Annotated in this window: 57 protein-coding genes (2 of these 57 cut by a window edge); 20 read left to right on the forward strand and 37 right to left on the reverse strand. The window is 68.1% G+C overall.

The window, feature by feature from the left end:
- Positions 1–490: the 5' portion of a patatin-like phospholipase family protein gene (locus ACFFJK_RS11305; RefSeq protein WP_379679231.1), read on the reverse strand. Its footprint begins 428 nt before the window's first position; 490 of the gene's 918 nt are visible here — the first part of the coding sequence; the start codon lies at positions 488–490; its stop codon lies off the left edge, out of view.
- 261 nt (positions 491–751) lie between these two features.
- On the opposite strand from ACFFJK_RS11305, the gene ACFFJK_RS11310 reads away from it, so the two are divergent.
- On the forward strand, positions 752–1156 hold the full coding sequence (locus ACFFJK_RS11310; protein ID WP_379679232.1) for a hypothetical protein: 405 nt from the start codon (positions 752–754) through the stop codon (positions 1154–1156).
- Here ACFFJK_RS11310 and phoR read toward each other — a convergent pair.
- The 10 genes from phoR to alr all read right to left on the reverse strand — a co-directional run bounded on the left by phoR (position 1153) and on the right by alr (position 11166).
- The gene (gene phoR / locus ACFFJK_RS11315) at positions 1153–2445 is read right to left on the reverse strand and encodes a phosphate regulon sensor histidine kinase PhoR (protein WP_379679233.1); all 1293 of its coding nucleotides are present in this window, start codon (positions 2443–2445) and stop codon (positions 1153–1155) included. The two genes, ACFFJK_RS11310 and phoR, sit on opposite strands and share 4 nt — an antisense overlap.
- 10 nt (positions 2446–2455) lie before the next feature.
- Positions 2456–3142: a response regulator gene (locus tag ACFFJK_RS11320; protein WP_379679234.1), complete on the reverse strand. Its 687-nt coding sequence runs from the start codon at positions 3140–3142 to the stop codon at positions 2456–2458.
- A 2-nt stretch (positions 3143–3144) separates the two neighbouring features.
- Positions 3145–3846, reverse strand: coding sequence for a phosphate signaling complex protein PhoU (gene phoU / locus ACFFJK_RS11325; RefSeq protein WP_379679235.1), 702 nt, complete (start codon positions 3844–3846; stop codon positions 3145–3147).
- Positions 3847–3910: 64 nt separating this feature from the next.
- Entirely contained in the window at positions 3911–4693 is a 783-nt protein-coding gene (pstB, locus tag ACFFJK_RS11330; RefSeq protein ID WP_379679236.1) for a phosphate ABC transporter ATP-binding protein PstB, read from the reverse strand.
- A 30-nt stretch (positions 4694–4723) separates the two neighbouring features.
- Positions 4724–5584 carry a phosphate ABC transporter permease PstA gene (gene pstA, locus ACFFJK_RS11335; protein WP_379679237.1) on the reverse strand — a complete coding sequence of 287 codons (861 nt, stop codon included), beginning with the start codon at positions 5582–5584 and terminating at the stop codon, positions 4724–4726.
- Positions 5584–6516, reverse strand: a complete 933-nt coding sequence (gene pstC / locus ACFFJK_RS11340; RefSeq protein WP_379679659.1) for a phosphate ABC transporter permease subunit PstC — start codon at positions 6514–6516, stop codon at positions 5584–5586. Before pstC ends, pstA begins: the two co-directional genes overlap by 1 nt.
- 162 nt (positions 6517–6678) lie before the next feature.
- A complete protein-coding gene (gene pstS, locus ACFFJK_RS11345) occupies positions 6679–7716 on the reverse strand; it encodes a phosphate ABC transporter substrate-binding protein PstS (RefSeq protein ID WP_379679238.1) in 1038 nt (345 codons plus the stop codon).
- A 592-nt stretch (positions 7717–8308) separates the two neighbouring features.
- On the reverse strand, positions 8309–8629 hold the full coding sequence (locus tag ACFFJK_RS11350; protein WP_379679239.1) for a PilZ domain-containing protein: 321 nt from the start codon (positions 8627–8629) through the stop codon (positions 8309–8311).
- Between the two features lie 61 nt (positions 8630–8690).
- Positions 8691–10067 carry a DNA repair protein RadA gene (gene radA / locus ACFFJK_RS11355; protein WP_379679240.1) on the reverse strand — a complete coding sequence of 459 codons (1377 nt, stop codon included), beginning with the start codon at positions 10065–10067 and terminating at the stop codon, positions 8691–8693.
- Positions 10060–11166, reverse strand: coding sequence for an alanine racemase (alr, locus tag ACFFJK_RS11360; RefSeq protein ID WP_379679241.1), 1107 nt, complete (start codon positions 11164–11166; stop codon positions 10060–10062). The genes radA and alr overlap by 8 nt, the downstream gene beginning before the upstream one ends.
- Positions 11167–11315: 149 nt before the next feature.
- Between alr and lplT the strand changes: the two genes are divergently transcribed.
- On the forward strand, positions 11316–12566 hold the full coding sequence (lplT, locus tag ACFFJK_RS11365; RefSeq protein WP_379679242.1) for a lysophospholipid transporter LplT: 1251 nt from the start codon (positions 11316–11318) through the stop codon (positions 12564–12566).
- A gap of 122 nt (positions 12567–12688) precedes the next feature.
- Here the strand turns inward: lplT and ACFFJK_RS11370 are convergent, their stop codons facing one another.
- Genes ACFFJK_RS11370 through tsaB form a run of 4 tightly spaced genes read right to left on the reverse strand, consistent with a single transcriptional unit; the run spans position 12689 to position 15777 of the window.
- Positions 12689–13657, reverse strand: a complete 969-nt coding sequence (locus tag ACFFJK_RS11370) for a DUF1853 family protein (protein ID WP_379679243.1) — start codon at positions 13655–13657, stop codon at positions 12689–12691.
- Positions 13641–14570: a uracil-DNA glycosylase gene (locus tag ACFFJK_RS11375; protein ID WP_379679244.1), complete on the reverse strand. Its 930-nt coding sequence runs from the start codon at positions 14568–14570 to the stop codon at positions 13641–13643. Before ACFFJK_RS11375 ends, ACFFJK_RS11370 begins: the two co-directional genes overlap by 17 nt.
- Positions 14567–15049: a ribosomal protein S18-alanine N-acetyltransferase gene (gene rimI / locus ACFFJK_RS11380; protein ID WP_379679245.1), complete on the reverse strand. Its 483-nt coding sequence runs from the start codon at positions 15047–15049 to the stop codon at positions 14567–14569. The genes ACFFJK_RS11375 and rimI overlap by 4 nt, the downstream gene beginning before the upstream one ends.
- A gap of 2 nt (positions 15050–15051) precedes the next feature.
- A complete protein-coding gene (gene tsaB / locus ACFFJK_RS11385; protein ID WP_379679246.1) occupies positions 15052–15777 on the reverse strand; it encodes a tRNA (adenosine(37)-N6)-threonylcarbamoyltransferase complex dimerization subunit type 1 TsaB in 726 nt (241 codons plus the stop codon).
- 126 nt (positions 15778–15903) lie between these two features.
- Here tsaB and ACFFJK_RS11390 point away from each other — a divergent pair, with 126 nt between their 5' ends.
- Complete coding sequence (locus ACFFJK_RS11390) at positions 15904–16323, forward strand: thioredoxin family protein (RefSeq protein ID WP_379679247.1); 420 nt, start codon at positions 15904–15906, stop codon at positions 16321–16323.
- A 27-nt stretch (positions 16324–16350) separates the two neighbouring features.
- Here ACFFJK_RS11390 and ACFFJK_RS11395 read toward each other — a convergent pair whose 3' ends face one another.
- Together ACFFJK_RS11395 and ACFFJK_RS11400 are read right to left on the reverse strand one after the other, a co-directional pair.
- Entirely contained in the window at positions 16351–18702 is a 2352-nt protein-coding gene (locus tag ACFFJK_RS11395; RefSeq protein WP_379679248.1) for a xanthine dehydrogenase family protein molybdopterin-binding subunit, read from the reverse strand.
- On the reverse strand, positions 18671–21850 hold the full coding sequence (locus ACFFJK_RS11400; protein ID WP_379679249.1) for an EAL domain-containing protein: 3180 nt from the start codon (positions 21848–21850) through the stop codon (positions 18671–18673). The genes ACFFJK_RS11395 and ACFFJK_RS11400 overlap by 32 nt, the downstream gene beginning before the upstream one ends.
- Positions 21851–22042: 192 nt before the next feature.
- On the opposite strand from ACFFJK_RS11400, the gene ACFFJK_RS11405 reads away from it, so the two are divergent.
- Complete coding sequence (locus ACFFJK_RS11405) at positions 22043–22549, forward strand: DUF1993 domain-containing protein (RefSeq protein ID WP_379679250.1); 507 nt, start codon at positions 22043–22045, stop codon at positions 22547–22549.
- Positions 22550–22576: 27 nt separating this feature from the next.
- On the opposite strand, the gene ACFFJK_RS11410 is transcribed toward ACFFJK_RS11405, so the two are convergent.
- Positions 22577–22789: a DUF1289 domain-containing protein gene (locus ACFFJK_RS11410; RefSeq protein ID WP_379679251.1), complete on the reverse strand. Its 213-nt coding sequence runs from the start codon at positions 22787–22789 to the stop codon at positions 22577–22579.
- Positions 22770–23339, reverse strand: a complete 570-nt coding sequence (locus ACFFJK_RS11415; protein ID WP_379679252.1) for a DUF1415 domain-containing protein — start codon at positions 23337–23339, stop codon at positions 22770–22772. Before ACFFJK_RS11415 ends, ACFFJK_RS11410 begins: the two co-directional genes overlap by 20 nt.
- A 333-nt stretch (positions 23340–23672) precedes the next feature.
- On the opposite strand from ACFFJK_RS11415, the gene ACFFJK_RS11420 reads away from it, so the two are divergent.
- The 4 genes from ACFFJK_RS11420 (at position 23673) to selD (ending at position 29242) form a co-directional block, all read left to right on the forward strand.
- Entirely contained in the window at positions 23673–25019 is a 1347-nt protein-coding gene (locus tag ACFFJK_RS11420) for a transglycosylase SLT domain-containing protein (protein WP_379679253.1), read from the forward strand.
- A gap of 367 nt (positions 25020–25386) precedes the next feature.
- Positions 25387–27054: a DEAD/DEAH box helicase gene (locus tag ACFFJK_RS11425; protein ID WP_379679254.1), complete on the forward strand. Its 1668-nt coding sequence runs from the start codon at positions 25387–25389 to the stop codon at positions 27052–27054.
- A 111-nt stretch (positions 27055–27165) separates the two neighbouring features.
- The gene (senB, locus tag ACFFJK_RS11430) at positions 27166–28203 is read left to right on the forward strand and encodes a selenoneine biosynthesis selenosugar synthase SenB (RefSeq protein WP_379679255.1); all 1038 of its coding nucleotides are present in this window, start codon (positions 27166–27168) and stop codon (positions 28201–28203) included.
- Positions 28187–29242 (forward strand): selenide, water dikinase SelD, encoded by a 1056-nt coding sequence (gene selD / locus ACFFJK_RS11435; protein ID WP_379679256.1) that lies wholly within the window; start codon positions 28187–28189, stop codon positions 29240–29242. The genes senB and selD overlap by 17 nt, the downstream gene beginning before the upstream one ends.
- A 50-nt stretch (positions 29243–29292) precedes the next feature.
- On the opposite strand, the gene ACFFJK_RS11440 is transcribed toward selD, so the two are convergent.
- The 7 genes from ACFFJK_RS11440 to egtD all read right to left on the reverse strand — a co-directional run bounded on the left by ACFFJK_RS11440 (position 29293) and on the right by egtD (position 34832).
- Entirely contained in the window at positions 29293–29931 is a 639-nt protein-coding gene (locus tag ACFFJK_RS11440) for a DUF1906 domain-containing protein (RefSeq protein WP_379679257.1), read from the reverse strand.
- Between the two features lie 62 nt (positions 29932–29993).
- Positions 29994–30686 carry a DUF2589 domain-containing protein gene (locus tag ACFFJK_RS11445; RefSeq protein WP_379679258.1) on the reverse strand — a complete coding sequence of 231 codons (693 nt, stop codon included), beginning with the start codon at positions 30684–30686 and terminating at the stop codon, positions 29994–29996.
- A 69-nt stretch (positions 30687–30755) separates the two neighbouring features.
- Positions 30756–31265 (reverse strand): DUF2589 domain-containing protein, encoded by a 510-nt coding sequence (locus tag ACFFJK_RS11450; RefSeq protein WP_379679259.1) that lies wholly within the window; start codon positions 31263–31265, stop codon positions 30756–30758.
- A gap of 18 nt (positions 31266–31283) precedes the next feature.
- Positions 31284–31520 (reverse strand): hypothetical protein, encoded by a 237-nt coding sequence (locus ACFFJK_RS11455; protein ID WP_379679260.1) that lies wholly within the window; start codon positions 31518–31520, stop codon positions 31284–31286.
- Positions 31521–31663: 143 nt separating this feature from the next.
- A complete protein-coding gene (locus ACFFJK_RS11460; RefSeq protein ID WP_379679261.1) occupies positions 31664–32599 on the reverse strand; it encodes a YihY/virulence factor BrkB family protein in 936 nt (311 codons plus the stop codon).
- The gene (gene egtB, locus ACFFJK_RS11465; RefSeq protein ID WP_379679262.1) at positions 32596–33834 is read right to left on the reverse strand and encodes an ergothioneine biosynthesis protein EgtB; all 1239 of its coding nucleotides are present in this window, start codon (positions 33832–33834) and stop codon (positions 32596–32598) included. Before egtB ends, ACFFJK_RS11460 begins: the two co-directional genes overlap by 4 nt.
- Positions 33834–34832, reverse strand: coding sequence for an L-histidine N(alpha)-methyltransferase (gene egtD, locus ACFFJK_RS11470; protein ID WP_379679263.1), 999 nt, complete (start codon positions 34830–34832; stop codon positions 33834–33836). Before egtD ends, egtB begins: the two co-directional genes overlap by 1 nt.
- A gap of 181 nt (positions 34833–35013) precedes the next feature.
- On the opposite strand from egtD, the gene ACFFJK_RS11475 reads away from it, so the two are divergent.
- From ACFFJK_RS11475 to ACFFJK_RS11500, 6 genes are all read left to right on the forward strand, one after another.
- Positions 35014–35898, forward strand: a complete 885-nt coding sequence (locus ACFFJK_RS11475; RefSeq protein ID WP_379679264.1) for a putative selenate ABC transporter substrate-binding protein — start codon at positions 35014–35016, stop codon at positions 35896–35898.
- A gap of 16 nt (positions 35899–35914) precedes the next feature.
- Entirely contained in the window at positions 35915–36733 is an 819-nt protein-coding gene (locus tag ACFFJK_RS11480; RefSeq protein ID WP_379679265.1) for a phosphonate ABC transporter ATP-binding protein, read from the forward strand.
- A complete protein-coding gene (locus tag ACFFJK_RS11485; RefSeq protein WP_379679267.1) occupies positions 36733–37569 on the forward strand; it encodes a PhnE/PtxC family ABC transporter permease in 837 nt (278 codons plus the stop codon). Before ACFFJK_RS11480 ends, ACFFJK_RS11485 begins: the two co-directional genes overlap by 1 nt.
- Entirely contained in the window at positions 37569–38348 is a 780-nt protein-coding gene (gene phnE / locus ACFFJK_RS11490) for a phosphonate ABC transporter, permease protein PhnE (RefSeq protein WP_379679661.1), read from the forward strand. Before ACFFJK_RS11485 ends, phnE begins: the two co-directional genes overlap by 1 nt.
- Positions 38349–38380: 32 nt before the next feature.
- Positions 38381–39025, forward strand: a complete 645-nt coding sequence (locus ACFFJK_RS11495) for an ABC transporter ATP-binding protein (RefSeq protein WP_379679269.1) — start codon at positions 38381–38383, stop codon at positions 39023–39025.
- Positions 39026–39203: 178 nt separating this feature from the next.
- Positions 39204–39491 (forward strand): hypothetical protein, encoded by a 288-nt coding sequence (locus tag ACFFJK_RS11500; protein WP_036211798.1) that lies wholly within the window; start codon positions 39204–39206, stop codon positions 39489–39491.
- A gap of 66 nt (positions 39492–39557) precedes the next feature.
- Here ACFFJK_RS11500 and ACFFJK_RS11505 read toward each other — a convergent pair whose 3' ends face one another.
- The 6 genes from ACFFJK_RS11505 to ACFFJK_RS11530 form a co-directional block, all read right to left on the reverse strand.
- Positions 39558–40223 carry a hypothetical protein gene (locus ACFFJK_RS11505; RefSeq protein WP_379679271.1) on the reverse strand — a complete coding sequence of 222 codons (666 nt, stop codon included), beginning with the start codon at positions 40221–40223 and terminating at the stop codon, positions 39558–39560.
- A gap of 120 nt (positions 40224–40343) precedes the next feature.
- On the reverse strand, positions 40344–43409 hold the full coding sequence (locus tag ACFFJK_RS11510; RefSeq protein WP_379679273.1) for a response regulator: 3066 nt from the start codon (positions 43407–43409) through the stop codon (positions 40344–40346).
- A 19-nt stretch (positions 43410–43428) separates the two neighbouring features.
- Entirely contained in the window at positions 43429–44217 is a 789-nt protein-coding gene (locus ACFFJK_RS11515) for a substrate-binding periplasmic protein (RefSeq protein WP_379679275.1), read from the reverse strand.
- A 113-nt stretch (positions 44218–44330) separates the two neighbouring features.
- On the reverse strand, positions 44331–45332 hold the full coding sequence (locus ACFFJK_RS11520; RefSeq protein WP_379679277.1) for a Ppx/GppA phosphatase family protein: 1002 nt from the start codon (positions 45330–45332) through the stop codon (positions 44331–44333).
- 89 nt (positions 45333–45421) lie between these two features.
- Positions 45422–46594, reverse strand: a complete 1173-nt coding sequence (locus ACFFJK_RS11525) for a GGDEF domain-containing protein (protein WP_379679279.1) — start codon at positions 46592–46594, stop codon at positions 45422–45424.
- 9 nt (positions 46595–46603) lie between these two features.
- A complete protein-coding gene (locus ACFFJK_RS11530; protein WP_379679280.1) occupies positions 46604–46879 on the reverse strand; it encodes a hypothetical protein in 276 nt (91 codons plus the stop codon).
- A 101-nt stretch (positions 46880–46980) separates the two neighbouring features.
- On the opposite strand from ACFFJK_RS11530, the gene ACFFJK_RS11535 reads away from it, so the two are divergent.
- From ACFFJK_RS11535 to ACFFJK_RS11545, 3 genes are all read left to right on the forward strand, one after another.
- Complete coding sequence (locus tag ACFFJK_RS11535; protein WP_379679282.1) at positions 46981–47766, forward strand: spermine/spermidine synthase domain-containing protein; 786 nt, start codon at positions 46981–46983, stop codon at positions 47764–47766.
- A gap of 141 nt (positions 47767–47907) precedes the next feature.
- Positions 47908–50763: a bifunctional diguanylate cyclase/phosphodiesterase gene (locus ACFFJK_RS11540; protein ID WP_379679283.1), complete on the forward strand. Its 2856-nt coding sequence runs from the start codon at positions 47908–47910 to the stop codon at positions 50761–50763.
- 133 nt (positions 50764–50896) lie between these two features.
- Positions 50897–51112 (forward strand): hypothetical protein, encoded by a 216-nt coding sequence (locus ACFFJK_RS11545; protein ID WP_379679284.1) that lies wholly within the window; start codon positions 50897–50899, stop codon positions 51110–51112.
- A gap of 187 nt (positions 51113–51299) precedes the next feature.
- On the opposite strand, the gene ACFFJK_RS11550 is transcribed toward ACFFJK_RS11545, so the two are convergent.
- A complete protein-coding gene (locus tag ACFFJK_RS11550) occupies positions 51300–51677 on the reverse strand; it encodes a hypothetical protein (protein WP_379679285.1) in 378 nt (125 codons plus the stop codon).
- 62 nt (positions 51678–51739) lie between these two features.
- Positions 51740–51877 (reverse strand): hypothetical protein, encoded by a 138-nt coding sequence (locus ACFFJK_RS11555; RefSeq protein ID WP_379679286.1) that lies wholly within the window; start codon positions 51875–51877, stop codon positions 51740–51742.
- Positions 51878–52073: 196 nt separating this feature from the next.
- On the opposite strand from ACFFJK_RS11555, the gene ACFFJK_RS11560 reads away from it, so the two are divergent.
- On the forward strand, positions 52074–52271 hold the full coding sequence (locus ACFFJK_RS11560) for a hypothetical protein (RefSeq protein WP_379679287.1): 198 nt from the start codon (positions 52074–52076) through the stop codon (positions 52269–52271).
- A gap of 51 nt (positions 52272–52322) precedes the next feature.
- On the opposite strand, the gene ACFFJK_RS11565 is transcribed toward ACFFJK_RS11560, so the two are convergent.
- Both ACFFJK_RS11565 and ACFFJK_RS11570 read right to left on the reverse strand, forming a co-directional pair.
- Entirely contained in the window at positions 52323–52520 is a 198-nt protein-coding gene (locus ACFFJK_RS11565) for a hypothetical protein (RefSeq protein ID WP_379679288.1), read from the reverse strand.
- Between the two features lie 79 nt (positions 52521–52599).
- Positions 52600–52785 (reverse strand): hypothetical protein, encoded by a 186-nt coding sequence (locus tag ACFFJK_RS11570; protein WP_379679290.1) that lies wholly within the window; start codon positions 52783–52785, stop codon positions 52600–52602.
- Positions 52786–52919: 134 nt separating this feature from the next.
- Here ACFFJK_RS11570 and ACFFJK_RS11575 point away from each other — a divergent pair, with 134 nt between their 5' ends.
- On the forward strand, positions 52920–53840 hold the full coding sequence (locus ACFFJK_RS11575) for an alpha/beta hydrolase (RefSeq protein ID WP_379679292.1): 921 nt from the start codon (positions 52920–52922) through the stop codon (positions 53838–53840).
- Here the strand turns inward: ACFFJK_RS11575 and ACFFJK_RS11580 are convergent.
- A complete protein-coding gene (locus ACFFJK_RS11580; RefSeq protein WP_379679662.1) occupies positions 53837–54133 on the reverse strand; it encodes a 2Fe-2S iron-sulfur cluster-binding protein in 297 nt (98 codons plus the stop codon). The two genes, ACFFJK_RS11575 and ACFFJK_RS11580, sit on opposite strands and share 4 nt — an antisense overlap.
- Before the next feature lie 123 nt (positions 54134–54256).
- Between ACFFJK_RS11580 and ACFFJK_RS11585 the strand changes: the two genes are divergently transcribed.
- Positions 54257–54380, forward strand: the beginning of a protein-coding gene (locus ACFFJK_RS11585) for a L,D-transpeptidase family protein (RefSeq protein WP_379679293.1). Its footprint extends 899 nt past the window's final position; 124 of the gene's 1023 nt are visible here — the first part of the coding sequence; it begins with the start codon at positions 54257–54259; the stop codon falls past the right edge of the window.

Below are 54380 nucleotides of genomic sequence, written 5' to 3' on the forward strand. Positions count from 1 at the left end.
TCGGCTGGCCGGTCCTGAGGTCGGTGGCCACGGCGCCGAAGCGGATCTTCAGGCGCTCTATCGGCACGTTGCCCACCGCCTTGTTGACGTAGTTCTGCAGCGCCTCGCCCTTGAGCACGCCGGTGGACTTGCCGAACAGCGGCAGCGCCCAGTCGGAAATCGTCGCCTCGTCCATGGCCAGCGCCGTCTTCTGCAGCGTGAAACCGTTCATGCCCGAGGCGTAGAGCGAGCCGACCACCGAGCCGGCACTGGTGCCGACCACGATCTCGGGCACGATGCCCTGGGCTTCCAGCGCCTTGATGACGCCGATGTGGGCGAAGCCGCGCGCCGCACCGCCGCCGAGGGCAAGGCCGATGCGGACCTTGCGCGGCGGCGCCGGTGGCGTCGCCTGCTGGGCGACCGGGTTGGCGGGCGGCGGGGTCGGGGTGCTGCCGCAGGCGGTGAGAAGCAGCGCGGCGCAGGCAATCAGGGAGCTACGGCGAGAGAACATAAGAAGTGCAAGTAAGAACGAGGCACGATTGTACCGCGTTCAGCCCGGCATCAGCACGCCGGCTCTTCGGCCCGGCCTACGGCCGTGCACGGCAACTCAATCGGGACGATTCATTGTCAAGGCCGGCATCGACCGGTCCGGCAAAGCTTGATCATTCGCGCCATCCTCCGCCGTCCCCGCCGGATCGCTTGCGCAAACGCTTACCGAGCCGAAAGATTCACCGCTAGCATTGCTCGTCGATATGATCATTGGGAGACAAGCATGACGGGCACTTGCGCGGCGCTGGACGATACTGTGGATCTGCTCCCCAGGGGCCTGGCGATGATCGCGGCCGGACAGCGCGCGGCAGTGCTGGCGCATCCACGCTGGACCGACATTGCGCAAGAACCCAACCCCGCGCTGCAACTCGCCTGGATGGTCAGGCAGGGCCTGCTCACCTACGACGAACTCGACGATCTGCACACCTTCGAGCAAGAACCGTCGGACAACGACCGCATCATCGAGGAGGCGTTCGCCGAGCTCGGCCGCTTGAACACGGCGGCCTGCGGTCGAGTGTCGGCCCCCGGCCACGCCAATGCCGGACGGGAGGCGAACCGGCGCCTGGCGCTCAGTCTCGCGGGCGCGATTGCCGCGACCTGGTACCTCGTCACGCACTGGCCGGGCTAGCCCGGCAGCGAGGTATTCGGCAACGATGCCGTGAACGTACTGCCCTGCCCCGGCACCGAATGGATCGTGAGGCGACCGCCATGACGGATCAGGACATGCTTGACAATCGCCAGCCCCAGCCCCGTTCCCTGCGTCTCGCGCGAGCGGCTCTTGTCCACGCGATAGAAGCGTTCGGTCAGGCGCGGGATATGGATCGGTTCGATACCGATGCCGCAATCCGTCACCGAGAAGCGCAGGTCGTCCGGTCCACGCGTCCACTGCAGGCGTATGGTGCCGCCGTCCGGCGAATAGCGCACCGCGTTCGAGGCCAGGTTGGCGAAGGCGCTGCGCAGCTCTTCCAGGCTGCCCATCACGTCCGGGCCGTCGACCTTGACCTCGATCTGGTGCCGCCCGCCGGAGAGCGCCCGCGTTTCCGCGGCCACCGATTCCACCATCGCCTTCACGTCCACCTGCTCGCGCTTGAACGGGAACTCGTCCGACTCCAGGCGCGAGAGCGTCAGCATGTCGCCGATCAGGCGCTGCATCCGCTGCGCCTGCTCGGTCATGAGCGTCAGGTGCGCCGTGCGCGTGGCCACGTCCAGGCCCGGGTCCGACATCGCGATCTCGAGGAAGCCGACGATCACCGTCAGTGGCGTGCGCAGTTCGTGCGAGGCGTTGGCGATGAAGTCGCGCCGCATCGCTTCGATGCGCTCGGTGTCGGTGGCGTCGTGCGTGACCAGGATCTGGCGCCGGTTCTCGAACGGGATGATCCGGCATTCGAGCTTGCGGCCGCGGAAGGACAGCGTCAGCGGCTGCTCGTAGCGGCCCAGGATCACGTAGTCGATGAATTCCGGGTGGCGCACCAGGTTGGTCACGCGCAGTCCCTTGTCGCGCGCCATGGTCAGGCCCAGGTGGCGCTCGGCCGCCTCGTTGCACCACTCGAGGAACAGCACGTCGTCCATGATCGCCACGCCTTCCGGCAGCATCTGCATCGCCTGGCGGAATCGCGCCAGCCACTCGGCCATCTCGGCCTGGTGGCGCTCGTCCTCGCGCCGCAGGCGGTACAGGCGCGCGAACACGTCGGTCCAGGCGCCCCACCCGTCCGGCAGGCGGCTGGAGTGCGGGTCGTTCAGCCATTCGCCCAGCTCGTGCAGGTAGCGCAGCTGGACGAACAAGGCGATGACCATCGCCACCAGGGCGAATACCAGCGCCTCGACCAGCCCCGACATCCACCAGACGACGCCGGCGGCCACGAACATCAGGCACAGGCGCAGGATGGCCGGCACCCAGAACAGTACCTTCGGACTCACGGACCGCACGTTACTTCTCGGAGAGCATGTAGCCGACGCTGCGCACCGTGCGGATCAGGCCATCGGCGCTCTTGAGCGCCTTGCGCAGCCGCAGCACGTGCACGTCCACCGTGCGCTCCTCGATCACGGCATGGTCGCCCCACACCTTGTCGAGCAGCTGGGCGCGCGAGAACACGCGCTCGCGGTGCGCCATCAGGAACTTGAGCAGCTTGTACTCGGCATTGCCGATGTCGATCTGCTGGTTCTCGACCGTGACGGTGCAGCTGTTCGGGTCGAGCACCACGCTGCCGGCGCGCAGCGGCGCCTCGGCCAGGTGCGGGCTCTTGCGGCGCAAGAGCGCGCGGCTCCTGGCCAGCAGCTCGCGCGGCGAGAACGGCTTGGTGACGTAGTCATCCGCGCCCGTGTTCAGGCCCGCGATCTTGTCTTCTTCCATGCTTTTGGCGGTCAGCATGATGACCGGAATGTCCTGGAAGTCGCGGTCGCCGCGCAGGCGCGACAGCAGGCGCAGGCCGCTCTGGTCGGGCAGCATCCAGTCCAGCAGCACCAGGTCGGGCTTGCCGTGGCTGATGCTGTCCCAGGCGCCGGCCGTGGTGTCCGCGATGCGGATGTCCCAGCCGGCCTCGCGCAGCGAGTACTTCACCAGCTCGACGATGGCAGGTTCGTCTTCGACCACCAGGATGCTCGTGTTGTCCGCCATCGTCACGCCACCGGCTGGTCGAGCGCCACCGGCTTGCTGTGGCGGATGTCGCGACCCTCGACCACATAGATCACGTATTCGGCGATGTTCTTGGCATGGTCGCCGATGCGCTCGATGGCCTTGGCCACCCACAGCGTGTCCAGCGCCGACGAGATCGTGCGCGGGTCTTCCATCATGAAGGTGATCAGGTTGCGCAGGATGGTGCGGAACTCGTGGTCGATCACTTCGTCGGCCGCGATCAGCTCGAGCGCCTGCTTGCCGTCCAGGCGCGCAAACGCGTCCAGCGAATCGTGCAGCAGCTCCGAGGTGCCCTTGGCGATGGTGCGCACCATGTCGTAGTGGGCGAAGCTCATGCCGCCGCGCTCGTGCAGGTTCTTCGCGGTGCGCGCGATCTTCGAGGCCTCGTCGCCGATGCGCTCGAGGTCGGTGATGACCTTGATGGTGGCCATCACGGTGCGCAGGTCGTTGGCGGTCGGCTGGCGGCGCACGATCAGGTGGCTGCAGGCGTCGTCGAGCTGCACTTCGAGCTGGTTGACGGCCTGGTCCTCTGCGATCACGCGGTCGGCGCGCGCCGCGTCGCCCACGCGGAAGCACTCCAGCGCTTCGTCGAACGCGGTTTCCACCATGCCGCCCATCAGCAGGACCTTGGAACGAATCGCTTCCAGCTCCTGGTCATACTGCTTGGATGAATGCTCGCCCGTCATATCAATGCTCTCCTGTGGCGGGTCTCGCGCGACGCTTGTGCGAGCCCCTGTTAGTCTTGTGGATTTAACCGAAACGACCCGTGATGTAATCCTGGGTCTCTTTACGGGCCGGGTTCATGAAGATCTGGTCGGTCTCGCCGAATTCGACGAGTTCGCCAAGGTACATGTAGGCGGTGTAATCGGAACAACGCGCAGCCTGCTGCATGTTGTGGGTCACGATGGTGATCGTGTAGTCCTGCTTCAGCTCGCTGATCAGTTCCTCGATCTTCGCGGTCGAGATCGGGTCCAGCGCCGAGGTCGGCTCGTCCAGCAGCAGGACGTCCGGCTTCACCGCCACGCCGCGTGCGATGCACAGGCGCTGCTGCTGGCCGCCCGACAGCGACAGGCCGCTCTTGTTCAGCTTGTCCTTGGCTTCCTCCCACAGGGCCGCCTTCTTGAGCGCCCACTCCACGCGCTCGTCCATCTCGCCCTTGGACAGGTTCTCGTACAGGCGCACGCCGAAGGCGATGTTGTCGTAGATCGACATCGGGAACGGGGTCGGCTTCTGGAACACCATGCCGACCTTGGCGCGCAGCATGTTGACGTCCACGCCCGGCTCCAGGATGTTGCGGCCGCGGTACATGATCGAGCCTTCGGCGCGCTGGCCGGGGTACAGGTCATACATGCGGTTCAGGGTGCGCAGCAGAGTCGACTTGCCGCAGCCCGACGGGCCGATGAAGGCCGTCACCTGCTTGTCGTGGATGTCGAGCGACACGTTTTTCAGGCTCTGCGTTTTACCGTAGAAGAAGTTCAGGCCGGAGATCTCGATCGTCTTGCTCTTGGCAGCGTTCGGGGTCGGATTGGTCATGGATTGGTTCATCACAGTCATCAAGGTCAATTAACGCGGAGTCTTCTGGCTGAACAGGGTCCGCGACAGGATGTTCAGCAGCAGCACGGTAAAGGTCACCAGCAGCGCGCCGCCCCAGGCCAGCGAGCGCCAGTCGTCGTACGGGCTCATGGCGAACTGGAAGATCACCACCGGCAGGTTGGCCATCGGCGCGTTCATGTCGTTGCTGTAGAACTGGTTGTTCAGCGCGGTGAACAGCAGCGGCGCGGTTTCGCCGGAAATGCGGGCCACGGCCAGCAGCACGCCGGTGACGACGCCGGCCTTCACGGCGCGCAGGCGCACCGTCATCGCCACTTTCCAGTGCGGCGCCCCCAGCGCGTAGGCCGCTTCGAGCAGGCTGCTGGGCACCAGGCGCAGCATGTTGTCGGTGGTGCGCACCACGACCGGGATCGCAATCAGCGAAAGCGCGATGCTGCCGGCGTAGCCCGAGAAGTGCTGCACGTTGGCGACGTAGATCGCGTACACGAACAGGCCGATCACGATCGACGGGGCCGACAGCATGATGTCGGTGACGAAACGCGTCACCTGGGCAAACCGGTTGTTCTCGCCGTATTCGGCCAGGTAGATGCCGGCCAGGATGCCGATCGGGGTGCTGACCAGGGTCGACAGGCCGACCATCAGCAGGCTGCCGACGATGGCGTTGCGCAGGCCGCCGCCTTCGCTGCCCGGGGCCGGGGTATCGGCCGTGAACATGCTGCCCGACAAGGCGCCGAGGCCGTTGATCAGCAGGGTCGCCAGGATCCACGCCAGGAAGGCCAGTCCGATGCCCATGGCAATCACGGACAGGAAGATGCCGACACGGTGCGCCAGCAGGCGCTTGCGGTAGACGGGGTTTTTCGCGATCGTATTCATTATTTGGTACCTTCGTTGCGGGCCATCCCGACCAGCATCAGTTTTGCTGCCGACAGCACGATGAAGGTGATGGCGAACAGGATCAGGGCCAGCGCGAACAGCGAGGACGAGTGCAGCGGCGTGGCGGCTTCGGCGAATTCGTTGGCCAGGGTCGAGGAAATCGAGTTACCGGCCGAGAACAGCGACCACGACAAATCGTGCGCATTGCCGATCACGAAGGTCACCGCCATCGTCTCGCCGAGCGCGCGGCCCAGGCCCAGCATGACGCCGCCAACGACGCCGTTGCGGGTGTACGGCAGCACCACCTTGCGCACCACTTCCCACTTGGTGCAGCCCAGGCCGTATGCGGATTCCTTCAGCACGGTCGGGACGATCTCGAACACGTCGCGCATCACCGAGGCAATGAAGGGAATGATCATGATTGCCAGGATCAGGCCGGCGGTCAGGATGCCGATGCCCATGGTCGGGCCCTGGAACAGCTGGCCGATCACCGGCAGCTGGCCGATGGTGTTCTTCAGCAGCGGCTGGACGTGGTCGGCGAACAGCGGCGCGAACACGAACAGGCCCCACATGCCGTAGATGATCGACGGCACGCCGGCCAGCAGCTCCACTGCCGTGCCCATCGGGCGGCGCAGCCACGCCGGGCAGATCTCGGTCAGGAACAAGGCGATGCCGAAGCTGATCGGGAAAGCCACCGCCAGCGCGATGATCGAGGTGGCGAGCGTGCCCCAGATCGCGATCATGGCGCCGAACTCGTCACCGACCGGATCCCACTCCACGCGCGAGATGAAACCGGCGCCGAATTGCTTGAAGGCCGGCGCCGCGCCGATCGCGAGCGAGACGATGATGCCGACCAGCACCAGCAGGACCGAGGCCGCGAACAGCAGCGTGATCTTGTGGAAGAAGAAGTCCTGCATACGCTGGTTGCGCATGGTCTTGCGCAAGGCATCGGACTGGTGGGCTACATCGACCGCTGCCGGATCGGCCAGGTCCTGCAGCGCGACGGATGGTTGTACGCTCATAGCTTTTTTGTCAATCTTTCTGGCGAACGGAACGGCCGGACAAGCCGGCCCTCCCTTGGCGTGGGATGAGAATTACCAGATCGCCTTACCCGCGGCGTCCTTCAGGTTGGCACGCCAGGCGTCCTGCACCAGCTTGACGACGTTGTCCGGCATCGGCACGTAGTCCAGCTCGGCGGCAGCGGCATGGCCGTTCTTGTAGGCCCAGTCGAAGAACTTCAGCACTTCCCGGCCCTTGGCGGCGTTGGCCTGGGTCTTGTGGACCAGGATGTAGGACGCGCCGGTGATCGGCCAGCTCGCCTTGCCCGGCTGGTTGGTCAGCACCACGGCGAAGCCCGGGGTGCCCGCCCAGTTGGCGCCGGCGGCGGCGGCCTTGAAGGCATCGTCACTCGGCTGCAGGAACACGCCTTCGCGGTTCTGCACCTGGGTATGCTGCATGCGGTTCTTCTTGGCGTAGGCCCACTCGACGTAGCCGATCGAGCCCTTGATGCGCTGCACGTTGGCGGCGACGCCCTCGTTGCCCTTGCCGCCCACGCCCACGGCCCACTTCACCGCGGTGCCGGCGCCGATCTTCTGCTTCCATTCCGGGCTGGTCTGCGACAGGAAGTCGGTCCAGAGGAAGGAGGTGCCCGAACTGTCGGCGCGGCGCACCACGGTGATGTCTTCCGCCGGGAGCTTCACGCCCGGGTTCAGCGCGGCGATCTGCGGCGCGTTCCACTTGGTGATCTTGCCCAGGTAGATATCGGCGATCAGGGCGCCCGACAGCCGTACCTGGCCCGGGGCCACGCCCGGCAGGTTGATGATCGGCACCACGCCGCCCATCACGGCCGGGAACTGGAACAGGCCGGCGGCGTTGAGCTCATTGGCCGGCAGCGGCATGTCCGAGGCGCCGAAATCGACGGTCTTGGCCTTGATCTGCTTGATGCCGGCGCCCGAGCCGACCGACTGGTAGTTCAGGCCGTTGCCCGAGGCTTTCTGGTACATCTCGGCCCATTTCGCGTAGATCGGGTACGGGAAAGTTGCGCCGGCGCCGGTGATGTTGGCGGCCTGGGCGGTCGCAGCGACAGTCGAGGCGGCGACGGCGACGGAGACGAGCAGATGCTTCATGCGCATGATGGATCCTTTTGGAAGAGGCCCGGGAAGGTTCCCGTTTCATTGACGCTGCGAAGTCTACTGGCCGATTATGACAAGTTGATGACAGATGTAATAATCGGGGTCCGGGTGGGCCCGAACGGGACCAGCGTAACGCGGCGACCGTATATTGACGCAATTTCCAACGGCGGCGCACGCGTTTGCGCCTGCCTCCGCCTCCGCCCTCGATTGCGAGCTCGGCCGTTGCAAAAATAACCATGCCAACCCGCCCGCCACCTTGTAAATACACCGCCTTCTGCTAACCTGAAGGCGTGTTCTTCATAGGGAGGGGATGCTGAAAGGCGTTAACGTTTATGTTCAGTGTGTTTGTATTCAGCGTACTGACAGGCTTGGCCGGCCTGGTCGCGTTCGAAATCTACCAGGAGATTCGCGGCAGCCGGGAAAGCCTGCACGACCACTATCACGAATAGTGCCGGCCCGCTATGCGGGTTATGACATCAAGCGAAAAAAGCGGCGAGGCCCCCGGGGCGCTCGCCGCTTTGCTTATAGCTTATATGTGGCCGCCTGGGCGGTACCGGACATGTCGGCGCCGGACGTGTCAGCGCCGGACGTGTCAGCGCAAATAGCGCGCAATCGCCGTCATCGCCGCCAGTTCCAGGTTCAGGAACTGGAAACCGACCTTGAATTCCCCATTGCTGAAGATGCAATACAAGGCTTTCGCCCGTCCGGCGACCGGCACTGGTTTGCCGTCGATGAGCAGGTCGAAGGCGACCTGGCCGGTCTGCCCGACCAGCAGCGGGTCCGGCACGGTAATGCTGACGCCGTTGGCGCCGATGTCGCTGGTGCGCCCCAGTACCGGCGCTTCGCCTTCCATGGCGATCCTTGCCCGGGTCCGTAATACCTTGCGTTCGGATTTCCTTTGTTCTGTAAACACGTTATACCAATGCGAGTAAAAAATAAGCAGGCGACATTATATATAGATTCCTGCAGGCAATTCAGTCCAACTCGCGCAGCTTGGTAAACGCCTGGTCGATCCGCTCGACCGCGACGATGGTCATGCCCTCGATCTTCTGTTTCGGCGCGTTCCCCTTCGGGATCACGGCGATCGAGAACCCGAGCTTGGCCGCTTCGCGCAGGCGCTCCTGTCCACGCGGCGCCGGACGGATTTCGCCGGCCAGGCCGACTTCGCCAAATACGACGAGCCCGCGCGGCAGCGGCTTGTTGCGCATCGATGAATTAATGGCCAGCAGCACCGCCAGGTCGGCCGCCGGCTCGGTGATCTTGACGCCACCCACCGCGTTGATGAACACGTCCTGGTCGAAGGCGGCAATGCCGGCGTGGCGGTGCAGCACCGCCAGCAGCATCGCCAGGCGATTCTGTTCCAACCCCACCGACAGGCGGCGCGCATTGGGCAGGTGGCTGGCGTCGACCAGGGCCTGGATCTCGACCAGCAGCGGGCGCGTGCCCTCCTGGGTCACCATCACGCAGGAGCCCGGCACCTGGCTGTCGTGCTGCGACAGGAACAGGGCCGACGGGTTCGACACGCCCTTCAGGCCCTTCTCGGTCATGGCGAACACGCCCAGCTCGTTGACGGCGCCGAAGCGGTTCTTGATCGCGCGCACCAGGCGGAAGCTGCTTTGCGTGTCGCCTTCAAAATAGAGTACGGTGTCGACGATGTGCTCGAGCACGCGCGGGCCGGCCAGCGCGCCCTCCTTCGTCACGTGGCCGACCAGGATGATGGTCACCCCGGTCTGCTTGGCCACGCGGGTGAGCTGGGCAGCGCATTCGCGCACCTGGGCCACCGAGCCCGGCGCCGAGGTGAGCGCGTCCGAGTACAGGGTCTGGATCGAGTCGATCACCGCCACTTCGGGCTTGAGGTCGGCGAGCGTGCCGAGGATCTTCTCGAGCTGGATTTCGGCCTGCAGCTTGAGTTCGGCCGAATCGACCGACAGCCGGCGCGCGCGCAGCGCGATCTGGGCGCCGGATTCCTCGCCGCTCACATACAGCGTGTTGCGGGTGGTGGCCAGGTTGGCCAGTGCCTGCAGCAGCAGGGTCGACTTGCCGATGCCGGGGTCGCCGCCGATCAGCACCACGCCGCCGGCCACCAGGCCGCCGCCCAGCACGCGGTCGAATTCCTCGATGCCGGTGCCGAAGCGCGGCACGTCGAGCGCCTCGATGTCCTTCAGGGACAGCACCGGCGCGGTCTGCGCCAGGGCCTTGTGCGCGGTCTGCGACATGCGGTTCACGCCTTGCGGCTCGACCACGGTCTCGACCATCGTGTTCCACGCCTTGCAATCCGGGCACTGCCCGGTCCAGCGGCTGGCGCTTGCGCCGCATTCGCTGCAGGTATATGCGGTTCGGGTCTTAGCCATCGGTTCCCATTCTTCCTTCAAGTACGCGCACCCGCCCGGCGAGTGCGCACATCAGTTCATAGCCGATCGTGCCGGCGCTGGAGGCCACCTCGTCGATCGGCAATCCGTCGCCCCAGAGCGTCACCTTGCTGCCGACGCGGGCGTTGGCGACCGGCGTCAGGTCGACGGTCATCATGTCCATCGAGACCCGGCCCACAAGCGTGGTGCGCACGCCGTCCACGATCACGGGCGTGCCGTGCGGCGCGTGGCGCGGGTAGCCGTCGGCATAGCCGCAGGCCACCACGCCGACCGTCATCGGGCCGCTCGCCTCGAAGCGGCTGCCGTAGCCGACCGTGTCGCCGGCGTCGATGTGCTGGATGCCGATGACCTCCGAGCGCAGGGTCATGGTCGGGCGCAGGCCATAATCCAGCGCGCTGCGCCCGCCCGGGGTGCCGCCATACAGCATGATGCCGGGGCGGACCCAGTCGTTGGACAACGCATCGCCCAGGTCGGCCTGGTGCAGCACGCCCCCCGAATTCGACAGGCTGCGCTCGCCGGGCAGGCCGCCCGCGCCGAACTGGAAGCGCCGCACCTGCTCGGCGATCGTCAGGCGCGGGTGCTCCAGCTCGTCGGCATTGGCGAAGTGCGTCATGTGGGTGATGTTGCGCACGTCCGGGATGGCGCGCAGGCGCTGGTAGGCCGCCGCGTATTCGTCCGGGCGGAAGCCCAGCCGGTTCATCCCCGTGTTCATTTTCAGGTGCACGTCGATCGGGCGGTAGTGCCGGGTGTATTCCAGCATCTTGATCTGCTCGATGCAGTGGACCGTGCTGTTGATATTGTGCTCGGCCAGCATCGGCACGTCGGATGCGTCGAAGATCCCCTCCAGCAGCAGGATCGGCTTGATCCAGCCGTTCTCGCGCAGCCACAATGCGCCTTCGGTCTCGACCAGGGCCAGGCCGTCGGCCAGGGCGAAGCCGCGCATGGCGCGTTCCAGGCCATGGCCATAGGCGTTGGCCTTGACCACGGCCCAGACCTTGGCAAGCGGCGCATAGCTGCGCGCCTGCGCCAGGTTGTGCTGCATCGAGTCGAGGTGGATGGTGGCGGAAAGCGGTCGTGGCATGGAGAAAACCGGCCCGGGAAGGGTTGATCGACGAGAGGGTCTATTCTACCGGAGCAGGCCCGGCCGCGCTTTTGACAGGGCTTGTTTTCTTTCGGCGCAAGGAGCATTCATGGTATAAAGCAACTCGGACCTGTTTTTACTCTTTTCGAATGAACCGTGGTTTTTATACCATCATGGCGGCGCAGTTCTTCTCGTCGCTGGCAGACAATGCGCTCCTGTTTGTTGCGATCAGTCTGCTGACGTCGATGAACGCCCCGGCTTCGCTGACACCCCTGCTGAAGCTGTCATTCGTGCTCTTCTACGTGCTGCTGGCCGCCTTCGTCGGTGCCTTCGCCGATTCGCTGCCGAAGGGCCGCGTCATGTTCATTGCGAACCTGATCAAGATCTTCGGCTGCGGCCTGATGTTCCTGACCGTGCACCCGCTGCTGGCCTATGCCGTCGTCGGCTTCGGCGCGGCCGTCTATTCGCCCGCCAAGTACGGCATCCTGACCGAACTGCTGCCTCCGGAAAAGCTCGTTCCCGCCAACGGCTGGATCGAAGGCCTGACGGTCATGTCGATCATCCTCGGCACCGTGGCCGGCGGCGCCCTGGTCAGCGAGCGCGGCGCCAACTGGCTGATGGGCCTGGACCTGCCGGGCGTCGAGAACGCGGCCGAAGCGGCAATGGCCGTCGTGGTCGGCGTGTACATCCTGGCTGCCCTGTTCAACCTGCGCATCCCCGACACCGGCGCGCGCTACGAACACCAGGAGCGCAACCCGGCCAAGCTGATCGCCGATTTCGCCAACTGCTCGGCCACCCTGTGGCGCGACAAGCTGGGCCAGATCTCGCTGGCCGTGACCACCCTGTTCTGGGGCGCCGGCGCCACCCTGCAGTTCATCGTGCTGAAGTGGGCCGAGCGCTCGCTGGACATGCCGCTGGACAAAGCGACCAACCTGATCGGCGTGGTCGCCATCGGCGTGGCGCTGGGCGCGGCGCTGGCGGCGCGCATGATCCCGCTGCGCAAGTCGCTGACCGTGATCCCGCTTGGGATCATCATGGGCCTGGTCGTGTGCAGCATGGTCTTCGTGAAATCCGTCAACCTGGCCTACCCGCTGCTGGCCCTGATCGGCTTCCTGTCGGGCTTCTTCGTGGTGCCGATGAACGCGCTGCTGCAGCACCGCGGCCACGTATTGATGAGCGCCGGCCACTCGATCGCGGTCCAGAACTTCAACGAGAACCTGTCGATCCTGACCATGCTGGCGATGTACGCGATCATGATCACGCTGAACCTGGACCTGGACATCATCATCGTCCTGTTCGGCATGTCGGTGGCCGGCATCATGTTCTTCATCGGGCGCCGCCATGCGGCGAACCAGCGCGAGCACGATTCGCTGGCGCTGATCGGCGAAGGCAAGCACTGATACGCCACGCGTATCACAGGGCAAAATAGTTCGTGTGATGCATATCACAGCATAGCGTGGCCGGCTCTGCCGGCCGCGCGTTCAAGGCATGCGACTGCGCTGCGGCGCGTCTTCTCTGCCGTCTACGAAACCGCCTTCACCATCCGCCTTGCCGCGGCGCGCTCGCGCCAGTCGTTCGGCACGATGAAGCCGCGCTCGACCTCCTCGATCTGCCCCGGCAGGTGGCGCACAACCGACACCAGCACCGGCGTGGACGAGGTCTCGAAGTTCGCCTCCAGTTCGGCGCGCAGCTGGCCGCGGCTCAGCATCCAGACCGCCGAGGCGGCGCGAAACGGCGCCAGCCACTGCAGGCGCGGCAGGATCAGGAATTCTTCCCCGGCCAGCATGTCGATCTCGTCCAGCGAACACCAGAAGCCCCGGCAATGGCCGGCGGCGATGCCGCGCATGTCCGGCCAGCTGCCGGACGGGTAGAACAGCCAGCCCTTGACCAGGGCCCGTGCCCTGGCCACCGGCCGGGGCAACAGGGCCTGCGCCGCCGGATGCTCGCCCAGGTTCAGCTGGCGCTCGAACACCTTGCGCATCTTGGCGCCCAGGCTGTCGGCCAGGTTCGGGCCGACCAGGGCGCTCAGCTCCCACTCCTGCTGTTGCCCGCCCTCCCCGTCGAGCAGATAGAACTTGGTGGCGAATTCGATGTGCTCGACCCCATCCGGGCCATCGTCGAGCAGGAAGTCGAACTCGCCGACGGTGTCGTTGCGGCTGGCCCGGATCTGCAGGCCGTGCGCCACCAGGCGGCCGTGCTCCGCGAAATAGAAGGCCATGAGCTTCTCGGCGTACAGGCCGAGGCGGGTGTAGATCCTGGCGCCGAGGGCGGCGTCCAGCCGGGAAGGATCGTGGTCGAGGCGGTTCAGCCATTGGGCGACTTCCGGCGTCACCGGGTCGAGGGTGGCGACGCGGCCCGCCCACAGCGGGTCGTGCGCGTCGAGCAGGTCGGGCGCGTCGAGCAGCCAGGCCAGCGCCCGCACCCGGGCGCGCCGCAGGTGGCCCCAGCGGCGGTGGAATCCCTGCTGGTAGCTCTCAGCCGCCGTGTCCATTTACGGACTCGTCGGCAGCCCTGGCCCGGCACAAATCCGCCCAGGCCAGCGCCTTGTCGCCGCCGCGGCGCAGCAGTTCGCCCGGGTGCAACGTCGCCACCATCGGCAGTTGCCCGAAGCGGTGCACGGTGCCGCGCGACCCGGCGAGCGGTTCGGCGAGCGGCTTGCCGAGCAGGCCGTTGGCGGCCACCTGGCCCAGGGTCAGCACCAGGCCGGCGCCGCACAGTTCGCGCTCGCGCTCCAGGAACGGGCGGCAGGCCTGCGCTTCTTCAAGGGTGGGGGCACGGTCGCCGCCGCTGGCGTTGGCGGGGCGGCACTTGACCAGGCTGGTCACGTAGACATCGGTTTCGCGCGACATGCCGACGGCCGCCAGCATGTTGTCGAGCAGCTTGCCCGGATCGCCGGTCAGCGGCTGGGCCGCCTTTTCATCCAAAGCGCTGGCGGTGCCGGCGGCGACCAGCCAGCGCGCCTGGCGGGCGCCGGCGCCGAACACCGGCTTGCGGCCCTCGCTGCACGCGCTGCAACGCTTGCAACTGGCCACCGCAAGACGCAATCCGTTCCAGTCCAGGGTGGAGACGTCGAGCGCCGGCACGGCCTCCTCGCCCCATGCGCTGGTGTCGCTTGCGGGAGGCGTCCAGGCCGGACGCACCGGCGCCTCGGCCACCTGCCGCGGTGGTGGGGGCGGAGACAGCGGCCGGACCTGCGCCGCCGGCGCCGGCGCTGCCGGCTGCGCCGCGGGCGCCGCGTTCACTGGCTCGGCCGGGGACGCGACTACGGGTTCGGCCTCGGCTTGCAGCGCCGCATCCGCCGCCACGGGTTCCGGTACGGCTTCCGGCACGGCCCGCAAGCTCCACATGGGGCCGATGCCCATTTCGGCCAGGAAGGCCGCGTCGCGGTCGCTGATGCGCTTCATAGGTCCAGCCTCATCACGATGGCGTCCTCGCGCAACCCGGCGTACGCCGGATAATAGCCCTTGCGGCGGCCGATCTCGCGATAGCCGTAGCGGCGGTAGACCGCCAGCGCCCGTTCGTTCGACGGCCGCACTTCGAGCAGCACCGAGGCCATGCCCTGCTCTTTCGCGCGCGCGCCAATGCGGTCGAGCAGGTGCCGTCCCAGGCCCTGGCGCTGGCGGCCGGCGGCCACCGCGACGTCCAGCAGGTGCGCCTCGTCGACCGCGTACATCAGGAGATAGTAGCCGGCCAGCGCCCCGGCCCCGGCTGCCTCGCGTACGGTCCAGGCGTCGTAGCCGCTGGCGAGCGATTCGTCGAAATTGGCGCGGCTCCACGGGTGCGGGAACACGCTGCATTCGAGCGCATGCACCTCGTCGACGTCGGCCGGGGTCATCGGCGCGAATGTCAATCCGGAGGTCGGCCCGGTTGCGGTGTCGGACATGTTCACGCCTCCACCTTCGCCGCGTTGATCGCCTGGCGCTCGGCGCTGGTATAGGCGACCTTGTTGCGCAGGTACAGGGGCTGGGCCTGGGCCGGCGGCAGCGCCTGGCCGGCGGCGAAGGCCGGAGCGGCCAGCAGCGCCAGTTCGCGCGCGTGCGGCATGATGTCGTCCAGCGCGCCGGCCGCGAAGGCCTTGCCGGCGAATGCTTCCGGATAGGCGGCAAATCCGTTGCCGCAGGCGGCCAGGCCCTCGGCCGGCAGCGGGGCGACGGCTTGCGGGGCGCACAGCGCGGGCGCCGCCACTTCGGTCCAGCCGCCGGCGCCGGTGCCATCGCCAATGAAGCGGTACTGCGCCCAGTATACCTCGCCCATGCGCGCGTCCAGCACGGCCAGCACCTCGGTGGCGCCGGTGCGCTCGCGGCAGGCCTGGGCCATTGCCGCCAGGGTCACCAGCGGCAGCACCAAGAGGCCGGCGCCGAAGGCCAGGCCCTGGGCCACGCCGCAGGCCGTGCGCACGCCGGTGAACGAGCCGGGACCGGCCCCGAAGGCGACGGCATCGCAATCCGACAACTGCAGCCCGGCTTCGCGCAGCAGCTCCTGCACCATCGGCAGGATCGATTGCGAATGGGTGCGCACGCCGGCAGTGGAGCGGGCAATGACGTGGTCCCCGGCCAACAGCGCGCAGGACGCGAGCTCGGCCGAGGTTTCGATGGCGAGGATGTTAGGCATGCCGGTATTTTACCCGCTCGGCCCGACGCTAGCCACGGCGGCGCCCGGAATAAACAACGGAATGCGCGTGCTGCAAGGGAACGTCGAGGGAGCATGGGAGCCCAAAGCCGCGGTAGAATTCGCCTCATGCAAAGCCTGACCCTGGATTCCACCAACCGCGAAGCCGTCCTGTCCGCCATTTCGGGCGACGCCCTGACGGTCGCCTGCCTGTGCGCCGCCTGGTGCGGCACTTGCTCGTCCTACCGCGCCACCTTCGAGGAACTGGCCACGCGCCACCCCGACAAGACCTTCGTCTGGATCGACATCGAAGACCAGGCCGATGTCGTGGGCGACCTCGACGTGGACAACTTTCCTACCTTGCTGGTCCAGCGCGGCGATACGGTGGCATTCTTCGGCACCATGGTCCCGGACGGGGGCGTGGCCGACCGCCTGATACAGGCCCAGGCCGCCCAGGCCCCGGAGGAACTGGCGCGCCTGGCCGCGTCGAGCGAAGAGCGCCGCGGCTGGCAGCGCGACTGCAACCTGCGCGAGCTGCTCGCCGCCTGAACCCGGCGCAGCCGATACGGCAGCGAACTACGCCAGCCGCAGCGGCAGGCTGCGCAGGCGCCGGCCGGTCAGTTTGAACACGGCCGCGGCCACCGCCGGCGCGATCGGCGGCACCGCCGGCTCGCCCACGCCCTCCGGATGCGCGCTGCTGGGCAGGATGATGGTCTCCACCTCCGGCGCTTCGCTCATGCGCAGCACCGGGTAGTCGCCGAAATTCGACTGCTGCACGCGCCCGTCCCGCAGCGTGATTTCGCCATGCAGCGCCGCCGACAGGCCGAACAGCACGCCGGACTCCACCTGCTGGGCCACGATGTTCGGGTTCACCACGAGCCCGCAGTCGATCGCGCAGACCACGCGGTGCACGCGGATCCGCGTACCTTCCACCGATACTTCGGCCACCTGCGCCACCGTGCTGCCGAACGAGCGGTGCAGCGCCACGCCGTGCGCGCGCCCCTCTTCCGGCTGGCCGGCGCGGCTTACCGCCGCATCCAGCACCGCCAGCGCGCGCGGATGCTTCGCCAGCAGCGCGCGCCGGAAATCGACCGCGTCGCGGCGGGCGGCATGCGCCAGCTCGTCGATGAAACTCTCCTTGAAGAAGGCATTGTGCGAATGCCCGACCGAACGCCAGTAGCCGATCGGCACCGGGCTGTCGACCGTCACGTGGGCGATGCGCTGGTTGGCGATCGCGTACTGCATGTCGTATGCGCCTTCGGCCGTGGTCTTGTCCGGCCCCACGCCCGGCAGGCCGAGGTTGCGCGGGAAGTACTGGTGGCCGATGGCGCCGCCGGCGGACTTGCCGTCCCAGGCCAGGATGTTGCCCTGCGCATCGAGATGGGCGCGAAAACGCGCCAGCGCCGCGGGCCGGTAGACGTCGTGCGTGGTGTCGTCCTCGCGGGTCCAGACCAGCTGGACCGGCTTGCCCTCCAGTGCCAGCGCCACGGTGACGGCCTGCGCCACCATGTCGGCTTCCAGCCTGCGCCCGAAGCCGCCGCCGAGCAGCATGACCTCGATCGCCACGTCCTCGCGCGCCACGCCGGCGACGCGCGCGGCCACGTCCACCGCCACGCTCGGCACCTGGGTCGAGGCCCACAGGCGCACCTTGCCGTTGTCGACCTGCGCGGTGCAGTTCACCGGTTCCATCGCCGCATGGGCCAGGTAGGGCGCGCGGTATTCGGCGGTGATCGTCATCGCCGCACCCGGCGCGTCCTGCGTGCCCGCCTCGTGGTACACGTAGCCGCCGTCCTCGTCCAAGGCCCGCGCGAGCCCTTCGAACACGGCTTCGCTGGACAGGCGGCCGAAGGCGCCCTCGTTCCAGGTCACCGGCAGCGCGCCGGCCGCCCGGTGCGCCTGCCACCAGGTGCCTGCCACCACCGCCACGCCGGCGCCGGCGCCGGCGCGGTCGGCGGGACGGCCCGGAACCGGCACCACCCGCAGCACGCCCGGCATCGATGCGACGGCGGCCGCATCGAAGGATGCCAGCGTGGCGCCGACCGTCGGCGCCATCTTCACCGCCGCATACACCATCCCCGGCACCCGGGCGTCGATGCCGAAGCGCGCCGTCCCGTTCACCTTGGCGCGGCTGTCCAGGCGTGGCAGCGGCTTGCCGATCAGGCGGAAGTCGCGCGGCTCCTTCAGGCGCACATCGAGGCTGCCGATGCCGCGCCCGGCCCGCGCGGCCTCGGGCGCCAGCGCCCCGTAGCCGGCGCTGCGGCCGTCCGGATGCAGCACGAAACCGTCCTCGGTGCGCAGCCGGGACGCCGGCACCTTCCACTGCTGCGCCGCGGCCTTGACCAGCATGGCGCGCGCCACGGCGCCTGCTTCGCGCATTGGCATCCAGGCGTCCTTCACGCTGGTGGAGCCGCCGGTGAACATGATGCCCAGCTCGCGCCCGAGCTTGGCCGCCAGCCATTGCGCGCCCTGGCGCATGCGGCCCTCGTCGTCCGGATGGAAAGGCAGGGTGTCGCGCAGCACTGCCAGGTTGGCGTAGATCTTGTCGATCGGCGCCTGCGCGATGCGCACGGCGCCGAGCGGCACGCCGAGTTCCTCGGCCACCAGCATGGGCAGCGCGGTGTGCACGCCCTGCCCCATCTCGCTGCGCGGCACCACCACCGACACCGTGCCGTCGCGGGCGATGGCGATCCAGCCGTTCAGGGCGACTGCGCCGTCTTCCACCGGCAGCGCAGCAGCCGTGTGCAGGCGCTGGCGCGGCGGCTGGATGCCCCAGCCGACCAGCAGCGCGCCCCCGGCCAGCAGTCCGCCCAGCAGGAAGCCGCGACGGCCGCGGAGGCCGGGCCGGGCGCGCCTGCCGCTCCCGCCGCGGCGGTCCGCCGGCTCCGCTTCGCCAGGCTCAGTCCGGTTCGCCTGCACCAATCGCGTCATCGTTCCCTTGTCCTTGTGGTTTTCCCCAGCGCGCCAGGATCTCGCCCGGCGCCGCCGGCCGGCCGTACAGGTAGCCCTGCGCGTGCCTGCAGCCGTGGCGCAGCAGGAAGGCCGCCTGCTCCGCGCATTCCACGCCTTCCGCGATCACCGACAGGTCGAGGCTCTTGCCGAGCTGGATGATCGCCACCGCGATCGCCTCGTCGTCCGCGTCCGCCGGAATGTCCTTGATGAAGCTGCGGTCGATCTTCAGGGTTTGCACCGGCAGCTGCTTCAGGTAGGCCAGCGAGGAATATCCGGTGCCGAAATCGTCGATCGCCAGGCCGACGCCGATCGCGCGCAGGTCGTTGATGTACTCCAGCGCGTCGCCGGTGTTCATGATGACCGACTCGGTGACCTCCAGCTGCAGGCGGCCGGCGTCGAGGCCCGCTTCGCGCAGCGCCCCGGCCACCAGCGGCGCGATGCTGCCGCGCTCGAACTGGCGCACGGACAGGTTCACCGCCATCTTCGGCACGTGCAGGCCGGCCTCGTCCCAGCATACCATCTGGCGGCAGGCCTGGGCCAGCACCCACTGCCCCAGCTGGCCGATGAAACCCATGTCCTCGGCCACCGGGACGAAGCGGGCCGGCGGCACCAGGCCGAGCTCCGGGTTGTGCCAGCGCACCAGCGCTTCCACGCCCACCAGGCGGCCGCTGTCGATGTCGACCTGCGGCTGATAATGGAGAAAGACCTCCTGCTTCTCGATCGCACGGCGCAGCATGGCCTCCAGGCGCAGCCGGTCGAGGCCCTCGGCGCTCATCGACGGCGCATAGAACCGGTAGCCGTTGCGGCCGCGCGCCTTGGCCTGGTACATCGCCACGTCGGCGTTGCGCACCAACATGTTCAGGTCGGCGCCATCCTGCGGGAACAGGGCGATGCCGACGCTGGCCGTGACGAACAGCTCATGGCCGGACACGGTAAACGGCTGCTCGAACAGCGTCATGAGCTTCTCGGCCACGTGGCCCGCGCCGAAGGCGCCGCCCACGTCTTCCAGCAGCACGATGAATTCGTCGCCGCCCAGGCGCGCCAGGGTGTCGCCCTCGCGCAGGCACTTCGCGAGCGCGCCCGCCGCCTGCTTGAGCAGCTCGTCGCCGACATGGTGGCCGAGCGTGTCGTTGACATTCTTGAAGCGGTCCAGGTCGATGAACAGCACCGCCAGTTGTTCGCCCGCGCGCGCGGCGCGGACCATGGCGTGCTGCAGCCGGTCATGGAACAGCAGGCGGTTGGGCAGCCCGGTCAGGGCGTCGTGGTGCGCCAGGTGGTCGAGCTTGTCCTGCGATGCCTTGACCTCGGTGATGTCGCTGAACACGCAGACGTAGTGCGTGACGGTGTCAAGGTCGTCGCGCACGGCCGAGACGGTGAGCCATTCCAGATAGACCTCGCCGTTCTTGCGCGTGTCCCAGATCTCGCCGCGCCAGAAACCGGTTTCGGCCAGGTCGCTCCACAACTGCTGGTAGAACGCGTCGTCGTGCCGCATCGGGGACGTGCTGCGTGTCAGGCTCGAATGGCCGCCCAGGGCTTCGCGCTCGGTGTAGCCGGTGATCTGGGTAAAGGCCGGGTTGGTGGCGACGATCCTGCCGTAGACGTCGAGCACCATGACGCCGTCGGCGATGTGTTCGAGCACCGTGGCGGACAGGCGCAGCTTTTCCTCGGCCAGCTTGCGCCCGGTGATGTCGGCGAACACCCAGATGCTGCCCTCGTCGGGGCGCGCGGGGTCGAGCGCGCAACCGCTCACCAGCAGCCAGAGCAGCGTGCCGTCGCGGCGGCGGAACTGGATTTCCTCGCCCGTGTCCGGGCCGGCTGCGGCCTGCGGGTATTTCTCGACCCACAGGCGCTCGAAGTCCGCACGCCCGGGGAACAGGATGTCGGTCGGCTTGCCGACCATGTCGCCGTCGCGGTAGCCGAACAGCTCCTCGCCGCGGCGGTTGGCCGAGACGATGCGGCGCCGGCGCACGAACAGCACGCCGAACATGACGTTGTCCAGGATCGCGCCCTGCTCCGTGAGCAGGGCTTCGATGCGCATCTCGTCGTGCTTGCGCTCGCTGATGTCGTAGATGATGCCGTCGATGCGCAAGCCATCGATGCCCAACTGTCCCTGCGGCTGGCCGCTTTCCAGTACCCAGCGCTCGATCCCGCCGGCGTCGATGATGCGGTACTCGACCTCGTACGGGTCCCCGGCCAGCAGCGCCTCCTTCGTCACGCGACGCTGCATGCGCCGGTCTTCGGGGTGGATGATGTTGGCCCAGTCGTCGGTCGTGGCCAGCATGAAGCGCTCGGCCGGATAGCCGGAAATGTCTTCGATGGCATCGCTGACGAAGTCGATCGCCCCGCCCGGGCGAACCCGGAACACGGCTCCCGGCACCTGGCTGACGATGGTGCGGAACTGCTCCTCGCGCCGGCCGATGTCGGCGAACAGCTCGCCGATCGCCACCCGCATGCGCTCCATCTGGCTGCCCAGGCGCCCCAGCTCGTCGCTCGTCGCCAGTTCCATCGGGGTATCGAAGTCGCCGCGCGCCAGGCGATCCGAAAAGCCGGTCAGCGTGCGCAGCGGAGACAACAGGCGGCGCTTGAACAGCAGCGCGATCAGCAGCAGCGACACCCCAAGCTGGATCGCCAGCACCAGCGCATAGTTGCGCTGCTTGGCGCGCAGTTCCTGCTGGCTGAGATGGTCGCCCATCTCGATCGCCACGCGGCCGATCCGCTCGCCGTCCACCACGACGTCGCGTTCGGCGCGGTACGTGCGCGCCCCCGATGGGAGCGGCGTGCGCCGGTTGATGAACTCGGCTTCGGACAGGCCGCGCACCTCGACGTGCACGATGGCCGGGTCGCGCACGAAGGAATCGACCAGCGCGCGCGCCGCCTCCGGATTCATGTCCCATAATGGTTGCTGCATGCCCAGCGCCAGGATGTCGGCGTTACGCTGCAGCACGTCGTTCAGGCTGCGCACCGCCGCTTCCCGCTCCTGCACGCCGATCAGGAAGACCCCGCCCACGACGGCAGGAACGGCCAGGCCGCCGAACACGACCAGCAACAGCGCGCCATAGATCGAGCGCCCATACAGCTTGCGTAGCCTGGACGGGAATGCGCGGAGAGTGAAGCGTGGCAGGGACATCGGCAGTGGGGTCTGGTCCGCTCTTGAAGCGGAGATATATTTCTTAACTTATAGCAATGGCATTGCCTGATTATGCATGGTAGTTAAGGATGCGTCACCAACTTGAACGTCGCAGGGGCCTGCCCCGCCAGGCGGTGTCGGCAGGAAGCGACAAGGTTTGTCACGATTGAATTATTTTCAAAGGAGAAATGAATGAGCCTGTCAATGTACTCGGCCTCGGTGCCGGTGTTCCGCCATATGCTGCGAAGCTTGGGCGCCGTGCTGGAAAAGGCCGAAGCGCACGCCCTGGCCTGCAAGTTCGCGCCGGATGCGCTGCTGCAGGCGCGCCTGTTCCCGGACATGTTCCCCCTGGTTAAACAGGTGCAGATCGCGACCGATTTCGCCAAGGGCGCGAGCGCGCGCCTGGCAGGGGTGGAAGTGCCGCGCTACGACGACATCGAACAGGGCTTCCCCGAACTCCAGCAACGCATCACCAGGACGCTGGGCTACCTCGAGTCCCTGCCGCAGCAGGGGTTCGACGCGGCCGCCGACCGCGCGCTCACCCACGGAACCGGCGAGCGGGCCCGTCACTTCGCGCGCGGCGACGACTACCTCCTGAATTTCGTGATGCCGAATTTCTACTTCCACGTGACGAGCGCCTACGCGATCCTGCGCCATAACGGGGTGCCGATCGGCAAGCGCGATTTTCTCGGGCTCTGAGACAGCCAGGCGGCATCGCCGCCCACCCTACGTGTTTCGCCGCGGATAACCTTCGGCCAGGATACGCACCCATACGCGCTCCTTCTCCTCGGCGCTCATCGACACCCAGTGCGCCACCTCGGCCACGGTGCGCCCGCAGCCGCGGCACACGTCGTCGAAGGTCGTCGAGCACACCGCCACGCAGGGCGTATCCGGGCGCCCCGGCGGGGCCCCGCCGCCGTCAGCGGGCCGGGCCGACATCGAGCTTGTCCCAGCCTTCGTGGCCGAGCTTTTCCATGGTGTCGATGTTCTTCTCGAAGATCTCGGCCGCCTCCGGGAATGCCTCGACCGCGCGGTCGATGCTGTCCTCGCGCAGCAGGTGCAGGATCGGGTATGGCGCGCGGTTGGTGTAGTTCGAGATGTCGTTCACGTCGGTGTCGGCGAACTGGTAGTCCGGGTGGAAGCTGGCCACCTGCAGCTCGCCGTCGAGCTGCATGTCCTCGACGGCCGCGTCGGCCACGTCCAGGAACTCGTTGTAGTCCTCGAAGTCCTGCAGCACGAACGGATGGATCAGCAGCGTCGTGTCGACCTCTTCGCTCGGGGTATCGGACAGGCGCTGCAGCTCGTCCATGAGCTGCTCGAGCAGCGCCTCGGGCGTGGTGGCGCCCGACACGACGTAGCGCACCTGCTCCTTCACATAGACCGATTTGGCGAAGGGACAGAGGTTCAGGCCGATGACGGCCCGCTCCAGCCAGCGGCGGGTGGCGGCAATGATGGCGTCATCGTCGGCGTTGGGATTTGCGGTGCTCATGGTGGACAACTCGATATCGGGAAACGCGAATGCGGAAGCCGGATTGTACGCACACTTTGCGTCGGCTCATAGATTGACACCCCGTCGCGGCTAGGCTAACGACTATACGGATGAGTGCCCGGCGCTCCCCGGCCCGGGTACCGTCCACCGCATCCTGCAGCGATCGGCCGCTAACTCACGGCAATTTCCGTTTTCACGATGTCAATTTACAAAAGTGGGCGTAGGAAAGAAATTTGTAACGAGCTGGACATATTTCTTGACTGACTCAAGCGTGACTACGTACACTGCCCCCTTGACCAGTACGTTCGTTCCTGAACGCAACATTGGAAAGCGATGCACGACATGATCCGCACCACCCTCGCGACTGCCGCGCTGGCCCTGCTGGCCGCCTCCCCGCTCACCCGGGCCATGGACACGGAGACGGACATGGACATGGACAATGCGCCGGCATCGGCTGCAAGCCCGGCAACCAGCGCACGCACCGCCCCGCCGCTGGCGGCCGGCTTCATCAAGGCCGACGAATACCGCGAGACCGATGTCTGGGGCCGTATCCGCAGCGGCTACGCCATTCCCGACCTGGACAACAGCCTGGTCTCGCGCCATACCCAGTGGTACGCCAGCCGCCCGGACAACCTCAAGCGCATCTCGGGCCGTGCCTCGCCCTATCTCTACCACATCGTGCAGGAACTGGAAAAACGCGGCATGCCGACCGAACTGGCCCTGCTGCCGGTGATCGAATCGGCCTTCAACCCGCTGGCCCTGTCCACCGCCGACGCGGCCGGCCTGTGGCAGTTCGTGCCGGGCACCGGCAAGGACTACAACCTCAAGCAGAACATGTTCAAGGACGAGCGCCGCGGCGTGCTGGCCTCGACCGATGCGGCCCTGACCTACCTGCAGCGCCTGTACACGATGTTCGGCGACTGGCAGCTGGCCCTGGCGGCCTACAACTGGGGCGAAGGCAACATCCAGCGCATCATCAAGAAGAACCAGGAGCTCGGCAAGGGCACCGACTTCGACAGCCTGGCCGAGCTGATGCCGCTTGAAACCCGCAACTACGTGCCGAAGCTGCAGGCGGTCAAGAACATCGTCGCCAGCCCATCGCAGTACAACGTGGTGCTGCCGGCGATCGACAACCAGCCCTATTTCACGGCCGTGGACAAGACCAGCGACATCGACCTCGCCGTCGCCGCCCAGCTGGCCGAAATGTCGCTCGACGAATTCAAGGCCCTCAACCCGCAGTTCAAGAAGCCGGTCATCACCGGCGGCGAGAAGACCAAGATTCTCCTGCCGAAGGAAAACGCCGAGAAGTTCCACCTGAACCTGGCGCAGTGGGGCCGCGAGCTCTCCACCTGGACCACGCACAAGATCACCGGTGCGCGCGTGTCCATCGCCGCCCTGGCATCGAAATTCGGCACCACGCCGGAAGTCATCCGCCAGGCCAACAACATCCCTGCCAAGTCGACCCTGAAGGCCGGATCGACCATCCTGGTGCCGAAAGTCTCGGCATCGAGCGCCGGCGATATCGCCGAGAACATCATCGAGAACGCGGTGGTGGCCTTCGAGGCCGAACGCAGCCCGCGCGTGAAGGCCCAGGCCCCCTCGCGCTACAAGGCAAAGGCGTCCACCTCCGACAAAAAGCGTATCTCGCGCAATACCTCGGCGCAGCGCAAGCACCGTTGATCCTCTCAAGGCCGGCGCTGCCGGCCTTTCCGAGCGCCCACACGATTCCGCACGCGCGTGCAGAGTTCCCGAAACTAGGGTATAGTGTCGTTTGTGCGCTGCAATAGCACGTCCATACAGACAGGACGCAGCAGTTCACCACAGCAGTACAACAAGCAGCATCGCAAGCCTTGGCGACATATCGATCGCCCCCCATAAAGCCCTCCCGCCCTGCGTGTCAGCATCCAGACACCGTCCCGGCGCAAAGCTTTTGTGCCGAAATTTCTTTCATTTCTGAGTCATTTCGTAGTGTTGGTTCGCGTTGCTATTTTGCGCTCGTCATCTTGACACGCGCGATCATGATTTAATTCCGAAAGTAAAAGTACACATGAGTTTTGAAGCACTAGGTTTACACGCGTCGATCGTCAAGGCAGTCGCTACCGCCGGCTATACCAAGCCGACGCCGGTGCAGGAGCAGGCAATCCCTGCCGGCATCGCGGGCCGCGACCTGCTGGTGTCGTCGCAGACCGGCTCGGGCAAGACCGCGGCATTCATGCTGCCGGCCCTGCACAAGCTGGCCAACATGGAGCCGTCGGCACCAAGCCGTACGCCTGCGCAGAGCGCGCAGTCGGCGCGCGCCCGTGGCGAACGCGTCCGTTTCACCCCGGCCCAGCCGAAGATGCTGGTCCTGACCCCGACCCGCGAACTGGCACTGCAAGTGACCACCGCGACCGATCAATACACCGCCGAGATGCGCCGCATCCGCGCCGTGTCGATCCTGGGCGGCATGCCGTATCCGAAGCAGATGCAGCTGCTGTCGCGCAACCCTGAAATCCTGGTGGCGACGCCGGGCCGCCTGATCGACCACATGGAGTCGGGCAAGATCGACTTCTCGCAGCTCGAGATCCTGGTGCTGGACGAAGCCGACCGCATGCTCGACATGGGCTTCATCGACGACATCGAGAAGATCGTCGCCGCCACCCCGGCAACCCGCCAGACCATGCTGTTCTCGGCAACGCTGGACGGCGTCGTCGGCAACATGGCGCGCCGCATCACCAAGGACCCGCAGACCATCCAGATCGTCAGCAGCACCAACCGTCACGAGAACATCGTGCAGAAGGTGCACTTCGTCGACGACCTGTCGCACAAGAACCGCCTGCTCGACCACCTGCTGCGTGACGAGTCGCTGGACCAGGCCGTGGTGTTCACCGCCACCAAGCGCGACGCCGACATGATCGCCGACCGCCTGAACATCGCCGGCTTCGCGGCCGCCGCGCTGCACGGCGACATGCACCAGGGCGCGCGCAACCGCACCCTGGACAGCATGCGCCGCGGCCAGGTGCGCGTGCTGGTGGCAACCGACGTCGCGGCCCGCGGCATCGACGTGCCGACCATCACCCACGTGGTGAACTACGACCTGCCGAAGTTCCCCGAGGACTACGTGCACCGTATCGGCCGTACCGGCCGTGCAGGCCGCAACGGCATCGCGGTTTCGCTGGTCAACCATGCCGAAGGCATGAACGTCAAGCGTATCGAGCGCTTCACCAAGCAGCTGATCCCGGTTGCCGTGGTCGAGGGCTTCGAGCCGAAGCGCGCCGCACCGACCCGTTCGGGCTCGCGTCCGGGCTGGAAGCCGGGCGACGGCCGCAACGCCAAGCCGGGCCAGCGCAGCTTCGCCAAGCCGGGCTACGGCGCGCCGCGTGAAGGCGGCTATGCCGACCGTGCGCCGCGCGAGAGTGGCTACGGCGACCGCGCTCCGCGCGAAGGCGGCTATGCCCGTCCGGCCGAGAGCCGTTACGCCGACCGTGGTCCGCGCGAAGGCTACGGCGCGCCGCGTACCGGCGGCTACGGCGACCGTCCGCAGCGTGAAGGCGGCTACCGCCGCGACGCCGCGCCGCGCGAAGGCGCACCGGCCGGCGCGCCGCGCGAAGGCGGCTACCGCGGCAATCGCCCGGAAGGCGCCCGTTTCGGCGAAAAGCGCGAAGGCGGCTTCGCCAAGTCGTCGGCGCATCCGCGCTCGGCCGACAGCGTGCGCCGCACCTTCGGCGAGTACTGATCGCTGAAGGCGGGGCCACCGGCCCCGGTTGGACAGAAACGGCTGCCTCGTGCAGCCGTTTTTCTTTTGCGGGGACGTATAATCGCGCTCCTTCACCTGGAGAACCCGGCAGTGCGCAAGCGCATCCTCATCATCAGCCCGGCATCGGCGCGGGAGAACAACGGCAACTGGCAGACCGCCAGCCGCTGGGCGCGCTTCCTGCGTGCGCGCCACGACGTGCGGATCGCCGGCGCATGGCAGCATGACGAGGCCGCGCCCGACCTGCTGGTTGCCCTGCATGCGCGCCGCTCGGCCGCGTCGATGGCCGCGTTCGCCGATGCCTGCCCGGACCGGCCCTGCGTGCTGGTGCTGACCGGAACCGACCTCTACCGCGACATCGCCACCGCGCCGGAAGCGCGCGCCTCGCTCGATCACGCCACGGCCCTCGTCCTGCTGCAGCCGGCCGGCCTGGCCCTGCTGCAGGCGGCCGGTCCGGCCCTGCCTGCGAAGACCCGCGTCATCTACCAGTCGGCTCCCAGCCTGCGCCCGCGCCGGCATGCCGGCACGCCGCGCTACGCCGACATCTGCATGGTCGGCCACCTGCGCGACGAAAAAGACCCGCTGACCTTCATCCGCGCCGCCTCGCTGGTCACCGCCCCGAACGCGCGCCTGCTGCACATCGGCGGCGCGCTCGACCCGGCGCTGGGCGCGGCCGCGCAGGCGGCGCAGGCGGCCAACCCGCGCTACCGCTGGCTCGGCGCGCTGCCCCATGCGGCCGCGCGCCAGCGCCTGAAACGCTGCCACGCGATGGCGATCACTTCGCGCATGGAAGGCGGCGCCAACGTGATCATCGAGGCGGTCACCAGCGGCGTGCCGGTACTGGCGTCAAGCATCGATGGCAACCGCGGCATGCTTGGCGAGGACTATGCCGGCTACTTCCCGCCCGGCGAGGCGGCCGCGCTGGCGCGCCTCGTCGACCGCTGCATCGGCGACACCGCGTTCGACGCCCTGCTGCGGCGCCAGTGCGCGGCCCGCGCCGCCCTGTTCGCGCCAGGCGTCGAGCAAGCGGCAGTACGTGAGTTGGTGGATAATCTTCTCTTTGCCGCGCAGGCCGCGCCACATTCACCCACATCACCGGCAACGGAACACATCGATGAGCACAACGACTGACCAACCCATCAAACTGACCTCGTTCTCGCACGGCGGCGGCTGCGGCTGCAAGATCGCACCCGGCGTGCTGGCCGAGATCCTCAACAAGTCGACCGGTTTCCCGGTGCCGAAAGAGCTGATGGTCGGCATCGAGACCGCCGACGACGCCGCCGTCTACAAGCTCAACGACGAACAGGCCCTGATCGCCACCACCGACTTCTTCATGCCGATCGTGGACGACCCCTTCGACTTCGGCCGCATCGCCGCGACCAACGCGATCTCGGACGTGTACGCGATGGGCGGCACCCCGATCATGGCGCTGGCCCTGGTCGGCATGCCGGTCAACAAGCTGCCGCTCGACACCATCGGCCAGATCATCCGCGGCGGCGAATCGGTGTGCGCCGAGGCCGGCATCCCGATCGCGGGCGGGCATACCATCGATTCGGTCGAGCCGATCTACGGGCTGGTGGTGATGGGCCTGGTGCATCCGTCGAAGGTCAAGCGCAACGCCGATGCGCGCGCCGGCGACGTGCTCATCCTCGGCAAACCGCTGGGCGTGGGCGTGCTCTCGGCCGCCCTGAAGAAGGACGCGCTGGGCGCGGACGGCTACGCGGCGATGATCGCCAACACCACCAAGCTGAACAAGCCGGGCCGCCTGCTGGCCGGGATGCCAGGCGTGCACGCGATGACCGACGTCACCGGCTTCGGCCTGCTCGGCCACCTGCTGGAACTGGCGCGCGGCGCGCAACTCTCGGCCACGCTCGACATGGCCAGGGTGCCGCTGCTGCCCGGCGTGCTGCAGCTGGCGCAGGACGGTTTCTTCACCGGCGCATCCGGCCGCAACTGGGACGCCTACGGCAAGGACGTGGCGCTGGCGGCCTCGGTCACGCCGGCCCAGCAGGCCCTGCTGACGGATCCGCAGACCTCGGGCGGCCTGCTGGTGTCATGCGACCCGGCCAGCGTCGACGAGGTGCTGGCGCTGTTCGCGCGCGAAGGCTTCGGCGAGGCAGCGGTCATCGGCAGCATGGCCGACGGCGCGCCGCGCGTCACGGTCGCGTAATCAGCATTGGTGGCAGGCTTGCCGTGCGGGTTCCGGCCCCCGGCGTCGCGTCACCCCGGTTCTCCCGGCCGGAACAGCCCCGGGTTGCCCGCCGGGTTGGTGCTGTCCGGATCGATGTCGAGGGTGCAGCCGTCCAGCACGATGCGTTTCGGCAGCGCCTGGATCAGGTCGTAGCGCCGCGCCTGCGCGAACGCCTTCGAGCCCGCGAAACCGGTCGACTGCGACAGCCAGCAGCAGTCGGCCTGGGCGCGGTCGAGCAGGCTGCCGCAGCACAGGCCGGAGCCGTAGACCCCGATGCGATAGGCGCTGCCGAGCGCGGCCGCGACCCCGGCAAAGTAGTCGGCCACCGGGCCGTCGATGTCGGCCTGCGAGGGATCGAAGTCGACCGCGAAGTAGATTGCCGAGCCGGCCGGTTGGCCCACGGCGCGGGCCAGGGACAGCGCGGCGGTGCCGTCGGAGCGGCCCTGGGCGCCGCTGAAGAAGCCGGTGTGCGTGCCGGCGCTCTCCCAGACCGCGCCCAGGCGCAGCCCGGCCGCCGCCAGCGCGCGCGCCTCCTCCGGCGTCAGGTTCTTGGCCGCGTTGTGGCTGTAGTAGCGCATCACGAAATCGTAGCCTTGCTGGCGCAGCGCCGCCGCGTGGCGCGTCATCTGCAACGCGGTGTCGAAGCCCGGACTGGTGATCTCGGCCATGTTTTCTCCCCTCTTCTGACGACGTGCTTATCGTGAAGACCGCCCGCGCGCGCTGCCGGCGCTTACGCGTGCGGCGCCGGGATGGGCTGCGGCTGCGGTTGCGCCGAATTGACCGTGATCGGCTTCATGGTCATGTTGTCGCCGAACATCTTGAGCAGCATCTTGATGCCCTCCGGGATCGGCTGCTGCTCGGCCTTCACTTCGACGTGGTACCGGGCGTCGTTGCTCTTCTGATAGCTCTGCTTGTCGGAGTTCGACTGCGAGGAGTCGTGCGACACCGAACCCTTGACCTCGACCGAGAAGCAGCCCCACCCGGCCTTGGCGTCGAACGAGCCCTGTTCATTCGTCTTCGAGGACGATTCGGAGCTGGTGTCGTGGCTGTAGCTCGACTTGACCTCCATGTCGAACGTGACGTCCACCGAGGTCACGGCCAGCGACGGGATCGGGACCATCGTGATGATCGGGAAGTCCACGCTCAGGTGCGAATCGGCCGTCGAGACATTGCCGTTGGCGTCGATCACCGGCTGGCTCTGGCCCATGGCGATGCTGGCGGTGATCGGCGTATAGGTGATCTGCCCCTTGTCGTCCTTGACCTGGTTGAAACCGGTGTTCAGGATGTACTGGGTCTGCGTCATCGCCAGGCCCTGCTGGGCGTTGGCTGCGGCCTGCAGCGGGCCTCCGATCAGCGAGTCCATCGGCAAGCCGGAAAACTGCTGGGCCATGCTCACCAGGCCGCCGTCGATGCTGTCTGCCATGTCTTTCTCCTTGATGGTGTGATTGCGGGACGGGCCTTCCGGCGCCGTCCCATGAGGGCGCGCGCCGCCCTAGGTGGGCAACTGCGCGTTGAGGACTTTTTCGTAGGCGCCGACCAGGCGCGCATAGCCCGGCGGCAGGTCGTTCGCGTGCACCACGATCTTGACTTCGGCGCTGTGGGGACCGCGGTGCCCCAGGTTGACGACGATCTCGGGCGGCAGGTCGGCTTCGCCGCGCGCGACGCTGTCCTCCAGCGGTGGCGCCAGTGCGAAGTCGAGGGTGGTCAGGAGCTCGAAGCGCTCGATTGCGTGGCTGCGCAGCGGCAGCAGCGTGATCAGGGGCACGTGGACCTCGCGCTGGTCCATCACGACCTTGCCGTCGCGGCTGGCTTCGTGCGGCACCTGCATGACGACGCTGCGCGCTGCCCACTGGCCATCGGGGAACTGCAGGTCCGCCGGCTGCCCTTCCGCCGGCACGAAGTACTGCGCCAGCTCCTCCATGTGCTGCTCGGCGATGCTGCGGTGCGCGTCGACGACGGCCCGCTTGATGCCGGCAATGAGTCCACCCAGCTTGATCGACATGACAGGGGCGCTCCCGGATCAGCGCGCGCGGCGCTGTGGGCTCGACAGGTCGGCGATGCCGTCGATCTCCAGGCGGCCGAGGCGGAAGGTCGCAGCATCGGCCTCCTCGCGCAGCTCGCCGCGCGCGGGCTCGCGCAGCGGCGGCGGCTTGCGCAGCGACAGCGCCACCGCGCTCAGCATCACCAGGACCACCAGCAGCACGACCAGCGCAAAGGCGACCGGCAGCGGAAGAACAAAGGCGACAGTTTGGCTCATGGCATCTCCCGATAAGGTTTCTGTTGCGCCCGATTGACTTGTCCCAACGTACCGGCGCAAGACCCTACTTTGCCACTGCCTGAAGCAAATAAATTGACTAATCGCAACCCGTCGCGACCCAAGCCGGCTGGCCGCCGGAAGTGTCAGGCCGGTGGTACGGTGTGCATCGGCTCGGGCGGCCGGTTGGCCTGCCCCTGCCCCACCCGCTCGTATTCCGCGATCACCTGCGCACCAAGCAGCAGCAAGGTGGCGGCGATCTCGAGGCTGAACATGACGACGATGGCGGTGGTCATCGAGCCGTATACGACGTTGACCTGCGACAGGGTGGAGAAGTACCACACCAGCACATGGCGTGCGATCTCCCACAGCAGCGCCGCGGTCACGCCGCCGATCGATGCATGCCACAGTGACAACCTGCCTACCGGCATCACCAGGTAGATCGAAGTCAGCACCAGGATCTCGCCCAGCAGGCCGAGCAGGTACAGCAGCACGCCGGACACGCCGCCGAGCGACCACCGGTAGCCGAACAGCCAGAGGCTCTCCTTGCCCAGCACCTCGAGCGTGCCGGCCACCAGCGTCACGATCATGACGCCGAAGCCCAGCGCCAGGATGTAGCAGTACGGGAGCAGCGCCGACACCAGGAAATGCCGGCGCCTGACCGCCACCCGGTGGATGAAGATCACGCTCATCGCGTTTTCCAGCACGGTAAAGGCGAGGGAGCTGAAGAACAGCATCGTCCCTGCCAGCACCCAGGTGATCAGGTCGCGGTTGTCGAGGAAGTTCGCGACCTCGGTGACGATCGACTGCGACTGGCTCGGCACCAGCAGTTCCAGGTAGCGTTGCAGCGTCTCGAGCAGCTCGGCCTGGTCGAGGAAGTGCGACAGCGCCACCACCACCAGCATCAGGAAGGGCACGATCGACAGCAGCGCGTAGTAGGCGACGGCGCCGGCCAGCAGCAAACCCTGGTTGGCGCGGAAGCCCCGGACCACCTGCAGGGCGAAAGCCAGCGGGTGCTTCAGGATCCAGGCGTTGGCGCGCTGGTCCAGGAGGCGCGCGCGCCACGTCCGGCGCCGGCTCATCGCGCCAGCCTGATCCCGGTGAACTGCCAGCGCGCCCCGGCCGGGAAGAAATTACGGTAGCTGGCGCGCGCATGCCCGTCGGGCGTGGCGCACGAGGAGCCGCGCAGCACGTACTGGTTGACCATGAACTTGCCGTTGTACTCGCCGACCGCGCCCGGCGCCGGCGCATAACCGGGATAGGGCGCATAACTGCTGCTGGTCCACTGCCAGCAGGCGCCGAACATCTGCAGCAGGCCGTCACCGTTGGCGGCCGGCGGGTGCAATCCCCCCGCGGCCAGGGCGGCCTGGCGCGCGGCGAACTCCCATTCCGCTTCGGTCGGCAGGCGCACGCCGGACTCGTTCCTCGCGCGCCAGCGCGCGTAGGCGTCGGCTTCGTACAACGAGACGTGGGTGACGGGGCGGGCGGAATCGAGCGGCTGCACGCCGTGCAGCGTGAACTCGTGCCAGCCGTCCTGCCGGTCGATCCAGTACAGCGGGTGCGGGATCTCGCCGGCGCAGACGCGGTCCCATCCTTCGGCCAGCCATAGCGCCGGGTCGCGGTAGCCGCCGGCCTCGATGAATTCGAGGTATTCGGCGTTGGTCACGAGGCGCGAAGCCAGTTCGAAGGGGGCAACGTAGGTCCAGTGGCGCGGCAGCTCATTGTCGAAACAGAAACCCGAGCCGCCGTAGCCGATTTCGGCCAGCCCGCCGTCGAACGCGATCCAGGACAGGGACCCGGGCGCCGCCCCCGCTTCCATTTCCTGCGGCGTGTAGGCGGGATACAGGGGATTCTGGGCCAGCAGGTGCTTGACGTCGGTCAGCATCAGCTCCTGGTGCTGTTGTTCGTGCTGCAGGCCGAGTTCCACCAGCGCCGCGACGGCCGGGTCGGCGCTGCCCGCCAGCAGTTGCGCCATGCGCCTGTCCACGTCCAGCCGATAGGCGCGCACCTCGTCGAGCGAGGGGCGCGTGAGCAGGCCGCGCTGCGGGCGCGGATGCCTGGCGCCGACGCCGTTGTAATAGGAATTGAACAGCACCCGGTACGCGCAATGGAAGGGGGCAAAACCGGGCTCATGCGGTTCGAGGATGAAGGTCTCGAAGAACCAGGTCGTGTGCGCCAGGTGCCACTTGGCCGGGCTCGCGTCCGGCATCGACTGGGCGCAGCAATCCTCGGCCGACAGGGGCGCCGCGATCTCGAGCGAGCGGGCGCGCACCCTCTGGTAGGCGTGCTGGATGTCTTCGCGCTGCTGGAAGCCCATCAGTGGACCGCTCTCGGCAGGCTGCGTGCGTGGGCTCGTGCATGGATCACCGCGAACCAGTGCCGGGGATCGGTCCACACGTGGGTCGCCTCGAACCCGGCCCGTTCCAGCAGCGCGATGGCGTCGGCCTGCTGGTACTTGTAGCTGTTCTCGGTGTGGATGCGCTCTCCGGCCTGGAACACGCGTGCTCCCCCGCGCCAGCGCACTTCCTGGATGCGCAGCGCCTCGAGGTGCATCTCGACGCGCCCGCGCGCTTCGTTGTAGAAGCCGCGGTGGCGCCAGCCACGCACGTCGAAGTCGGCGCCGACCAGCCGGTTCACATGGCGCAGCACATTGAGGTTGAAGGCGGCCGTGACGCCGAGCGCGTCGTCGTAGGCGGCATCGAGCGTGGCCTTGTCCTTGGCCAGGTCGACGCCGAGCAGCACCCCGCCGTCGTCGCCGCATCCGGCGCGCAGGCGGCGCAGGAAATCCTGCGCCTCTTCAGGGCTGAAATTGCCGATCGAGGAGCCCGGATAGAAGAACAGGCGGCGCGCGGCGCGCACGTCGGCCGGCAGCGCGAAACCGGACGAGAAATCCATGCCGACGGCCCGCATGTCGATGTGCGGAAAGCGCTGGCGCAGGCGCACGAGCGCATCGCACATGAAATCGGTGGAGATGTCGACCGCCACATACTGCTTTGGCCTGAGCAGCGGAAACAGCGCGGCGGCCTTGGCGCAGTTGCCTGCGCCCAGGTCGACCAGGGTGGCGCCGCTGCCGGCCGCGCGCGCGATCTCCGCGCCATGGTGTTCGAAGATCGCCGCTTCCGTGCGGGTGGGATAGTACTCGGGCAGTTCGCAGATGGCTTCGAACAGCGTCGAGCCGAGCGTGTCGTAGAGGAATTTTGGCGCAATCCATGCCTCGGCCGCCTCGAGGCCGGCGTGCAGTTCGTCCGCCATGTGGGCGTTGGCGGAGTGTGGCCCCGAATCGGGCAGGGTGTCCGGCGTGCAGGAGGTGAGCATAAGCGCTATCATTCGATCCGCCACACCGCACCATGCGCCATGGCATACAGGTTCGCCGCATCAGAAGTTGCTGTTTTTGCTATCATAGCGGAATCCGGTTTTTCGCCGCATCCGCCAGCAGTTCAAGCGTGCCGCCCTGCCCACCCTCCCCGTTTTCCAACCTTTAACAAGAAACCAGACGATGACCCTGTTCTCGCCAATGCGTGTCCTGAAAACATTGATCACTGCGACTGCCGCTGCCGGCCTGCTGGCCGCCGCCGGCGCCGCCCATGCCCAGCAGGGAGGCGTCCTGCGCGTCTCGGCCATTCCCGACGAAGCGCCGACCGAACTGCAGCGCAAGTTCAAGCCGCTGGGCGAATACCTGGCCAAGGCCACCGGCCTGAAGGTCGAGTTCACCCCGGTCACGGATTACGCCGCATCGGTCGAAGGCCTGGTCAACCGCAAGCTCGACATGGTCTGGTTCGGCGGCTTCACCTTCGTGCAGGCCAACGTGCGCAGCAAGGGCCAGGTCACGCCGCTGGTGCAGCGCGCGGAAGACGAGAAGTTCCAGTCGGTGTTCATCACCACCAAGCCGGACATCGTCAAACTGGCCGACCTCAAGGGCAAGACCCTGTCCTTCGGTTCCGAATCGTCGACTTCGGGCCACCTGATGCCGCGCTCGTTCCTGCTGGGCGCCAAGGTCAACCCGGACACCGACCTGAAGCGGGTCTCGTTCTCGGGCGCGCATGACGCCACCGTCGCGGCGGTAGCGGGCGGCAAGGTCGACGCTGGCGCGCTCAACATCTCGGTCTGGGAAAAGCTGGTCGAAGCGAAGCGGGTCGACCCGCAGGCGGTGCGCGTGTTCTACACCACCCCCGGCTACTACGACTACAACTGGACGGTACACAGCAGCATGGACCCGGCGCTGAAGAAGAAGATCACGGACGCTTTCCTGGCGCTCGACGCCTCCACCCCCGAAGGCAAGGCCATCCTCGACCTGCAGCGCGCCACGAAGTTCATCCCGACCAGGACCTCGAACTACTCGGCGATCGAAGCGGCGGCGCGCGATGCGGGCCTGCTGAAGTAAGGATGCCTGGCGCTGCATGACCTTCCGGCTCGACAATCTCACGGTACGCCACCTGGCGGCGGCGGCCGCAACGCCGCCCGCCCTGCACGCGCTCGACCTGCTTGTCGAACCGGGCGAGCAGCTGGCCCTGATCGGCCCTTCGGGCGCCGGCAAGACCACCCTGCTCGCCACCCTGGCCTGCGCGCACCGGCCGGCCTCCGGCCGGCTGGCGGTCTTCGGCCAGGACCCATGGTCGCTGCCGCAGGCCGCGCGCCACCGCCTGCGCGCGCGCCTGTTCCTGGCCCCGCAAACCCCGCCGCTGCCGCCGCGCCAGCGGGTGGTGACGGCGGTCCTGGCCGCCCGCCTGCCGCAGTGGAGCCTGTGGCAGGCGCTCGCCTCGCTGCTGCGCCCGAGCGACCCTGGCGCGGCGCATGCCGCGCTGGCGCGCTTCGGCCTGGGCGACAAGCTGTATGCGCGTGTCGACCGGCTCTCCGGCGGCGAGCGCCAGCGCTGCGGGCTGGCCCGCCTGCTGCTGTCGAGCGCCGAAGCCCTGCTGGTCGACGAACCCATTTCCGCGCTCGACCCGTCGCTGGCGCGCCACACCCTCGCCGCGCTCCAGCAGGAAGCGGCCGCCCGCAAGGCCACGCTGGTGTGCAGCCTGCACCAGGTCGAGATGGCGCGCGCGCATTTCCCGCGCCTGGTCGGCCTGCGCGACGGCCGCATCGTGTTCGACGCGCCGCGCGAAGCGGTGAGCGACGCCATGATCGCCGCCCTCTACGAGAACGAGCACGTCCAGCCGGCACCATTCCACCCGCACGAGTCGCCAGACCGGATCGCGGTCGGCGCCTGCTTCTGATGACACGGGCGAACACGCAAGCGCGCCATCCGGATCCGGCCTGGCGCGGCCGCGTCACCGCCGCGCTGGTCGGCCTGCTGCTGCTGTGGCCGATGCTCGCCGCCAGCGAGTTCAAGCCCTGGCTCCTGTTCGACCCGCAAAGCCTGGCGGCAGCCGGCATGTTCCTGTCCGACTTCCTGCGCCCCGCGCATTCGGGCGAGTTCCTGGCCATGGTGCTGCGCGACACCTGGCAGACCGTCGCCATCGCCACCGCCGGGCTCACGCTGGCCCTGGTCGGCGCGATTCCGGCCACCCTCGTCATCACCGAGCGGCTGTCCGTCTCGCGCCTGGGCACGGGCCGCACCCGGCCGCTGGCGGCGCTGGTGCGCCAGCTGCTGCGCTGGGTGCTGGTGCTGCTGCGCAGCGTGCCGGAACTGGTGTGGGCGCTGCTGTTCGTGCGCATCGCCGGTCTCGGGCCGACCGCCGGCGTGCTGGCCATCGCCCTGGCCTACTGCGGCATGCTGGCCAAGGTCTATGCCGAGATCCTCGAATCGTCCGACGGCGGCGCCACCGACGCGCTGCTGGCCAACGGCAGCGGTCGCCTTCCGGCGCTGCTGTACGGCGCCCTGCCCGAGTCCTCGGCCGAACTGGTGTCGTACACCGTGTACCGCTGGGAGTGCGCGATCCGCGGCTCGGCGGTGATGGGCTTCGTGGGCGCCGGCGGCCTGGGCCAGCGCATGGACGAATCCACCAAGATGATGGCGGGCGGCGAAGTGGCGACCATGCTGATCCTGTTCGTACTGCTGGTCGCGTGCGCCGACCTGGTCTCGAAACTGCTGCGCAGGAGGCTGGGATGATGCCGCCGCCACCGCCGCGCTCGTACGGCACGCTGCTCCTGCTGGCAGCGCTCGCGCTGCTCGTCGTCGCCAGCTTCGCCTCGCTACCGCTGCAGTGGTCGGCCTTCCTGGCGCCGGAAGCGCTCGGCTCGGCCGCCGAGTTCCTGAGCGGCTTTGCACCGCCCGAGACCAGTCCCGCGTTCCTGCGCAAGTGCGCCGCCGCACTGCTGGAAACGCTCGCGATGTCGGCGGTCGGAACGCTGCTGGCCGCAGCCGGCGGCCTGGCGCTGGCCCTGCCTGCGGCCGGCCGCCTCGGCGCCGCCATGCGCCCGCCGGCGCGCGCCCTACTCAACGTGCTGCGCTCGATCCCGGAACTGGTGTGGGCGGCGCTGCTGCTGGTGGCGGCGGGCCTCGGCCCGTTTGCCGGCACGCTGGCGCTGGCCGCCCATACCACCGGCGTCCTGGGACGCCTGTTCGCCGACGCGCTCGAGAACGTCGAACCGCTGGCCGAGGCCACGCTGCGCACCAACGGCGCGGCGCCGCTGGCCGCTTTCCTCTACGCGACCCTGCCCCAGGCGCTGCCCCAGATGCTGTCGTATACGCTGTACCGCTGGGAGAACAACATCCGCGCGGCCGCCGTGCTGGGCGTGGTCGGGGCCGGCGGCCTGGGCCAGATGCTCAAGTACCACCTGTCGCTGTTCCAGATGCAGAGCGCGGCCACCGTGGTGATCGCGATGCTGCTGCTGGTGGCGCTGGTCGATGCGCTCAGCTTTGCCCTGCGCCGCGCGCTCACCCGCTGAGCCGGCAAGCCCCACTGATCCGGAAGGAAACCATGCTCGTCCTCGACAACCTCACCAAGTCCTACGGCGGCCGATCGGTGCTGGACCGGCTCTCCCACACTTTCCGCGCCGGCGAATTCGTCGCCATCATGGGCGAATCCGGGGTGGGCAAGTCCACGCTGCTGAACATCATCGCGGGCCTGGATGCGCCCGACGCTGGCCAGGTGGTCGTCGACGGCACGCCGATGGCCGCGCTCGACGACGACGCGGCCACGCGCCTGCGCCGTACCCGCATGGGTTTCATCTTCCAGGCCTTCCACGTGCTGCCGCACCTGACGCTGCGCCAGAACGTGGCGCTGCCGCTGCTGCTGAACCGCGCGCCCGATGCGCGCGCCGACGAGATGCTGGCCGCGGTCGGGCTGCAGGGACGCGGCGACGACTTCCCGCGCCAGCTCTCGGGCGGCGAACTGCAGCGCGTGGCCATTGCGCGCGCCCTGGTCCACCGTCCCGCCCTGCTGCTGGCGGATGAACCGACCGGCAACCTCGACCCCGAGACGGCCGAGGGCATCCTCACCCTCCTGCGCCGCGAAACCCGCTCGAGCGGCGCCGGCGCCATCATGGTCACCCACTCGCGCGCGGCGGCCGCCATGGCCGACCAGGTCCTGCTCCTGACGCGTTCCGGATTGAAATTAGCGTAAGTTCCAAGAAGAAAGACGCAGATAAAGACCTTTTTGCGTCCAGTTCGTGAATCGTGCGTGACACAATCGTAGTAATATCACAACGACCCGCCGCCATCCGTTATTGACCACAACAGGCAGGGCTTTCCAAAACAGTCGATCTGTCCCGAACCCATGTTTTCAATCTTGGAGAACCAACATGAGCGTACGACAGAAAAAACAGGAAATGCTCGCCGCGATGCACCGGGCCCGTGCCCTGGAACCGTCGAGCTTCGTGCCCAACAAGCTGCTCGATACCCTGATCGAGCGCATGCAACTGAAGAATGATGCGGAGCTATGCCGCGTGCTCGAGGTGCAGCCGCCCATCATCAGCAAGATCCGACACCGCAAGCTCAATGTCGGTGCGACGATACTGCTGCGCATGCACGAGAAATCGAATATCCCGATCCGGGAACTGAAGGAGCTGACCAGCGCCTCGATCCACTAGGTTCCTGCGGCGCTTCGACGGCAGTGCGATGCCGCGCGCCGCCCCGGGCCACGAGCAGACGGGCGCTCAGTCGGGCGCCACCGCCGGAGGGCGCCCGGTCTTGAGCTGGGGCAGTGCCGCCAGCACGGCCTTCAGGGTGGCGATGTCGACTTGGCCCAGCAGGGCGACGCCGATCCGCAGCAGTTCGCTCTTCTTGACCTCGATGCCGGCGCGCAGGCAGGCCTGCTTCACCTCGGCCAACACCGCGTACTCCTGCTCGGGCATGGTGAAACTGTCGCGCACCAGGACGGGGCGCACGGCGGAAGCAGCTTGTTGCAGGGCCTTGCGCGCTGCATCCTGCAGCGCGTTTTGCAGCGCATCCTGTCCCGCCTTCTTTCCCGAACCGGCTGCGCCCTTGCGGGCGGCGCGTTTCGGCGCCGGCGCCGCGAGCGCCTTGGCAGCCGCTGCGGCGCCTGCTGCGGACTTTGTCGCGGTTTTTGCCGCGGTTTTTGCCGCGCTCCCGACGCCCGCGCCTTTCGCTGCCGCCTTGGGCTTGGCCGGCGCGGTCTTCGCTGCCGCGGCATGGCTCGCCGCGGCTCTGGACGGCACCGTCCTGGCGGCTGCCGTCTTGGGTGCTGCCGTCCTGGGGGCTGCCGCCTTGGCAGGCACTGCCTTCGCCGTCCTGGCCGGCGCGGCCTTGGGGCGCGTGCTTTCCTTGGCTGCCGCGGGCGCGGCAGGCGACTTCCTGGGCATTACCGACTCCATCGTTCAACAAGCTAAACAATATAGTCGATATGGCGTGATGCTGCCAAGGGCGCGCGGTCAGGCGAACGCCGGCCGGGTTTCATGCCCACGTCCGGCCGCTGCCACCAGTCATCCGTGTTGCGCGATGGAGGCCGTCCCGCCACTGTGGTGGGCCAGCACGGCGCGCGCTTCCTCGAATTCATAACGCGACAGGTGCGCTTCCAGGCGCGCCAGTGCGCCCGGGCCGAGCAGGCGCCCCAGTGGGGCGCGCACGTTGTCGAAATAATCGGTGGCTTCGCCCGAGAACTCGGCCAGCATGGCGTCGAGCCGGGCGGCCGCGCCGGCAGCCGCGTCCTGGGCCTGCTCCGGCGCGGCGGCGACCGCCCCGGCTCCGGCGGCATCGGCTGCGGCGTTAACAAAGTAGCGGTCGAGCGCGTCCACCAGGCCGGCGAGCGCGTGTTCGAGCGCCGCGGTGCTGCGCGCGAGGCTGTCCAGGTCAGGCGTCGGGCGCCCCGCTTCATGCTCGATTTCCTGGGCCAGCGCCTGCAGCTCGCGCGCCCCGATGTTGCCGCCCACGCCGCGCAGCATGTGCGCGCGGCTGGCGACGTCGCGCAGGCGGCCCGCGTCGAGGTCGGAGCGGATATTGCAGCCGGCGTCGCGCTGCGACATGCGGAAGCGCTCCAGCAGCTCGATGTACAGCCCGCCGTTGCCGCCGACATTGCGCAGCCCGAAGCCCGGGTCGATGCCGCCCAGGCCCGCCAGCCGCGCCAGCTCCGTCCCCAAAGGCGCGGTCGCGGGCAGCGCGCTGCGCGGAGGCAGCGCCTTGCCGAGCCAGCGCGCCAGGGTGGCGTACAGCTTTTCCGGATCGACCGGCTTGGTGATGTAATCCTGCATCCCCTCGCTCAGGCAGCGTTCGCGGATCTCGGCCAGCGCGTGCGCCGTCATCGCAATGACCGGCAGCTCGTCGAAGCGCGGGTCCTGGCGCAGCTCCACCGTGGCGGCGTGGCCGTCGAGCTGCGGCATTTCGAGGTCCATCAGCACCAGGCGATAGGCGTGCGGGCCGGCCTCGGACAGCCTGTCGAGCGCTTGCCGGCCGTTGGACGCGATGTCGACGTCGATGCCCTGCGACTCGAGCAGTTCGCGCGCGATCTGCTGGTTGACCAGGTTGTCCTCGACCAGCAGCACGCGCGCATGGTGGGAATACGGGCGCGCGCCGCCGGCGTCGCCGGTGTCGCGCGCCCCAGCGCCGAACAGCTTGGAAAGCGACTGCGACAGCGCCGACTGCACGAAAGGCTTGAACAGGAAGCCGTCGACGCCAGCCTCTTCGGCGCGCGCCTGCACGTCGTCGCGACCGAAGGGCGTGATCAGGACCGTGAGCGGCGGCTTGCCCAGCTCCGGGCTGCCCTTGGTGCGGCGCACCAGTTCGATGCCGTCCATGCGCGGCATGCTGCAGTCGGTCAGCACCAGCGCGTACGGCGCCCCGGCCGCGTCGGCGGCATGGATCGCGCCCTGCGCATGGCGCGCATCGGACGCGCACTCCACCCGCAGCGGCAACGCGGCCAGCGCTTCGCGCAGCACCGCGCGCGCCAGTACGCTGTCGTCCACCACCAGCACGCGCGCCCCGGCCAGCTCGGGCGGCGCCACCAGAGTCGACTCCGCTTCGCCCGAGAGCGCGAAGTCGAGGTCGAAATGGAAGGTGGCGCCGGCGCCGGGCGTACTGTCGACCGCGATGCGCCCACCCATCAGGCCTACCAGCTGCTGCGAGATCGACAGGCCCAGGCCGGTGCCGCCGAACTCGCGCGTGGTCGAACCGTTGGCCTGGCTGAAGGCGCGGAACAGCTTGGCCTGCTGTTCCTCGCCGATGCCGATGCCGGTGTCGCTCACCGCGAACCGCAGGCGCACCCGGCCGGCCGGCGTGCCTTTCAGCGGGATGCACGACAGCTGCAGCTCGCCACTGGGCGTGAACTTGACCGCGTTGTTGACCAGGTTGATGAGGACCTGGCCGAGGCGCAACGGGTCGCCGACCAGCTTGCGCGGCACCACGTGCGGCACGTGGAACAGGTACTCGAGGCGCTTGTCGGCCGCGCGCTGGCTGGTCACGCTGGCGACGTTGCCCAGCACTTCGTCCAGGCAGAACGGCACCTGCTCGACCTCGAGCTTGCCGGCCTCGATCTTGGAGAAGTCGAGGATGTCATTGATGATTCCCAGCAGCGACAGCGCGGCGCGGTGGATCTTGCCGACGTAGTCCTGCTGCTTGGGATCGAGGTCGGTGCGCAGCGCCAGGTAGGCCATGCCGATGATCGCGCTCATCGGCGTGCGGATCTCGTGGCTCATGTTTGCCAGGAACTCGGACTTGGCGACGTTGGCGGCTTCGGCGCGCAGGTTCGACTGCGTCAGTTCCTCGGTGCGGGCGGCGATCTTCTGTTCCAGGTCTTCGTTGAGCTCGCGCAACTGCTGCTCGATGCGGCTCTTCTCGCGCAACAGGCCGTTGGTCACCTGCTCGGCCTGGCGCAGGCGGTTCAGGGTATCGCGGAAGCTGCGTACCGCCGACGACAGGCGCCCGACCTGGTCGCGCCGGCCGATGCCCGACAGGCGGATGTCGGTTTCGCCGCGCGCGAGTTTTTCGAGCGCGTCCTGGATGTCGGCAAAGGGCTGCGACATGCGGCGCCCGACCACGAACACGCAGCCGACGATGGCCAGCGTGAGCAGGATGTTGGCCGCGGCCGTATGCACGATCTGGCGCTGCAGGTCGCGGTCGACCTGCTCGCGCGAGAATGCCAGCTCGATGGCCCCGACCGCATAGGCCCGGGTGCCGTCGTTGTAGCTGATGCGGCGGCGCACGCGCACCGCCGCTTCGCCGTCCTCGCGCCCGGGGGCGTGGCCGAGCGCCGCCAGCAGGGTGCCGTCCGGCGCCAGCACGCGCAGGGTCTGCACGTCGGGCGTCGCGCCGAGCGCGTCGACCACCGAGGACACGGCGGCGCTGTTGATGTCGAACAGCGGACGCGCCAGCGCGTGCGCCAGCACGCTGGCCTGGCGCTCGACCCGCTCCTGCAGGCGCGCATCGGCCTCGAGGCGCAGCGTGTGCAGCGTGTAGGTCGTGAACACCCCGGTGGACAGCGCGACGGCGAGCACGATCCCGGCGCCGAGCCGGAACACGATGTTCTGGCGCCAGTTGTCGACGAGGCGGCGCGGCACCAGGCGCACGCGGCGAGGGCTAATAGCCGCCCCCCAGCTGCATGCGTTCGCGCTCGCGCTTGCGGTAGGCGGGGCTGGTACGCACTTCCTCGACCGCATCCCACAGCCGCGCCGCCAGCTGCGGCCGGCTCGCCATGAAGGCATGCGATAGTACGAGGTAGTACGGCTTTTCGATCAGCGGCACCGGCGCGATCTCGAGGCGGGCGCCGAGCGGGCCGCGCAGCAGGCGGGTCGCATCGCCGCCGCCCATGGCCGCGCCGGCCAGCCGCCCCGCGATCAGCTTGCGCGCCAGCTCGTCCGAGCGCTGGCTGCCCTCGTCCACGGCCACGCCTTGTGCGCGCAGGAAGTCGCCCACCGAGTAGCCGAGCTGGAAGCCGATGCGCCCGTCGAGGTTGAGGAAGGACTTGCCGTTCCAGTCGAGCCGGCTGCCCTTGCGGCGCACGAGCAGGTAGGAATCGGTATGCATGCGCTTGCTCGGGTCGGCCTGCGCGTCTCCGGCCGCGCCGCCGGCACCGGGGTAGGCGCCGAGCGACTTGCGCTCGCGGTTATGGCTCACGGCAAAGGCCCCGCCCACCTGGTTCGACTTGAGCTGCTCCAGGCAGCGCTTCCACGGCATGCTCTGGTAATCGAAGGTGACCCCGGTTCGCCTGGCGACTTCGGCCAGCAGCTCGAAATTCAGCCCGCCGCCATCCAGCGTGCGCCAAGGCTGCACTTCCTGGCGCTCGAAGCACAGGGTGATGCGCTGGTCCGGCGCCGCATGGGCAAGCGCACAGCCGGCGGCCAGGGCGGCGAAGAGGGAGCGGCGCATGAGTAGTCCGGATACGGCATGGTTAATTGAACAACAGAAGTATGCCACCAGAAGTTTCCAAACAACAGCAAAAAGTGGTCGTCGAAATGGAAAACGACACGCCGGCGCCGGGCTCAGGCCAGGCGCGCAAGCGCGGGCGGGCGCGGCTGCGCGGCGCCAGGCGTGGCGGCGGCACGGGTGGCCACGAAGGCGCGCCGGTGCAGGTCCCACAGAGCCCCCACGCGCAGGCCGGCCTGGGCCGGCACTACCTCGTCGATGGCGCATTCCTCCACCAGCGCGAGCAGCAGCGCCAGGCCACCGGCCAGGTGCGGGGCGCGGGCGGCGGCCGGCCAGGCCAGGCGGATGCGCGCCACGTGGCCCGCGTCGACGAAGCGCCGGCGCAACTCGCGCAGGCAGGCATGCGTCAGGCGCCCGCCGTCGAATCCATCCTCCAGCGCGATCTCGGCCAGGGCCCGCACCGTGCCGCAGGCGCCCCAGGCCAGCGGCCAGCGCCGCTCGCCGGGAGCCTTGCCGGCGAAGCGGCTGCGGCCGGAGCGCACCGCGGCGTCGAAGCACGCGGCGTCGATGCGGCCGTCGGCAAAGAAGCTCAGGCTCTGGCGCACCGCACCGACCGGGAAGGATTCGATCTGCTCGACCTGCAAACCCCGTCCCAGCACCAGTTCGGTCGAGGCGCTGCCGATGTCCAGCACCAGGCGGGGGCCGCCGTCGCCATCGCCAAGCGTGCTGGCCACGCCGGTATAGACCAGGCGCCCGGCCTCGTCGCCATTGATGCATTCGATCGGACGCCGCAGCGCCCTTTCTGCGGCGGGCAGGAAGAGCTGCGCGTTGCGCGCCATCGGGTTGGCCGCGCCGAACGCCGCGGTGGCGACCGCGCGCACGGCCTGCGGGCGCCAGGCGTCGAGGGCCAGGGCGAATTCGCGCAGGCAGGCCAGCGCGCGCCGCATCGCGGCCTCGCACAGGCTGCCGTCCTCATCGAACGAGGCGGCCAGCCGGACAGGTTCGGCCAGCGTCGCCTCCAGCAGCAATTCGCCGTGCTCGATGCGTCCGACGTGCAGGCGAAAACTGCCGGAACCCAGTTCGACGGCGGCGTAGCGGGGGAAGTCGGGTGAAGTCATGGTGGCGGTCCTGCAGCAGGGATGCCGCAGGATACGCCGCCGGGATGACAGCCGTGTGACGCGGGATGCGGCTGCATCCCCATGCGACGTCAGGTCTCGACCGGGGCCGGCACCGCCTGGCTGACGCGGTTGCGCCCTGCCCGCTTGGATGCCTGCAGCGCGTCGTCGGCACGCTGGAACAGGGTGACCGTGCTGTCCTCGGGACGGATCACGGTGACGCCGAAGCTGGCGGTCATGGCGATCATGGCACGCTCGCTCTTGACCGGCGAACTGGCGATCGCGGCGCGGATGCGCTCGGCCACCAGGCTCGCTTCGTCGAGGTTGGTGCGCGGCAGCAGGATCGCGAACTCGACCCCCACCAGGCGCCCGACCAGGTCGGAATCGCGCAGCTGGCGCTTGCACAGCTCCACCACGTGGCGCAGCACGGCGTCGCCGGCCGGATGGCCATAACCGTCGTTGACGCGTTTGAAGCCGTCGAGGTCGAGCACCACCAGCGCGGTCGGCAGCCCCGGGCGGCGCGCCAGCGCCATCCACGGGGCCAGTGCATTGAAGAAGCCGCGCCGGTTCGGCACATTGGTGAGCGGGTCCACGACTTCCAGGCGGGCCAGTTCGCGCCCGGCGCGCTCGCGCGCCAGCAGGAGCACGCCGAAACCGTTGGCCAGCATCAGGAGGTAGAGCGCCGCGCCGGAAAGCTGGCGCAGCAACTCGCTCGAGAGCCAGCGCCAGCCGCCCGGCAGCAGCAGCACCGACAGTCCGCGCGCCGCCACCACCAGCGCCAGCACCGCGGTGGCCAGCGCCAGGAAACGCTGCAGCAGGCTGGCTTCGCGCCACCTGGCGCCCAGCGCCAGCGCGGCGGCAAGGTAGAAGGCCCCCAGCAGCAGCGAGGCGGCAACGCTGCGCAGCCCCTGCTCGTCGATCAGGTAGCACACGAAGAATGCCAGGATCGCCAGCCCGCACAGCACCAGGGCGGGGCGGGGCCAGCCGGGGTGCCCGGCCTCTTCCCAGGCGGCGCCCGCCTCGATGGCGACGCCGGCGAACAGCAGCGCGTAACCACCCGGCAGCGCCAGCGCCTCGGGCACCACGCCCAGGCCGCCCAGCGCCAGCACGGTCCAGGCGCCGGCCTGCACCTGCTTGGACAGCGCCCACGCCGCCCAGGAGGGCGGGCGCACGGGGCCGTGGTCGAAGAAAGTCAGCACCGCGCACAGGGCAAGGTTGCCCAGGGCCAGCACCAGCACCATCGTGGTCGCATCCAGGTTCATCATCGGTTCAGCTCAAAACTCGTGTTCCACCAGGGTGGTGCCGTCGCCCACCTTGCTGGCCCAGGCGCGCACGAAATACGCCTGTTCCTCAAGACTCGGCGGCGCGTGCCAGAACACGATCAGGGTGCCCTTGTGGTCGTGGATCTGGGCCAGCTTGTCGACGAAACCCGCATTCCCGGCACTGTCGGCCAGGGCCATCGCATATCCATACACGCGCTGCAGGCGCTCGATCCGGTCCGGCCCGGTCTGGACGTCGGTGGCGGTGATGCTGGGATGGTCCAGGAACATGGGACGTTCGGCGCGTTCGCGGTTGTTCGAATGGTCAGCTTATCAGAAAGCGATGCCGTACAACAAGCCACGTCCATGGGGCGGGCCGGTATACTGGCGCCATGTCAGCGCCCCCCGACGACCACGCCGCCGATGCCGACCCTGCCCCGCTGGTGCGGACCGAGGGCGACCGCCGCACCCTCGAGTTCACGCCCGGCGACATCCAGAGCGAAATGCGGCTGTCGCGCCCGGACGCGCTGGTGCTGGCCTATGCGCGCGCCATGATGTGCTTCGTGTTCCTCGCGCCGCGCCCGCGCCACATCGTCATGGTCGGGCTGGGCGGCGGTTCGCTGGCCAAGTTCTGCCATCGCCACTTCCCGCAGGCCCGTATCACGGTGCTGGAAGTGCGTGCCGACGTCATCGCGCTGCGCGGGCAGTTCCACGTCCCGCCCGACGACGCCCGGCTGCGCGTGCTGCATTGCGATGCAGCCGAGTGGCTGGCCCAGGCGGCGCAGCTCGGGCCGCTTGCCGACGTGCTCCTGGTCGACGGCTTCGACGCCCGGGGGCTGCCTTCGACGCTGTCGAGCGCCGCCTTCTATGCCGATTGCCGGCGCGCACTACGCCCGGGTGGCATCCTGGTCGCTAACATTTTTACCTATGACCCCGATTATGTGACTGCGGTGCAACGCTTGCGCCAGGCCTTCGGGGGGCGCCTGTGCTGGCTGGCCGGCATCGCCGGCAACAACCAGATCCTGTTCGCCCAGCGCCCCGCTGCGCGGGAAGCGGCGCCTGGCCGCGCCTTGCGCTTCCTGCGCGACAGCCTGCGCAACCGCGGCCTTGGCGCCGGCTGGCTCAACGCCCTGCTGGCGCGGCTGACCGTTGCATGGCTGGGTTGGCGCCGGCACTGAGGGCGCATCGGCAGCGTCCGGCCGACACCGCGACAATACATTTTGTTTGCGGAAACCCGTCCGAATGTGACACACTTCACGTATTAGTGCCTGCTGGCAAGCCTTCTTTTCGGTAACCATCTCGACCCTCTGGATCCGTTTATGTCGCGTCGCCGTCCGTCCTTGTCGCTTACCCTTGCGGCGGCCCTCACGCTCGGGGGCGGCCTTGCCGTGTCCGGCGCCCTGTTCCTGGGGGTGAGCCACCTCGAGTACGACAACATGGCGCTGGCCTTCGCCCAGCGCTCGGACGAGCGCGTGGCGGCGGTGCGCCAGGGAATCGACCAGGCGGTCGAGCTGCTGACCGTGACCAACCAGCTGTTCGCGCGCGGCGAACCGGTCAGCCGCGAGCACTTCCACGACTTCACGGCCGCCCTGCTGCAGCGCCACCGCTACATCCAGGCCTTCAATTTCCACCGTTCGGTACCGGGCGACGCCCGCGCGGCAATGGAACGCGAGCTGCAACGCGTCCGCCCCGGCACCGTGTTCACCGAACTGCGCCCGGACGGCCTGGTCACCGCCCCGCAGCGCGAGCGCTACCACATCGTCGACTACATCGAGCCGATGGCCGGCAACGAGCGCGCCTTCGGCCTGGACATCGGTACGAACACGAAGGTCATGAGCGCGCTGAAGCTCGCCCGTGGCGAAGGCCGCGCCGTGGCGACCGACCTGTTCCAGCTGGCGCAGGACCCCAGGCCGCAGCCGACGTTCGAGCTCATCATGCCGGTGCTCGACCGGCAGGGCGCCCTGGTCGGCGATACCGCGGTGGTCATCCGCGGCCCGGAGCTGGTGCGCGCTTCGCTGGAAGGGGCCGACCTGCTGAATTCGCGCGAAGCGTCGGCCAGCATCTTCGTGTCGGTGTATGCCGGCGACCGCCCCGATCCCGCCACCCTGCTGTTCTCGACCGGCGACACCGGCGCGGCCGCGGACGGCTGGCTGGACGGCTTCCTGGCGCCCGGCCAGCCGGACCGGAGCAGCACCGTGCTGCGCATCGCCGGCAAGCCCTGGCGCATCGAGGTCGCTGCGGCCCCGCGCCCCTTCCTGCAGGACCATATGGCCTCGACCGCCCTGCTGGTGGGCGGCATCCTGATGACGCTGATGGGCACGGCCTTCGTGCAGGCCTCGGGCCAGCGCACGCGCCGCGTGCAGCAGCTGGTGCGCCAGCGCACCGCCGACCTGCGCCGCACCAATCGCCGCCTGGTCGAGGACATGGCCGCGCGCGAACGCGCCGAACGCGCGCTGCAGCAGAGCGAACAGCGCTTCCGCCAGCTGGTGTCGATGTCCTCGGACTGGTACTGGGAGCAGGACCGCGACCTGCGCTTCACGATGGTCACCGGCGGCTTCACCGAGAAGGCCGGGGTGGCGGTCGAGACCGTGCTCGGCAAGACGCGCTGGGAATACGTGCCCTCGCTGCTGGAGACCGAAGCCGGCCGCGCCCACATCGCCCAGGTCAAGGCGCACGAGCCCTTCGCCAACCTCGAATACCAGGTCGTCGACGAACATGGCGACACGCGCTGGTTCTGCGTCAACGGGCAGCCGGTGTTCAACGACGAAGGCGCCCTGCTGGGCTACCGCGGCACCGGCAGCGACATCACCGAACGCAAGCTGACCGAACAGCGCGTGCACCACGTGGCCCAGCACGACGTACTGACCGGCCTGCCGAACCGCTCGCTGCTGCAGGACCGCCTCGGCCAGGCGATCGCCTATGCCAACCGCAGCGGCCACGCGATGTGGGTGATGCTGATCGACCTCGACCGCTTCAAGTTCGTGAACGATTCGATGGGACACAAGGCCGGCGATGTGCTCCTGATGACGGTGGCGGCGCGCCTGACCTCCTCGCTGCGCGACACCGACACCGTGGCGCGCCTGTCGGGCGACGAATTCGTCGTGATCCTGTCCGAACACAGCGACGCCCCGCTGGCCCCCGAGATCGTGCAGCGGGTGATGGATTCGGTGGCCCAGCCGGTCATGCTCGGCACCAAGGAATTCTTCGTTACCTGCTCGATCGGCGTGGCCGTCTACCCGAGCCAGGGCACGCCGGCCGACAGCCTGATCGAGCACGCCGACATCGCCATGTATCGGGCCAAGAAACTGGGCCGCAACAACTTCCAGTTCTACACCCCGGCGATGAACGAGGAATCGATGGAACGCGTGCGCATCGAGGGCGCGCTGCGCAATGCGCTGGAACGCAATGAATTCGTGCTGCACTACCAGCCGCAGGTGGACCTGAAGAGCGGCCGCATCGTCGGCATGGAAGCCCTGATCCGCTGGAAGCACCCGGAACTGGGCATGGTGCCACCCGGCCGCTTCATCGGCATCGCCGAGGAAACCGGCCTGATCGTCCAGATCGGCGCCTGGGTGATGCGCACCGCCTGCGCCCAGAACAAGGCCTGGCAGGATGCCGGCCTGGGCAAGCTGCGCGTGGCGGTCAACCTGTCGGCGCGCCAGTTCGGCGCCGCCGACCTGATCGCCAGCCTGGAATCGGTGCTGCAGGATACGGCGCTGGATCCGGCCTGCCTGGAGATCGAGCTGACCGAGAGCCTGTTCATGAGCGACATCGCGCCGGCCGTGGAGATCCTGCACCGCATGAAGTCGCTCGGCGTGAACCTGTCGATCGACGACTTCGGCACCGGTTATTCGAGCCTGTCCTACCTGTCGCGCTTCCCGATCGACGTGCTGAAGATCGACCGCTCCTTCGTTGCCGACATCACCCACGACGCCAACGACGCGGCGATCGTCACCTCGATCATCGCCCTGGCCCACAACCTGAAGCTGGCGGTGATCGCGGAAGGCGTCGAAACCGCCGAGCAGCTCGACTACCTGCGCAGCCGTGGCTGTGACGAAATGCAGGGATATTTCTTCAGCAAACCGCTGCCTGCCGCCGAGTTCGAAGCGCTGCTGCGCCAGCACAGCGCACTGCCCGCGCCCGCGGCGGCCGAGCCCGAACCCGCGCTGGCCTGAACGGTTCCAGCAAAACCATCGCAATAGTGGTGCTGCGTAACGGTTAAAACCATTTATTTGTAGCTATTTCAATATTGTTGGCTTTAGAATAGCTGTATCTATTTGGCAACCCATTCGACGGACACGTATGATCATGAACGACACAGGTGAACTGGCCCCGGCGAGCGACACCACCAGCGTCCGGCGCCAGCGCACCGACATCCGCACGCGCGACCTGATCAACCAGGCGGTCGCCTCGGTACCGACGCTCGGCCTGCAGCGCGCAGCCGAATTCCTGGCGACCATGAACGTACCGGCGGAAGTGGCGGTGCGGGTGCTGGTGTATCCGAACCGCCGGCGCGCGAACTAAGTACTCACCCATAAATAAATGTGTTCTTGGCTGCCATAACCGGCGGGCTGCTGCGTTGGCTCCTGCTTGCAGTGCTCGCACTGCGGCGCACTCGCCGCCTTGCATCGCATCCGGTTCTGTTTGCCAAAATTCACATTTATTTCTCGTCGAGTACTTAGGCGCCGGCAAGTTCTCCCGATGCAGCGCCCTAGCGGCGCTGTTGTTGTTGCTGGTGCGTGATGTCGGCGAGCGACTCGCGGCCTTTGTCGGTCAGGCCGTAGCCGCCGGCCTCGAGCGGCACGATGTGCGCCTTGATACTCAGGAAGCGCGCCACGTCGGCGTCGACGGGGGCCTGCGGGTCGGACGACAGCGCCGCCAACGTCTGCACGCAGCGGCGCAGGAACAGCGCCTGCTGTCCCTTTTCGGTCAGCAGGATGCGCCCGTCGCGGGCGAATTCCAGCATTTTCAATCCCGACAGGCGCTTGGCGTTGCGCCCCACGCAGGCGGTCGCGGTATCGCGGCGGGTGCCGCGGCGAACCAGTTCGAGGGCGTCGTATTCGTCTGTCGTCAGTTGTTCGTTCTTCATTCCTGCTTTCACATCGACCAAGGCGCGCCATGGTAACCGGCGCGCCGGCCGAGGGCAAGCACTCAGCGCACCGCGCGCAGCGCCAGCCAGCCCAGCCCGGCGCTTGCCGCGAGGCCGAGCGCCAGCGCCAGCTGCGCGCGGCGCGAGTGGTACAGCGGGCGGCGCCCCAGGTAGATGGTGTTGTACAAGGTATGGCCCATGGTCTCCTCCGTGTCGGGACAGGATCGATTATAGGCAGCGGAACATGTCGCGATCATGACATGGATTAGCTGCGGGATTGCTGCGGACTGCGTCCGTATCCGGCTCGCCGCCTGCGCGGCCGGGGTGTAGCGCGCGCCGAGGCCCGGGTTGCCCTGTTAGGATCACCAGACATCGACAACCCTACCGGAGCACAGCATGAATGACCCGACTCGCAAGGTCGATCCCGCATCGAAAGGCCCCAACGTGTACTACGAATCCGATATCGGCAGCGGCGAAAAGTCGCCGGGCGAACTCGAAACCGAAGAAATGATCCGCCAGATTCCGCCCCTGCCCGCCTCGGGCGACAAGCAGGACAAGGAACCCTCTTCGGCGCCAAGCGGGGCCGGCGCCTGATCCACCTGCGTGTCCCGCGTCATGCGGGACATGTCATTCCCTCGCCTGCCGTCAGCCTGCCCGGATCGGCGGCTCGGGGAAGCGCGGCTCCTCGACCGGCGCATTGACCGGGTCTGGGACGTCGTCCGGCACCGGCGGCCTGGAGGGATCCGGCACCGGGCGCGGGTCCGGCGATTCCGGGTCGGGGGTACTGTGGGCGTGCACGGGGGGTGAACCGTGCAGCTTGGCGTCATCTGCAAGCGTCGTCATGGTCAGCCTCTCGGTTTTTCGTGGAAAATGGGCGTAGCGCCCGTGGAACGGCGGGCATCGCGCCCGCCGGGAGCAGGCCTCAGCGGCGATGCTTCTGCTTGGCGCCGCCACCGGCGCCCTCGCCCTTGCCGGCCTTCACATTCGACATGTGGTTGTGGCTGCTCTTGTCGGTGTTCTTGCCTGCGCGCTGCTTGGCCAGTTCTTCTTCGGACATGTTGTCCGACTGCTTGCTCTCTGGGCTACCACCGGATTTCGATTGGCTCATGCTCATTCCTCCATGCTGAAATAAAAGGTTGGCGTTGGTGCGCAGCCTAGCATGGATGCCCGGCCGGGGTATTCAATCGTGCGGCACAGCCCGGCCTCGGCTATAGTGGCTGTCCGACCGCTTTTCCATCGATCATGAACGTCCGACGACTCCTGCTGGCCGCCCTGTTTGCGGGCGGCGTCCACGCCTGCGCCCTCGCCGCCACCCCGATGAAGCTTGCCGACTACCTGGCCCTGGATGGTCCCGCCCCGTCTGCCCGCTACGCCTACGGCGAGGCGCCGTCGCAGTATGCCGAGCTGTTCCTGCCGGCCGGCGATGGCCCGTTCCCGGTCGCGGTCCTGGTCCATGGCGGCTGCTGGACCAGCAAGTTCGGCGGCATCACCCAGCTGCGCAACATGGCGGGCGCCCTCGCCGGCCGCGGCATCGCGGTCTGGAACGTGGAATACCGCCGCACCGACGAAGCCGGCGGCGGCTATCCCGGCACCTACCAGGACATGCATGCCGCCCTCGACCTGCTGGCAAAACAGGGGGCGCGCCACAGGCTCGACCTGGACCGGCTGGTCGCGGTCGGCCATTCGGCCGGCGGGCAACTGGTGCAGTGGCTGGCCGGGCGCGGCCGCATCCCGGCCGGCAGCCCGCTGCACCGCCCGGGCGGGCTCAAGGTTCCCGCCGTGGTCAGCCTCGGCGGCCTGGCCGACCTGCGCAACGAGGCGGCCCTGATCAAAGCCAACTGCGGGCGCGACACCGTGGAACTGGCCGGCCTGCCAGGCCCCGGCCGGCCGGACGTGTTCGCCGACACCAATGCGGCGGAACTGGTGCCGAACGGCAGCCGGACCTTCCTGGTCACGGGCGAGCTGGACACGATCTCGCCGCCGCGCGTGGCGCATGACTATGCGGCCCGGGTGCGCAAGGCCGGCGACCATGCCGAAGTCGTGATCCTGCCCGGCGCCAGCCACTACGACGAAGCGGCGGCGACGTCCTTCGCCTGGCCGCAGGTGCTCGGCGTGATCGAACGCGCGCTCGGGATGCCTGCCGCCGCACCGGCGACACGCTAGGAGCCTGGCACGCGGCGCGCCAGCGGCGCCTCGATCTCGAGGTCGCTGCGCGCCACCGCCACGCAAGGCAGGATCCAGCCTTCGCGCTTCTCGTCGAAGGACAGGCCCGGCCACTCGATCAGGTGCGCCGCTGCGCCACTGCGCAGGCGGCAGATGCAGGTGCGGCAGGTACCGTTGCGGCAGGAACTCGGCAGCTCGACGCCGGCGGCTTCGGCCGCTGCCAGGAGACTGGTGGCGCCGTCCGCCTCGAAACGGATGCCGCCCGGGAGCAGCACGATGGTATGGCTCGTCATGCCGTGATTGTAGCGCCGCCCGGTGCAGCCGGCCCCGGGTTGCTTGAGTTCGTTCACGCACAGACCTGTCCTTACTGCACTACTAATCTGAGGTTTCCAGAGCAAGCATTGCAGGAAGCCAAAATGAGACCATCGCACACCCTCCCCATCCTCCTCGCCGCCCTGCTGGGCGCCCTGCCACTGGCCCAGGCCCGGCAAGCCGTGCCGGCGCCGGCCGCGCCCCAGGCCGCCCAACAGGCGCAGCCCA

Source organism: Massilia consociata (assembly GCF_042432755.1).
Lineage (GTDB): Bacteria > Pseudomonadota > Gammaproteobacteria > Burkholderiales > Burkholderiaceae_D > Telluria > Telluria consociata.

Bases quoted from the DNA above. Each gene is read 5' to 3' on its own strand.
- ACFFJK_RS11310 (WP_379679232.1), top strand. From the start codon at position 752: ATGACGGGCACTTGCGCGGCGCTGGACGATACTGTGGATCTGCTCCCC.
- ACFFJK_RS11320 (WP_379679234.1), bottom strand. From the start codon at position 3,142: ATGGCGGACAACACGAGCATCCTGGTGGTCGAAGACGAACCTGCCATC.
- phoU (WP_379679235.1), bottom strand. From the start codon at position 3,846: ATGACGGGCGAGCATTCATCCAAGCAGTATGACCAGGAGCTGGAAGCG.
- pstB (WP_379679236.1), bottom strand. From the start codon at position 4,693: ATGACCAATCCGACCCCGAACGCTGCCAAGAGCAAGACGATCGAGATC.
- pstA (WP_379679237.1), bottom strand. From the start codon at position 5,584: ATGAATACGATCGCGAAAAACCCCGTCTACCGCAAGCGCCTGCTGGCG.
- pstC (WP_379679659.1), bottom strand. From the start codon at position 6,516: ATGCGCAACCAGCGTATGCAGGACTTCTTCTTCCACAAGATCACGCTG.
- pstS (WP_379679238.1), bottom strand. From the start codon at position 7,716: ATGCGCATGAAGCATCTGCTCGTCTCCGTCGCCGTCGCCGCCTCGACT.
- radA (WP_379679240.1), bottom strand. From the start codon at position 10,067: ATGGCTAAGACCCGAACCGCATATACCTGCAGCGAATGCGGCGCAAGC.
- alr (WP_379679241.1), bottom strand. From the start codon at position 11,166: ATGCCACGACCGCTTTCCGCCACCATCCACCTCGACTCGATGCAGCAC.
- lplT (WP_379679242.1), top strand. From the start codon at position 11,316: ATGAACCGTGGTTTTTATACCATCATGGCGGCGCAGTTCTTCTCGTCG.
- ACFFJK_RS11370 (WP_379679243.1), bottom strand. From the start codon at position 13,657: ATGGACACGGCGGCTGAGAGCTACCAGCAGGGATTCCACCGCCGCTGG.
- ACFFJK_RS11375 (WP_379679244.1), bottom strand. From the start codon at position 14,570: ATGAAGCGCATCAGCGACCGCGACGCGGCCTTCCTGGCCGAAATGGGC.
- rimI (WP_379679245.1), bottom strand. From the start codon at position 15,049: ATGTCCGACACCGCAACCGGGCCGACCTCCGGATTGACATTCGCGCCG.
- tsaB (WP_379679246.1), bottom strand. From the start codon at position 15,777: ATGCCTAACATCCTCGCCATCGAAACCTCGGCCGAGCTCGCGTCCTGC.
- ACFFJK_RS11390 (WP_379679247.1), top strand. From the start codon at position 15,904: ATGCAAAGCCTGACCCTGGATTCCACCAACCGCGAAGCCGTCCTGTCC.
- ACFFJK_RS11395 (WP_379679248.1), bottom strand. From the start codon at position 18,702: ATGACGCGATTGGTGCAGGCGAACCGGACTGAGCCTGGCGAAGCGGAG.
- ACFFJK_RS11400 (WP_379679249.1), bottom strand. From the start codon at position 21,850: ATGTCCCTGCCACGCTTCACTCTCCGCGCATTCCCGTCCAGGCTACGC.
- ACFFJK_RS11405 (WP_379679250.1), top strand. From the start codon at position 22,043: ATGAGCCTGTCAATGTACTCGGCCTCGGTGCCGGTGTTCCGCCATATG.
- ACFFJK_RS11410 (WP_379679251.1), bottom strand. From the start codon at position 22,789: ATGTCGGCCCGGCCCGCTGACGGCGGCGGGGCCCCGCCGGGGCGCCCG.
- ACFFJK_RS11415 (WP_379679252.1), bottom strand. From the start codon at position 23,339: ATGAGCACCGCAAATCCCAACGCCGACGATGACGCCATCATTGCCGCC.
- ACFFJK_RS11420 (WP_379679253.1), top strand. From the start codon at position 23,673: ATGCACGACATGATCCGCACCACCCTCGCGACTGCCGCGCTGGCCCTG.
- ACFFJK_RS11425 (WP_379679254.1), top strand. From the start codon at position 25,387: ATGAGTTTTGAAGCACTAGGTTTACACGCGTCGATCGTCAAGGCAGTC.
- selD (WP_379679256.1), top strand. From the start codon at position 28,187: ATGAGCACAACGACTGACCAACCCATCAAACTGACCTCGTTCTCGCAC.
- ACFFJK_RS11440 (WP_379679257.1), bottom strand. From the start codon at position 29,931: ATGGCCGAGATCACCAGTCCGGGCTTCGACACCGCGTTGCAGATGACG.
- ACFFJK_RS11445 (WP_379679258.1), bottom strand. From the start codon at position 30,686: ATGGCAGACAGCATCGACGGCGGCCTGGTGAGCATGGCCCAGCAGTTT.
- ACFFJK_RS11450 (WP_379679259.1), bottom strand. From the start codon at position 31,265: ATGTCGATCAAGCTGGGTGGACTCATTGCCGGCATCAAGCGGGCCGTC.
- ACFFJK_RS11455 (WP_379679260.1), bottom strand. From the start codon at position 31,520: ATGAGCCAAACTGTCGCCTTTGTTCTTCCGCTGCCGGTCGCCTTTGCG.
- ACFFJK_RS11460 (WP_379679261.1), bottom strand. From the start codon at position 32,599: ATGAGCCGGCGCCGGACGTGGCGCGCGCGCCTCCTGGACCAGCGCGCC.
- egtB (WP_379679262.1), bottom strand. From the start codon at position 33,834: ATGGGCTTCCAGCAGCGCGAAGACATCCAGCACGCCTACCAGAGGGTG.
- egtD (WP_379679263.1), bottom strand. From the start codon at position 34,832: ATGCTCACCTCCTGCACGCCGGACACCCTGCCCGATTCGGGGCCACAC.
- ACFFJK_RS11475 (WP_379679264.1), top strand. From the start codon at position 35,014: ATGACCCTGTTCTCGCCAATGCGTGTCCTGAAAACATTGATCACTGCG.
- ACFFJK_RS11480 (WP_379679265.1), top strand. From the start codon at position 35,915: ATGACCTTCCGGCTCGACAATCTCACGGTACGCCACCTGGCGGCGGCG.
- ACFFJK_RS11485 (WP_379679267.1), top strand. From the start codon at position 36,733: ATGACACGGGCGAACACGCAAGCGCGCCATCCGGATCCGGCCTGGCGC.
- phnE (WP_379679661.1), top strand. From the start codon at position 37,569: ATGCCGCCGCCACCGCCGCGCTCGTACGGCACGCTGCTCCTGCTGGCA.
- ACFFJK_RS11495 (WP_379679269.1), top strand. From the start codon at position 38,381: ATGCTCGTCCTCGACAACCTCACCAAGTCCTACGGCGGCCGATCGGTG.
- ACFFJK_RS11500 (WP_036211798.1), top strand. From the start codon at position 39,204: ATGAGCGTACGACAGAAAAAACAGGAAATGCTCGCCGCGATGCACCGG.
- ACFFJK_RS11505 (WP_379679271.1), bottom strand. From the start codon at position 40,223: ATGCCCAGGAAGTCGCCTGCCGCGCCCGCGGCAGCCAAGGAAAGCACG.
- ACFFJK_RS11515 (WP_379679275.1), bottom strand. From the start codon at position 44,217: ATGCGCCGCTCCCTCTTCGCCGCCCTGGCCGCCGGCTGTGCGCTTGCC.
- ACFFJK_RS11520 (WP_379679277.1), bottom strand. From the start codon at position 45,332: ATGACTTCACCCGACTTCCCCCGCTACGCCGCCGTCGAACTGGGTTCC.
- ACFFJK_RS11525 (WP_379679279.1), bottom strand. From the start codon at position 46,594: ATGATGAACCTGGATGCGACCACGATGGTGCTGGTGCTGGCCCTGGGC.
- ACFFJK_RS11530 (WP_379679280.1), bottom strand. From the start codon at position 46,879: ATGTTCCTGGACCATCCCAGCATCACCGCCACCGACGTCCAGACCGGG.
- ACFFJK_RS11535 (WP_379679282.1), top strand. From the start codon at position 46,981: ATGTCAGCGCCCCCCGACGACCACGCCGCCGATGCCGACCCTGCCCCG.
- ACFFJK_RS11540 (WP_379679283.1), top strand. From the start codon at position 47,908: ATGTCGCGTCGCCGTCCGTCCTTGTCGCTTACCCTTGCGGCGGCCCTC.
- ACFFJK_RS11545 (WP_379679284.1), top strand. From the start codon at position 50,897: ATGAACGACACAGGTGAACTGGCCCCGGCGAGCGACACCACCAGCGTC.
- ACFFJK_RS11550 (WP_379679285.1), bottom strand. From the start codon at position 51,677: ATGAAGAACGAACAACTGACGACAGACGAATACGACGCCCTCGAACTG.
- ACFFJK_RS11555 (WP_379679286.1), bottom strand. From the start codon at position 51,877: ATGGGCCATACCTTGTACAACACCATCTACCTGGGGCGCCGCCCGCTG.
- ACFFJK_RS11560 (WP_379679287.1), top strand. From the start codon at position 52,074: ATGAATGACCCGACTCGCAAGGTCGATCCCGCATCGAAAGGCCCCAAC.
- ACFFJK_RS11565 (WP_379679288.1), bottom strand. From the start codon at position 52,520: ATGACGACGCTTGCAGATGACGCCAAGCTGCACGGTTCACCCCCCGTG.
- ACFFJK_RS11570 (WP_379679290.1), bottom strand. From the start codon at position 52,785: ATGAGCCAATCGAAATCCGGTGGTAGCCCAGAGAGCAAGCAGTCGGAC.
- ACFFJK_RS11575 (WP_379679292.1), top strand. From the start codon at position 52,920: ATGAACGTCCGACGACTCCTGCTGGCCGCCCTGTTTGCGGGCGGCGTC.
- ACFFJK_RS11580 (WP_379679662.1), bottom strand. From the start codon at position 54,133: ATGACGAGCCATACCATCGTGCTGCTCCCGGGCGGCATCCGTTTCGAG.